44 protein-coding genes and 1 pseudogene (2 of these 45 cut by a window edge) are annotated in these 57,671 nt (G+C 49.7%); 10 read left to right on the top strand and 35 right to left on the bottom strand.

Annotation, left to right across the window (positions count from 1 at the left end):
• The 3 genes in view from PsW64_RS07025 to PsW64_RS07015 are tightly spaced (each overlapping or abutting the next) and all read left to right on the top strand, a layout consistent with a single transcriptional unit that may run on beyond the window.
• Positions 1-1,221, top strand: partial view of an NAD(P)/FAD-dependent oxidoreductase gene (locus PsW64_RS07025; protein WP_063300207.1) — the 3' portion only. Its footprint begins 120 nt before the window's first position; the window shows 1,221 of its 1,341 coding nt (coding positions 121-1,341); the start codon falls outside the window, past its left edge; its stop codon occupies positions 1,219-1,221.
• A complete protein-coding gene (locus PsW64_RS07020) occupies positions 1,218-2,078 on the top strand; it encodes a DUF1365 domain-containing protein (RefSeq protein WP_063300206.1) in 861 nt (286 codons plus the stop codon). Before PsW64_RS07025 ends, PsW64_RS07020 begins: the two co-directional genes overlap by 4 nt.
• Positions 2,075-3,319 (top strand): SAM-dependent methyltransferase, encoded by a 1,245-nt coding sequence (locus PsW64_RS07015; protein WP_063300205.1) that lies wholly within the window; start codon positions 2,075-2,077, stop codon positions 3,317-3,319. Before PsW64_RS07020 ends, PsW64_RS07015 begins: the two co-directional genes overlap by 4 nt.
• Before the next feature lie 38 nt (positions 3,320-3,357).
• Here PsW64_RS07015 and PsW64_RS07010 read toward each other — a convergent pair whose 3' ends face one another.
• From PsW64_RS07010 to PsW64_RS06980, 7 genes are all read right to left on the bottom strand, one after another.
• Positions 3,358-3,795 carry a nuclear transport factor 2 family protein gene (locus PsW64_RS07010; protein WP_063290089.1) on the bottom strand — a complete coding sequence of 146 codons (438 nt, stop codon included), beginning with the start codon at positions 3,793-3,795 and terminating at the stop codon, positions 3,358-3,360.
• Positions 3,792-4,544, bottom strand: a complete 753-nt coding sequence (locus PsW64_RS07005) for an SDR family NAD(P)-dependent oxidoreductase (protein ID WP_063300204.1) — start codon at positions 4,542-4,544, stop codon at positions 3,792-3,794. Before PsW64_RS07005 ends, PsW64_RS07010 begins: the two co-directional genes overlap by 4 nt.
• Before the next feature lie 44 nt (positions 4,545-4,588).
• Entirely contained in the window at positions 4,589-6,121 is a 1,533-nt protein-coding gene (locus PsW64_RS07000; RefSeq protein ID WP_063303181.1) for a cryptochrome/photolyase family protein, read from the bottom strand.
• Positions 6,122-6,346: 225 nt separating this feature from the next.
• The gene (locus tag PsW64_RS06995; protein WP_063290075.1) at positions 6,347-7,171 is read right to left on the bottom strand and encodes an ABC transporter permease; all 825 of its coding nucleotides are present in this window, start codon (positions 7,169-7,171) and stop codon (positions 6,347-6,349) included.
• Position 7,172: 1 nt separating this feature from the next.
• Positions 7,173-7,991 (bottom strand): ABC transporter permease, encoded by an 819-nt coding sequence (locus PsW64_RS06990; protein ID WP_063290166.1) that lies wholly within the window; start codon positions 7,989-7,991, stop codon positions 7,173-7,175.
• A 108-nt stretch (positions 7,992-8,099) separates the two neighbouring features.
• Positions 8,100-9,248, bottom strand: coding sequence for an ABC transporter substrate-binding protein (locus PsW64_RS06985; protein ID WP_063303180.1), 1,149 nt, complete (start codon positions 9,246-9,248; stop codon positions 8,100-8,102).
• Between the two features lie 61 nt (positions 9,249-9,309).
• Entirely contained in the window at positions 9,310-10,410 is a 1,101-nt protein-coding gene (locus tag PsW64_RS06980) for an ABC transporter ATP-binding protein (RefSeq protein WP_063303179.1), read from the bottom strand.
• A 129-nt stretch (positions 10,411-10,539) separates the two neighbouring features.
• On the opposite strand from PsW64_RS06980, the gene PsW64_RS06975 reads away from it, so the two are divergent.
• A complete protein-coding gene (locus tag PsW64_RS06975) occupies positions 10,540-11,529 on the top strand; it encodes a LacI family DNA-binding transcriptional regulator (RefSeq protein WP_063294024.1) in 990 nt (329 codons plus the stop codon).
• Between the two features lie 78 nt (positions 11,530-11,607).
• On the opposite strand, the gene PsW64_RS06970 is transcribed toward PsW64_RS06975, so the two are convergent.
• A complete protein-coding gene (locus tag PsW64_RS06970; protein WP_063303178.1) occupies positions 11,608-12,426 on the bottom strand; it encodes a tetratricopeptide repeat protein in 819 nt (272 codons plus the stop codon).
• Entirely contained in the window at positions 12,423-14,618 is a 2,196-nt protein-coding gene (locus PsW64_RS06965; RefSeq protein ID WP_208980624.1) for a polysaccharide deacetylase family protein, read from the bottom strand. Before PsW64_RS06965 ends, PsW64_RS06970 begins: the two co-directional genes overlap by 4 nt.
• Before the next feature lie 360 nt (positions 14,619-14,978).
• Here PsW64_RS06965 and PsW64_RS06960 point away from each other — a divergent pair, with 360 nt between their 5' ends.
• Genes PsW64_RS06960 through pelG form a run of 4 tightly spaced genes read left to right on the top strand, consistent with a single transcriptional unit; the run spans position 14,979 to position 20,019 of the window.
• Entirely contained in the window at positions 14,979-16,052 is a 1,074-nt protein-coding gene (locus PsW64_RS06960) for a hypothetical protein (RefSeq protein ID WP_063303177.1), read from the top strand.
• Between the two features lies 1 nt (position 16,053).
• Positions 16,054-17,037 carry a hypothetical protein gene (locus PsW64_RS06955; RefSeq protein ID WP_063303176.1) on the top strand — a complete coding sequence of 328 codons (984 nt, stop codon included), beginning with the start codon at positions 16,054-16,056 and terminating at the stop codon, positions 17,035-17,037.
• 13 nt (positions 17,038-17,050) lie between these two features.
• The gene (gene pelF / locus PsW64_RS06950) at positions 17,051-18,562 is read left to right on the top strand and encodes a GT4 family glycosyltransferase PelF (protein ID WP_063303175.1); all 1,512 of its coding nucleotides are present in this window, start codon (positions 17,051-17,053) and stop codon (positions 18,560-18,562) included.
• A 35-nt stretch (positions 18,563-18,597) separates the two neighbouring features.
• Positions 18,598-20,019 (top strand): exopolysaccharide Pel transporter PelG, encoded by a 1,422-nt coding sequence (gene pelG, locus PsW64_RS06945; RefSeq protein ID WP_063303174.1) that lies wholly within the window; start codon positions 18,598-18,600, stop codon positions 20,017-20,019.
• Here pelG and PsW64_RS06940 read toward each other — a convergent pair.
• Complete coding sequence (locus tag PsW64_RS06940) at positions 20,016-20,915, bottom strand: MJ1477/TM1410 family putative glycoside hydrolase (RefSeq protein ID WP_208980623.1); 900 nt, start codon at positions 20,913-20,915, stop codon at positions 20,016-20,018. The genes pelG and PsW64_RS06940 overlap by 4 nt on opposite strands.
• Positions 20,916-22,495: 1,580 nt before the next feature.
• Between PsW64_RS06940 and PsW64_RS06935 the strand changes: the two genes are divergently transcribed.
• Positions 22,496-23,476 carry a crotonase/enoyl-CoA hydratase family protein gene (locus tag PsW64_RS06935; RefSeq protein ID WP_063303172.1) on the top strand — a complete coding sequence of 327 codons (981 nt, stop codon included), beginning with the start codon at positions 22,496-22,498 and terminating at the stop codon, positions 23,474-23,476.
• A 13-nt stretch (positions 23,477-23,489) separates the two neighbouring features.
• On the opposite strand, the gene PsW64_RS06930 is transcribed toward PsW64_RS06935, so the two are convergent.
• The 6 genes from PsW64_RS06930 to PsW64_RS06905 all read right to left on the bottom strand — a co-directional run bounded on the left by PsW64_RS06930 (position 23,490) and on the right by PsW64_RS06905 (position 38,997).
• Positions 23,490-26,093 carry a hybrid sensor histidine kinase/response regulator gene (locus PsW64_RS06930; protein WP_063303171.1) on the bottom strand — a complete coding sequence of 868 codons (2,604 nt, stop codon included), beginning with the start codon at positions 26,091-26,093 and terminating at the stop codon, positions 23,490-23,492.
• A complete protein-coding gene (locus PsW64_RS06925) occupies positions 26,090-28,276 on the bottom strand; it encodes a GGDEF/EAL domain-containing response regulator (RefSeq protein ID WP_063294041.1) in 2,187 nt (728 codons plus the stop codon). Before PsW64_RS06925 ends, PsW64_RS06930 begins: the two co-directional genes overlap by 4 nt.
• Positions 28,277-28,855: 579 nt before the next feature.
• Entirely contained in the window at positions 28,856-30,196 is a 1,341-nt protein-coding gene (locus tag PsW64_RS06920; RefSeq protein WP_208980622.1) for an HlyD family type I secretion periplasmic adaptor subunit, read from the bottom strand.
• A gap of 28 nt (positions 30,197-30,224) precedes the next feature.
• Entirely contained in the window at positions 30,225-32,063 is a 1,839-nt protein-coding gene (locus tag PsW64_RS06915; RefSeq protein WP_063303221.1) for a type I secretion system permease/ATPase, read from the bottom strand.
• 91 nt (positions 32,064-32,154) lie between these two features.
• The gene (locus PsW64_RS06910) at positions 32,155-34,098 is read right to left on the bottom strand and encodes a hypothetical protein (RefSeq protein WP_063303170.1); all 1,944 of its coding nucleotides are present in this window, start codon (positions 34,096-34,098) and stop codon (positions 32,155-32,157) included.
• A gap of 78 nt (positions 34,099-34,176) precedes the next feature.
• Positions 34,177-38,997 (bottom strand): beta strand repeat-containing protein, encoded by a 4,821-nt coding sequence (locus PsW64_RS06905; protein WP_063303169.1) that lies wholly within the window; start codon positions 38,995-38,997, stop codon positions 34,177-34,179.
• A gap of 1,058 nt (positions 38,998-40,055) precedes the next feature.
• Between PsW64_RS06905 and PsW64_RS06900 the strand changes: the two genes are divergently transcribed.
• Positions 40,056-40,655 carry a hypothetical protein gene (locus PsW64_RS06900; protein ID WP_063303168.1) on the top strand — a complete coding sequence of 200 codons (600 nt, stop codon included), beginning with the start codon at positions 40,056-40,058 and terminating at the stop codon, positions 40,653-40,655.
• Between the two features lie 8 nt (positions 40,656-40,663).
• On the opposite strand, the gene PsW64_RS06895 is transcribed toward PsW64_RS06900, so the two are convergent.
• The 19 genes and pseudogenes from PsW64_RS06895 to PsW64_RS06810 all read right to left on the bottom strand — a co-directional run.
• Positions 40,664-41,428, bottom strand: coding sequence for an SDR family NAD(P)-dependent oxidoreductase (locus PsW64_RS06895; protein WP_063303167.1), 765 nt, complete (start codon positions 41,426-41,428; stop codon positions 40,664-40,666).
• 59 nt (positions 41,429-41,487) lie between these two features.
• Entirely contained in the window at positions 41,488-41,859 is a 372-nt protein-coding gene (locus PsW64_RS06890; RefSeq protein ID WP_063303166.1) for a hypothetical protein, read from the bottom strand.
• Positions 41,860-41,913: 54 nt separating this feature from the next.
• On the bottom strand, positions 41,914-43,995 hold the full coding sequence (locus PsW64_RS06885) for a TonB-dependent receptor plug domain-containing protein (protein ID WP_063303165.1): 2,082 nt from the start codon (positions 43,993-43,995) through the stop codon (positions 41,914-41,916).
• 326 nt (positions 43,996-44,321) lie between these two features.
• A complete protein-coding gene (locus PsW64_RS06880; protein ID WP_063303164.1) occupies positions 44,322-44,966 on the bottom strand; it encodes a NapC/NirT family cytochrome c in 645 nt (214 codons plus the stop codon).
• A 28-nt stretch (positions 44,967-44,994) separates the two neighbouring features.
• Positions 44,995-45,438, bottom strand: a complete 444-nt coding sequence (locus tag PsW64_RS06875) for a nitrate reductase cytochrome c-type subunit (RefSeq protein WP_208980620.1) — start codon at positions 45,436-45,438, stop codon at positions 44,995-44,997.
• Positions 45,435-46,364: a quinol dehydrogenase ferredoxin subunit NapH gene (napH, locus tag PsW64_RS06870; protein ID WP_057461272.1), complete on the bottom strand. Its 930-nt coding sequence runs from the start codon at positions 46,362-46,364 to the stop codon at positions 45,435-45,437. The genes PsW64_RS06875 and napH overlap by 4 nt, the downstream gene beginning before the upstream one ends.
• Positions 46,361-47,161: a ferredoxin-type protein NapG gene (gene napG / locus PsW64_RS06865; protein WP_063303163.1), complete on the bottom strand. Its 801-nt coding sequence runs from the start codon at positions 47,159-47,161 to the stop codon at positions 46,361-46,363. Before napG ends, napH begins: the two co-directional genes overlap by 4 nt.
• Before the next feature lie 32 nt (positions 47,162-47,193).
• Entirely contained in the window at positions 47,194-49,683 is a 2,490-nt protein-coding gene (napA, locus tag PsW64_RS06860; RefSeq protein WP_057461270.1) for a nitrate reductase catalytic subunit NapA, read from the bottom strand.
• 13 nt (positions 49,684-49,696) lie between these two features.
• A complete protein-coding gene (locus tag PsW64_RS06855; RefSeq protein WP_063303162.1) occupies positions 49,697-49,957 on the bottom strand; it encodes a chaperone NapD in 261 nt (86 codons plus the stop codon).
• Positions 49,954-50,424, bottom strand: coding sequence for a ferredoxin-type protein NapF (gene napF, locus PsW64_RS28415; protein ID WP_446737461.1), 471 nt, complete (start codon positions 50,422-50,424; stop codon positions 49,954-49,956). Before napF ends, PsW64_RS06855 begins: the two co-directional genes overlap by 4 nt.
• Positions 50,425-50,919: 495 nt before the next feature.
• A pseudogene (locus PsW64_RS28335) lies at positions 50,920-51,621 on the bottom strand (carbohydrate porin); the annotation flags it as partial.
• The gene (locus PsW64_RS28330; RefSeq protein WP_342633476.1) at positions 51,549-51,968 is read right to left on the bottom strand and encodes a carbohydrate porin; all 420 of its coding nucleotides are present in this window, start codon (positions 51,966-51,968) and stop codon (positions 51,549-51,551) included. The gene PsW64_RS28330 and the pseudogene PsW64_RS28335, both read right to left, overlap by 73 nt.
• A 430-nt stretch (positions 51,969-52,398) precedes the next feature.
• The gene (locus PsW64_RS06840; protein ID WP_057461267.1) at positions 52,399-52,647 is read right to left on the bottom strand and encodes a hypothetical protein; all 249 of its coding nucleotides are present in this window, start codon (positions 52,645-52,647) and stop codon (positions 52,399-52,401) included.
• Positions 52,644-52,835, bottom strand: a complete 192-nt coding sequence (locus PsW64_RS06835; RefSeq protein ID WP_063294049.1) for a hypothetical protein — start codon at positions 52,833-52,835, stop codon at positions 52,644-52,646. The genes PsW64_RS06840 and PsW64_RS06835 overlap by 4 nt, the downstream gene beginning before the upstream one ends.
• Before the next feature lie 3 nt (positions 52,836-52,838).
• Positions 52,839-54,782, bottom strand: a complete 1,944-nt coding sequence (locus PsW64_RS06830; RefSeq protein WP_193757759.1) for a nitric oxide reductase activation protein NorD — start codon at positions 54,780-54,782, stop codon at positions 52,839-52,841.
• A 5-nt stretch (positions 54,783-54,787) separates the two neighbouring features.
• Positions 54,788-55,585: a CbbQ/NirQ/NorQ/GpvN family protein gene (locus tag PsW64_RS06825; RefSeq protein ID WP_063303159.1), complete on the bottom strand. Its 798-nt coding sequence runs from the start codon at positions 55,583-55,585 to the stop codon at positions 54,788-54,790.
• On the bottom strand, positions 55,585-56,970 hold the full coding sequence (locus PsW64_RS06820) for a cbb3-type cytochrome c oxidase subunit I (protein ID WP_063303158.1): 1,386 nt from the start codon (positions 56,968-56,970) through the stop codon (positions 55,585-55,587). The genes PsW64_RS06825 and PsW64_RS06820 overlap by 1 nt, the downstream gene beginning before the upstream one ends.
• A gap of 11 nt (positions 56,971-56,981) precedes the next feature.
• Positions 56,982-57,434, bottom strand: coding sequence for a c-type cytochrome (locus tag PsW64_RS06815; RefSeq protein WP_057461263.1), 453 nt, complete (start codon positions 57,432-57,434; stop codon positions 56,982-56,984).
• Positions 57,435-57,623: 189 nt separating this feature from the next.
• Positions 57,624-57,671, bottom strand: the final stretch of a protein-coding gene (locus PsW64_RS06810; RefSeq protein WP_057461262.1) for a Crp/Fnr family transcriptional regulator. It continues 669 nt past the right edge of the window; 48 of the gene's 717 nt are visible here — the last part of the coding sequence; the start codon falls outside the window, past its right edge — the gene reads right to left on this strand; it ends in the stop codon at positions 57,624-57,626.

The following is a 57,671-nucleotide window of genomic DNA, read 5'->3' as shown; positions in this document are numbered from 1 at the left end:
CAGCAGGTAAAAGTCGCTGATAAAGACGTCACTGTAGATACCGGTTTCATCGTCTATAACGAAAGAACCTATCCCAATCTGACTGCACTCTTCAATCATCTGGATATCCAGACAGACCCAACCGAAATGTCCTTCGCAGTTTCGCTCGAACAAGGCACCCGCGAATATTCTGGCTCAGGTTTAAAAGGCCTGTTCGCCCAAAAATCCAACCTCTTCCGCCCCAGCTTCCTGCGCATGGTATCGGAAACGCTTCGCTTTTATAAGGATGCACCTCAGGACGCCGAAGATCCAAAATTCCTGTCAACAACACTGGGCAGTTATCTCACTCAAAACAACTATTCAGCCAACTTCATCAATGAGCATCTGCTTCCCATGGGTGCTGCCATTTGGTCTATGCCTCCACAGCAATTGTTGCAGTTTCCATTCCGCACGTTCATCGGCTTTTGCAACAATCATGGCCTTTTACAAGTACGAGACAGACCACAATGGCGCACAGTTTCTGGCGGGTCTTGCAACTATGTTCAGAAACTGGCCTCAGAGATTTCCGGCAAAGTCATTTTGAATGCCGGCATTTCAGATATCCAGCGCAAACCCGGATCGATCACGGTTTACTCAAGAAGCGGTCACGCATCCTCCTACGATCATGTCGTGTTTGCGTGTCACTCAGATCAAGCACTTGCCCTGCTCAATGCGGAAGGCAATGCCTCTCGCGCAGAACGCCAGATCCTCGGATCAATCCGGTATCAGCGAAACATCGCCATCCTGCATCGCGACATTTCTCTTATGCCGAAGCGCAAAGCAACGTGGTCCGCATGGAACTTCATCGGCAACCAGATGGGAAACAACGCTCTGTGCGTGACGTACTGGATGAATGCCCTTCAAAGACTGAACACCTCTGAGGATGTATTTGTCACCCTCAACCCGAGCCATCAACCAGCTGAAGGCTCCGTGCTACGCACCTTCCAATACTCCCATCCGGTTTTCGATCAAACTGCACTGTCCGCTCAAAGGCAACTTTGGCAAATTCAGGGCGAACGGCGCACTTGGTTCTGCGGCGCTTACCTGGGCTATGGCTTCCATGAGGATGGGTTGCAGTCTGGCTTGGCCGTCGCTGAGGCGCTCGGTAACGTCCAACGCCCATGGACATGCGATAATCCCAACGGACGCATTGGCCTGCCCGAAGACTGGCCCTACGGAAGTTATCAGGAGGCTGCGGAATGATCCTGACAGGACGACAGCAGGAAACCACAAATGCACCGCTCAGGATCTACCTGGGCGATGTGGTGCACTGCCGTCATGATCAGATCAAACACAAGCTCAGCTATAAAGCCGTTTCCTTTTCAATCGACATTGACCGATTGCAAGACGTGAACCAGATATCGCGCTTACTGTCCGTTGACCGGTTCAACCTATTCAGCTTCCATCCATCAGACCACATGGAAGAAGGTCATTCATCCCTGCGCGGTTATGTAGAGGATGTGTTGAAACAAGCGCACATAACCGCCATTCCCGAACAGATACGGCTCCTCGCCTACCCTAGATTTTTAGGAAGAGCCTTCAATCCAATCAGTGTGTTCTACTGCTATTCGAAAAACAAATTGGAAGCCATTCTCTATCAGGTTCGAAACACCTTTGGCGACATGCACCATTATGCCGTTGAAATAACGCCATCTGAGCATAAAGGCATTCAACAGGCCTACCGCCACTCCTGCCCAAAGAACTTCCATGTTTCACCGTTTCTGGAAGTCTCCGGTCATTATCATTTTGTTGCACGTCCACCAACAGACCATGTTTCACTCATCATTCGGCTGACACAGGGCAGCGCACCTGTATTAACGGCCAGTTTTCAGGGAAGACAAAAGGCGGCGACAACAACGCGCCTCCTCAAGATCGGCCTTCGGTACTTCCAGAATTCGGCAAAAATCCTGGGGCTCATTCATTTCGAAGCCCTCAAACTCTGGATCAAAGGCGCTCGCTTTCACAAGCGACCATCACCGCCAGCATCCATCGTAACGAGTATGCACAAGCAAACTCCAGCACTCAAAAAGACCAAAATAAACTCAGGGAGACACCCATGACACTCAGAGATCACTCCTCCCTCAGTCCGTTGACCGGCACAAAAATGACAGAGCTTAACCTCTCTTCAAAACTTTGGAAGACATTGCTGGACCGTATGCTCCGCCGTCTCTCCGAAGGTCATTTATGGGTCATTCTTCCCAATGATCAAATGCTTTCCTATGGCAACCCGTCTGGGAAAGGTCCGGTCGTAACCGTCAAGATTTTAAGCACTCGCCTTTTATGGCGTCTTCTTTCCGGTAACTCTCTCGCATTGGCCGAAGGGTATCTGGAAGAAGACTGGCAATGTAGCGACCTGAGGTCTCTGTTCGATTTGCTGGTGGCCAACAAACACATCATGCAATCTGTCACCAAGCGCGGCATCCTCTCACGCGCTTTCGCCCGCCTGCGCCATTTGGCAAATGCAAACACATTAAACGGTAGCAAGCGCAACATCGCGTTCCACTACGATCTTGGAAATGACTTTTACAGCCACTGGCTCGATGAGACGATGACCTACTCATCTGCCTACAAGCTAAAACAGCACGAAACACTCGAAGACGCCCAGCGTAGAAAGTACGATCGTGTCTTGCAGATGACCGATACACAACCAGACCAACAAATTCTGGAGATTGGCTGCGGTTGGGGTGGCTTTGCTGAACATGCCTGCACTGCCGGACGTGATGTGCACGGCATCACACTCTCGCAGGAGCAGCTCAGATTTGCCCAATCCCGCCTTCAATCCCAAGAAACTGACGGAAGTGCATCCTTCGAACTGCGCGACTATCGCGAAACGCAAGGCCAGTACGACGCCATTGTCTCAATCGAGATGATCGAAGCGGTGGGTGAAGAGAACTGGGCCGGTTATTTTGAAAAGCTCAAGTCTCGCCTGAAACCCGGTGGCACTGCTGTCATTCAGGCAATTCTCATCTCTGACGAAAAGTTCCATAGTTACCGCAAGAACGTTGATTTCATTCAGCGCTACATCTTCCCGGGAGGTTTGCTCCCCTCAGCGAAGGAACTTGCAAGGCAGATTGAGCAACAAAAACTGCAACTCGTGACACGTGAGTTCTTTGGTGCAGACTACGAGCAGACACTCATACGCTGGAGAAAGTCGTTCTTCCAGAGCTGGCCAGAAATTGCCAAGCTGGGCTACGACAACCGCTTCAAGCGGATGTGGCATTACTATCTGGCATATTGTGAGGCTGGCTTTGCTGAGGGAACCATCAATGTTGGCCTGTTTCAGATCAAAAAACCAATTTGACGAAGGTGAAGTTGGGCCAGACAGGCCCAACCAATCTTTTAGATCGCAGCACGCGAAGCAATCCACCTGATCATCGCACCAATAACCGGCAGCTTGCGATAGAAATGGCGTGAAGCATCCCAATAATCATAGTGCGCACAAACTTTGGCATTCTTGTCAAAGTGCACCTCAGTCACCCCCCGCACGCCCCAGTTGCCAAGCAGTTTTTGCTTGCAGGTAAAATCCCAACGCATGAAACACAGATCACCAGACCAGGCCAAATCGAGTATCTTGAACCGTGGCTCCTGAACATCCTCATACATCTTGTGAAAGACCTTTTCGAAGTTAGCACGCCCTTTCACATCATTAAACGGATCAATGAAGTGCACATCATCACTGATGAATTCATGAACGTCTTCGATACGGTCCGGCGTAACCTCTTCAAAGAAAAGCGCATACAGCTTTGCAGCAGCCTCCAGATCAGCTCTCTCAGTCATCGTTTACTCATCCTTCTCGTAACCGGAAAGTAGAGAGCGTATGGCAACAAGCGCAGGATCTTCATGATAGCAGCAAGACGGAACGGGAAGTAAATCTCAAACTTGCGCTTCTCTAGCCCATTATAGATATCCTTGGCAGCCTGCTCTGGTTCCAAAAGAAATGGCATCTCAAAGGTGTTCTTGTCAGTCATAGGGGTCTTTACGAAGCCCGGATTCACAAGCGACAGGTCAATCCCAGCCTTGTCAAAGTCAGGTTTCAAACTTTCACAAAGGTTGATCAGCGCCGCTTTGGTTGGCCCATAACAAGCAGCGTTGGGAAGACCGCAATACCCGCTTAATGAACTGACGATCGCGATGTGCCCTGCACCTTGCTGTTTCAGCAACGGAAAGAGCCCCGCAATCACACGTACAGCACCAAAGTAATTCGTATCCATGGAAGCCACAGAATGCTCTTCACTCAGCACATCTATGCCACCCGGAAAGTACACGCCTGAGCAATACACCGTAAGGTCAGGCAGTTTGCTGGTCTGCTGAAAACGCTCCAAAGCCTCAGAGACTTGCACTGCATCGGTCACATCAAGCGGCATCACGTCAACACTGCTGGCATCCTGAGCAACAGCCTGAAGCTTCTGCTCATTTCGCGCACTGACAGCAACCTGCCATCCAGAACGCGCATACAACTGGGCAAGGCTTGCTCCAATGCCGGAACTCGCTCCAATAATCCAAACCAGCTTCTCATGTTCTGCCATAACGCCCTCTCTATTTGCTCTTACGCAGCGAGGTAACTTTCAGATCACGCTTGCGTCCCATCCAACAGCGCAAGAAAACGGCGGCTATCACTTCTGATCTCGTTCTTCTTGCTGTCACTCATCTTGTCCCAGCTGCGGTAGATCATCGAGACTCTGGGATTGCCTCGGAGTTTCTCTTCATTCTGATCCAGAAAATTCCAATAAAGGTAGTTGAAGGGACAGGCTTTCTCACCCGTCTTCGTTGCGTGAGAATAAGAGCAATGCTCACAGTAGTTCGACATTCTGTTGATGTAAGCACCACTGGCTGCATATGGCTTTGAAGCAAACAACCCACCATCCGCAAACAGGATCATTCCATTCACATTGGGCAACTCCACCCACTCATAAGCATCTGCATAAACTGCGAGATACCATTCACTCACTTGTTTGGGAGCAAGCCCGGCAAGCAACGAGAAATTCCCGATCACCATCAGCCGCTGAATGTGATGCGCGTAAGCATTCGCTTTTGTCTCCACAATACACTGGTGAAGACAATTCATCTGCGTCTCACCGGTCCAGTAAAACTCAGGTAGATCGCGAGAGGCCTCAAAATAATTTAGTCCTGCGTAGTCAGGCATGGAAAGCCAATAGATCCCACGAATGAACTCTCGCCACCCCACAATCTGGCGGATGAAACCCTCAACAGAGTTCAACGCTGCAGTCCCGTCAAAATACGCTCGCTCCGCCGCACGAACACACTCAAGAGGAAGCAGCAATCCGCAATTGAGGTAGAAGCTGATGTGACTATGAAACATCCAGGGTTCGCCCTGAACCATTGCATCCTGATAATCACCAAACCTGCCGAGACGCTCAGCAACAAACTGATCCAGCGCCTTAAGCGCATCCTCACGCGTCACCGCAAGAGAAAACGGCTGCAAGTCACCAAAGTGCTCAGGAAACTGCTCCGCAACAAGCGCCAGAACTTCCTCTGTGATTTCGTCTGGCTCTACAGAAAAAGGAGCTGGAACATCCAACTCCTTTGGTGCGCTCTTGCGGTTGTCATGATCATAATTCCACTGTCCGCCCAGAGGTTTGTCACCCTCCATCAAGATGGCATGATCACGTCGCATCTCTCGATAAAAGTACTCCAGCCGTAAGCTCTTGCGCCCGGACGCCCACTTTTGAAAACCTTCAGCAGAGCAGAGAAAGCGGTCATCGTCACGCAGCTCTACCGGCACACCCAACCGCTCCTGCCAGCTCTCCATCTCATCCAACAGGCGATATTCACCGGGCTTTGTCACAATGACTTCAGAAACAATCTCGTTCTTGATTAATCGAAGAACTTCGCCAAACAAGCGACCAGTATTTTCAGCGCAATCATAATTTACATAAACAACCCGATGCCCCCGAGGCCTCAACTCCTCCGCAAAGTGACGCATTGCCGAAAACAGAAACGCAATCTTCTTCTTGTGATGACGAACATAAGTCGCTTCCTCACGCACCTCGGCCATCACAATGACATCTTCACCCGGCTTGGCATCGCGCAGGCTGGAAAGAGACAAACTCAACTGATCCCCAAGCACCAGGCGCAAACGCATCTGCAGTTCTCCCCTCAAGGCAGCCCCTCAAACTCCCCAAAAGGTAGAGCACAAGCAACAACGAAGCCATACCCAACAATTAAGCCAAACTTCCACCCGAGGCACTTCGTCTTACGACGTCCTATAGAGTTACCCTGCCTGCTTGCATAAGCATTCAAGATTGAGATCAAAACAACAAATGATCAAATCCCAATTGACGCTCTCAATCTAGTCTCTCAAGCGACCTCAGTTCCCCACCTTTGCAAGCACATCCGCTTTCAGAAACCGTTCAATAAACAGCATGAAGCCGACGGATGGTACCAGCAGGATCAGGGAGGAGATGGACGCGATTTGGTAGTTGCCTTCCATGCTGGAGGTAAACAGCAACATCGGCAGCGTCACGACATCTGGCGCACCAACAAAGTAGGTTCCGGTGAACTCGTCCATGGAGATAAGGAACACAAAGATCGCGCTCGCCATAACGCCCGGCAAAGCCAGAGGCAATGTCACATCAGTAAACGTGCGCCAGCGCCCTGCCCCCATATTACGCGCAGCAGCTTCCAGTTCCGCATCCACTGCAGCAAAGGCAGCAGTCGCAATCCATACGGCAAACACCAGCCCCTGACTGGCGTGAACCAGCACAACACCTGCAATGGAACCGGTCAGATCCAATCCATAGAAAATGCGCGCAACATTCATATGCACAGCGACCGCCGGAAAGGCCTGTGGCAGGAGAAACAGCAGCATGATGAGATAGCGGAACGGCATTTTCCCACGCGCCAGAGCATATCCAGCTGGAATGGCAATCGCCAGACTGACCACCACAGTTAGCAGCGCAATCCAGATGCTGGAGAACAGGGCCTCAGTCGCATTGCCCTCAGGGCGGAAAACCCGTTCCCAGAAGGAAAAGCCGTACTCCAAAGGCAGCTTGTAAGGAAAGTACCAAACTTCCGCGACAGCCCACAAAAGCATGTTGGTGATCGGGCCAAAGATCGCAAAAGCCAGCAGGCTCATGGTGAGAACGCGGGTAACTGTGCGCACCCAAGTGGAAGAAAGAGCAGCTTGCACCATCTTATGCTCCCTTATCTTTCAGGCTCTGACGCAGATAGAACCACGCAACCACCCCGGTAAACAGATAGGACATGATTCCCAGCGCATTAGCGACGCCATAGTCGCCGTAGGAATTGATCCGCCACGCCATATCAACAGTCAGCATGGTCGGCGACTGCGCGTTGATCATGAGCGGCACAGAAAGAACAGAGAGCATCACCACATATGACAGGATCAGCCCAACCATCAGCGTTGTCGCAATCTGCGGCACCACAAGCTCAATCAGAATACGCAGGCGGGAAGCCCCAAAAATCCGACCAGCGTCAATCGTGGTGCGGTCAATGGAAGCCATAGCGCCCGCAACAAGCAGAGCCACAAACGGCGTCTGCTTCCAGACAAAAGTGATCACAATCCCGCGCCAGTCCAGATAACTCTGCGCCGCCAGCGGCTCGATAATGCCGGAGCTGGTGAGGATGTTGTTCATCATCCCGTTCTTTGCCAAAAACGTCCGCATCAACTGCGCACTCACAATAAACGGAATGAACAACGGCCACCGATAAAGCCACTTGAGAACTGCGACAGCCGTCGGGTTTTCGCCAAGCGTCAGATAGCCCGCAATAGCAACAGCCAGCACGCCGATAACAACCGTAGACAGGCTGACAATCACAATCGTGAACAGAATATCTTTGGAATAGAACTCAATAGCCTTGGTAAAATTGGCGATATGCCAGCTGCCTTCGCCATTGTCTGTGAAAGCTGAAACCACAGAATAGCCAAAGGGATAAACAAACAAAAAGCCGATCATCAACAATGCGGGTGCAACAAGCAATATTGCCCCCATCCGACCCGGCCCAACTGACATACTTTGTCCACTCATGGACACCACCTCTCACCAAAACCAAACTTGCCGGGAGAGACGCACTCCCCTCCCGGTTTCTTTCAGATATGCTTAGTTAGAAACCTGCCGCTCGTAGCCTTCTTTGATGTCGTCAAAGTAAGGACCAATCGGGAACGGTTTACCTTTCTGAGCAAGTTCAAGAGGTGTGACGTCAGTGAACAACTTGGACCAGACGTCCTCATCTAAAGCTGCTTTCACGTGGTCTGCATCAATGCCTGGATACCAGTTGAAGCGGTTCACAATGCCTTCTGCCTGAACAGCAGGACTGGTTGCCAACTCGATGAACTTTTCAGCCAGATCTTTGTTCGCAGCCTTCGCTGGGGTTGCGTAGTAGTAAGGCTGACCAGGCATACCCGGCGCAATCAGTTTCAGCTTCAGGTTTGGTGGAATACGGCCATCGCCCTGCCAGGAATAGAACATGTCGACCCAAACCGGACCCATCACGATCTCACCACGGTTCAGCATGTCCAGAGTACCAGCATTACCCGGAGTGAAAGTCACGTTCTCGTTGAACGCTTTCAGATCAGCATAAGCCTGCGCCCAGGTATCTTTCTTCGCCGGATCATATGGACCGCTCTGCAGGGTCTTTGTGTCACCTGCGTAGGTGTACATCCAGCCAGTCACAAACGCGACGCCGGACATACCGTTTTTGATGCCGTTATAGCCGAACTGTTTTGGGTACTTCTCTACCCATGCACGCAGCTCGTCATAAGACTCGGGTGGGTTTGGCACCAAAGCCGGGTTGTAAGCAATCGCCGTCTGGCTATGGAACATTGGCATCACATAGCCGCCAACATAAACGCCAAGCGCATTTTCAGCCGTCGCGCGCGTCACCATTTTGCCGGTTTCGATGTTGTCGCGGAAATCAGCCAAAAGGCCTTTTTCTTTCATCTCGCCGGTTTTCTTCTGCGCAGCAACAATAACGTCTATGTCCCACTGCTCTTTACCCGCAGCAGACTGTGCTTCCAGCTTTTCAAGAATTTTCTGAGAACCAGCATCTCCCGGGCCGGTCCCAGTGACGCGAACTTTCACGCCTGGGTATTTTTCTTCAAAAAGCGGGCCCAGATAATCGGTCACATATTCAACCATGTTCTGGGAGCCGCCGGTAATCACGTTCAGCTGGGTTTCAGCCGACGCAGGCAGAGCAACAGCAATCACAGCACCTGAGATTGCACCTGTAAGAACTGACTTAAGTGTCATCACTCAAAATTCCTGGGTTAAGATCGTTGAGAAAAAAGTTCTATTCACGTTTAAAAAGGTGTCAGGCCGCCTCGGAATAAAGGTGAAGCCCACCAGCTGGCACGCAGATCGTCACCACATCGCCAACCGCATATCGACAAGGATCGTCGATCATGTAGAGCTGCCCGGCGCTTTCTATTTCGTAGCGAAATACCCCCCCCGGATAGCTGAGTTGTGTCACCCTACCCGCCAGAGCCAAATGCCCTTCAGGTACGGCTTCATCGGCACGCAAATGTGCTGCACTGGAGCGGAAACGCCCCCGTACAGATCCGGCAGCTGATGCCTGCCAGTTCACACCTCCATCACCAATCTCGTTTGAAACACTTAAGCTGGCAGCCTTGACGGCCTCCTGCCTTGCAATGCTCAAAATTCCATTTGCACGCTCAACATTGAGGGCAATTTCGTTCTCAGCGCCCATAAAGGTCGCAACAAAATTGGACTTTGGCTGCTCATAAACTTCCAGCGGTGTGCCCACCTGCGCAACGTGCCCTCCATTGAGAATAACAATGCGATCGGCCATCACCATCGCTTCTTCCCTGTCGTGGGTCACATGCACTGCCGTCAAACCCATACGCTGCTGCAAAGAACGGATCTCATGCCGCATGGACAAGCGAATGCGTGCATCAAGATTGGAAAGCGGCTCATCCAGCAACAGGATCGGGGAATCGACAGCCAGTGCCCGGCCAAGAGCCACACGTTGACGCTGACCCCCAGAAAGGTTGGGCACCTTGCGGTCCCCAAAGTCAGCAAGTCCCAGCAGCGTCAACAGCTCATCAACCTTCCGGTTGATTTGCTCCTTGGACATCCCACGCAGCTTCAGGCCATACCCCATGTTCTGACGAACCGTCATATGAGGCCAGAGCGCATAACTTTGAAACACCATCGCCATGTTGCGTTGTTCGGGTGGTAACTGTGCAACATCATTCCCGTTAACGCGGATCTGCCCCGACATGGGTTTGATGAAACCGGAGAGACTTTTCAGAAGAGTTGTCTTTCCGCAGCCAGATGAACCCAGCAGCGCAACAAACTCAGAAGAGTTGATTTCAAGATCAATGTCATGAAGAACACGGGTCTTGTCGTAACCAACACAAAGCTTTTCGATTTCGATTCCTACGCCAACCATTCCGGAAACTTGCCCCCCTTTAAGCAACCAAAGCATTATGCTATGAGTTTTGGCAATCGATTGCAATAGAGGTCTTCTAAGCGACTTCTTTGAAGTTAAAATGACAATCATCCAAGATAGTAAGAAGCGATGAAAAGACTGACAGGTAAAGATGTTGCACGTGCCGCAGGCGTTTCTGTCTCTGCTGTTTCCCGTGCGTTCACGGCGGAGAATCGCCTCAACAAAGCGACTCGCGATCACATTTTAAAAGTCGCTTCTGAGATGGGGTATCGCCCCAACGCACTTGCACGCTCCCTCATCAAACAAGAATCAGATCTGGTCGCTGTCGTCTTCGGAAACACCGATGGCATGTACGATAAAGATTTCTTCAACCGCCTGTCGACCGCCTTGCAAAAACGCGGAAAATGGGCCCTGCAAATACGCTCCGAGGAAGAAGAAAACATTGCCGAGACTCTGGGCAAAGCACTAATGTATCCAGTTTCAGCGGCCATCGTGCGAGCCGGCACAGTTGATTTGCAAGTGATCGAAAACAGCAAGAAAATGCACGTGCCATTGATCTACACAGGGCTGGGACCAATGGTCAAAGGTGCAGACTGTGTGTGGTTAAACTACAAGCGCGGCGGTCTGCTTGGCACGCGGCACCTAATCAAACGCGGATGTAAAAAGATCGCTTACATCGGCGGTATTGAAGGCATCACAGCAGACACAGGTCGACGCGAAGGATATCTGGAAGCACTGGGCGAAGCTGGCCTTCAACCCCACGGAGTGTCACAAACCCGGTTCGATTTCGAAAGCGGCCTGCAGGCCGCATTGAGCCTCCTGCAAAGCGATAATCCGCCCGACGCCTTTTACTGTGTCTCGGATGCTGCTGCTCTTGGGGTTTTGAATGCAGCAAAATCCATATTGAACCTGCGTGTTCCGGAAGATGTCGCCGTCGTAGGATCAGACAACATGCCAATGGCTGCCTGGCCTTGCTTTGATCTGACTGCAGCAACCAATCCAATCGACGAGATTGTCCAAAACCTCATGAACACACTGGAAGCCCGCCTTGCAGACCCGGATCAGCAGGAAATGTCCGTCGTGGTAGAACCCGAACTGGTCATCCGCGGCAGTGCGTAGCTGAGAGCAGTCAAGACGCCAACAACTGAGGCTGGTGCATCTTCAAAAGCATCAGCCAGAGCCTATGAAGTCACAATGTCATGGACAGTCTTGATCGCCCTCCTTGGGCCTGATGACACAAGATAAAATCGCAGCTAGCCCCTCAGGCACCTCAACCTCCCGCATGTACTCATCACGGCCATATCGCAAAAACTCGCTCCGGAAATCAAAGTCAGCCCAAGGCTCGTTCGTCTCTCGCAAACTGAGAGCAACATTTTCGGCCTTCAGAAAGTCACCGATTTCAAGCAGGCTATGAAAATAAGCCAGACGTGCAGGCCAGTGCTTTGGTGTCAAAGGAGCACTTTCGTGATGCTTGGCAAGAGCCGCCGCAGCCGCTTCCATCCTCTCCCCCTGAAAGTGCAACATGCCCAACCGGCCAAGTTGTTGAGGTGTCAACACTCCATTACCGTCAAAGAAGGAAAGCTCTGAGAGCTCTTCCTCATAAAGCCCCTCAAACTGCAACGTGGAGAGCAGCTTGTCACGGTCCTCAGGCTCAGCGCTCAACCGTGCGACCGCCTTTAAGGTTTCCACATATCCTCGAAAGTCACCTGCCAATCGGTGGTAGAGCTCAATCTTGCGCAACACCCAAAGGTCATCGGGAGAGCGTTCAATATACGCCTCGTGCATGCGGTGCATTTCCTCAACAAACCCCAATTGCTCTGCAATCTCAGCCAGCTGAAGATACTCCTCCGGACTACTGTCGTCCTCCTCAAACGAGGCCAGTAAATGCTCCCGAGCCTCATGATACTTTTGCTCTTTGATCTGAACAGCAATCTTCTCTGTTTGCCCCGGAACAAGCGCATAACCGATCCCCAGAAACAGCAGATAAAGCGACAAATACTTGAGGAAGCGGATCATGGCCGCCTCCCCGTCGTCGCTATGCGTGCTGTCGAAGCCCAGTTTTTACATGTCAATGAAATGTCCAATGGCTCCATCCCGGATACAGCCAGATCCAAACGCAAAGATCCATCCGGTAATGGCTGAACGTCATCACTCAAGACAAGCTCATCCTCTCTCCTCACCTTCACCCGATGAAGGCTTGAAGACAGTCCACGAAACTGAAACTCCCCAGCTCCAAACCCAAAAGCACGAAAACCAATGCGGCAAGGCTTATGCACCCAGTCGTAAACCTGCCATCGGGCATCCGTGATGCTGGCAACATGCTCATCGCCTGTACTGTGCGATGATTTCAGCACAATCTCCGGAACACGAACCGCCGGATCCAGCGAAACATACAGCGAGTTCTGGTGGTGCTTTGAGCCAATAACGCCGTTGCTCTTCGCCAAATCAATCTGCCACTGCTCTGCATCATCAAAGCGAAACGACTGAAGACGCTCTCGATTCAAAACAAGCCAGCTGTGATCACTCGTCTGGTAGAGCTTCACCCCAAAAAAGCTATTTGCAATAGCAGCATACTGCGAGGCAAAGATCGGCAAATAAGCCCCATCACGCGCTCGATCCAAATGCTTCCGAACCGCTCGCAGCGATGCATCATGTTCCGCAGAATAGGTGTGGTAATACACATTGTAGGGCCTCAGCCGGATCGGGCTCTCAGTATTATCAACGGTCTGATGCAACTGCGAAAATCCGTAGAATGGCCCCGTCCAGTCATTCGTATATGTGTTCTCGTTGCTGGAGACAGCATAGATCTGCCGCTCTGCGCCAACCTGGCGGGATAAGGGGGCCACATAACTCAAAGAAGGCCAGTCACGGTCAAACCGCGTATCGCCGCCATTCATGTTGTAAACACCAAGCTTACGAGTATGCGCAAGCGCTTCCTCAAACGGCTGCGTGTCACCAGACCACAAGAACAACTTCGCTTTTTTACCACTCGGCGCAAAGCTTTCGGCCTGAGAAAGAGAACCTCCGATCTCTCCCACAAGCGAAAACGGTTTGCGCATGTAATAACGCGGCATAGACACATTCTGAGCCAGATAAGTCTTGAAAGAAGCCTTGCCACTCTCACCAAAGAAACGCTTGGAGAGCCAGCTCACAGGTCCCTCAGCTGCTGGCTCTTTTGCAACATTCTTCTCACGAATAAGCGCAAGCTCTTTAGCACGGTCATAATCTCGATAGAAAGCCCAGTGAAACGGATGCGAATGGGTATGGCTGGCCACTTCCACCTGCGGGAGAGCAAACAACTCTTTGACCAGCCCAACGCTGCGATCATCCCCTCCCTCACTCCGATCAACATCCGCTGTCACCAGACCATAAGTGACAGGTAAATCAGGGTACGGCCCAATCAGCTCTCGCAGCATCACTTCGCCGGATAATGCCTTTTGTCCCCGATACTTGGAAGAATAAGAGACGTTGTTCCAACCATCCCCATCAATGTGCGAGAAATAAATTCGCCGCCCCATCAACGTCGACGTATCCGGAATGGGAAAGCGCTCCTGCTTAAGCGCCCACTGAAGAAATCCAATTGGATCAATCAACCACTTCTGGCGGTTGAGCACATCGTCAGTCGCAATGGCAAAGCCGGGTTGAACATAGGATCCTCCAGCCCCGATAAAGGCCAACTGCGTTCGTTCCGTCGCAACACGCACAGGCGGCTGAACAGAGGCAATCGACTGCCCCTCTGGGGATATGCGCGTAACCAGTGAGTACCCCGGCAATACTTTGTAAAAGGGTCGTTCAAAGGCAGTTAGCTCTGAATCCAGACGAAGATCTGACGAGGCGCTTGTGAGCATCACGAACCCAGCCTCAAACCGAAGCCCCAGATGCCGCAGGAACTGATTCAAGACCACCCCATCATCTTCCAGATTGCGAATTCCGGTCTCACCAAACACAAGAAACTGCAATCCCGAATTCGCCTGCTTATCGGCCCATGCAAAGTATTGATGTGGATCAGCCAATGCCCCTTGGAACCAGCTCACAACAGCAGCTGTATTTTCCGTAGGTTTCATCGCAGACAAACCCGCATTCACGTCAACATACCGGATCGAATAACCAAGGTGGTTCAACGGCATCTCAAGAAGGTTATGTATTGCCGTTGCAGATGGCTCAGCCTCACGAAGGCTATCGTACAAGCCGATAATCTCTCGCTTCACCAAGGCGGCCTGCGAATTATTGATGAAACATACAAAGCAAAACAGCGCAAAACCGTAGAAAATAAGGGCGCGAACCTGCCTAGTAATTCCAGCTAAAAACAATTGCCACTCACCTTCAATATAGAAGGAGTACAAAGAACAATCGTTACGCACTTCACGCATCCTGAAGTCACCAATAAGTAATTTAAGACTGTATACTTATTGCAAACAAATCATTTTATATCCAACCCAGAACTTAATACCCTAACTTTCCATAGAGTTGAATATAAATAAAACAGCAAGTAAATATTTCCGGCCACGAATGAAGATTTAAAACACAATCTATACTGATGATTTTGACAATAGGACTATTTATTCGCGATGTATTCGGATCAGTATTTTTCAAGTAACACTGAACATCATAAAAAGAAGAAAGCGAAACGCACACCGGAAAAGCGCTACCACGCTTTGGAGGTCGTCCTGCTGTTCCTCCCCTTCCCCGCAGTGTCTGCGATGTATCCTGAAATCCCACTCTGGAGCATTTCGCCAAGCCCGTTGTGGATCCCGATCATTATTGCCAGCTCTATCCTCGGAACCCGTTCCGGAATCCTCGCCGTTCTGGCAGCGCTGGCGATCACTCTTTGGTACCTCCCGCCACAAACCATGGGCGGACAGGGTTTCTTTGAGTACTTCACAAACACGGGCTTGCAACCAACACTCTGGCTCCTGACAGCGATTGTACTCGGAGAATTCAGGACATCACTGCTGCGCAAAAACCAAAAACTCCAAAGCCAGTTGACCCATGTCCTCGGACAACGTGACACAATCTCTGATTACTGCACCACACTCACGCTTGAAGCCGAGAACCTGCAAAGCCGTATAGCTTCGATGGAAACCACAAGCCCTGTGAGCGTGTGCCGGGCAATCGACAAGCTGAGTACGCTGGATCTTCAAAACAACAGCAATCAGCTGGAAACCCTTCTTGCCAACCTGATCGGCACGACCAGATATAGCCTCTTCAAGTGCTCAAATAAGCGCCTTGGTCTCCTCCATTCCAACACCACGGCATCATCTGAGCTGAAACCTTCGCGTGAGCAGCAAGAACAAGCATGGCTGATCAACCATCCGGATACGACCGAACTAACTTCTCTGGCTGGTGATAAAAGAGTGGTCAGGTCTCGCACGCCCAGTGGGAGCCTTGCGTTTCTATTTGGAGCCCCAGGTTCAAGCAGCCTGCGAACGGACGGTGAGGCACTGCAAGGTGCAATCATCTTCCATCAGCTGGAAGCGCACCTGCTCGAAGAAGACTCCACAGTGCTGTTAGAAGCCATCAGCAGTGCGCTCTCAAACAACCTCCTTAGCCACAACGCAGCCCCAATGCCAGATAACCTCGTCGCCTTCTATTCGGTCAACGCTCCCCAAACGAGCAACAGGTTCGACAACTCGGTGATCTAGGATGGTTCAGGATACGTTGCCCGATGCGCCAACCACCAAGCAACCTTTCAGCCTCTCAATAATCTTGCTGCCGGTTATCATCGTAACCGCAACGATTATCGAAGCTTGGTTCTTCTCGCAGATCATCCAAAACTCCGAGGTAATCGAGCTTGCTGCTGCGTTTCATTGTCTTACAGTCGTGCTCTGCCTTCTGCTTATGAGAAACATCCACAGCACTGGCTTTGCGCTTTTTGATTATGGCATCTTGCTCTTCGCACTGTTTGGCCCATTGGGAGGATTGCTAGCTTCTGTCCTGATGCAATTGGATGGCAAAAGACAAACTGCCCGGCTTGCCAAATGGCACGCAACACTTGCTCTTGAAGATACGCCAACCAAACAAGCCGATATATTCAGCAAGATCATAAGCAACCGCTCATTGGACATGACAAATGGCTCACCAAAGCCATTCCAGAAAATCTTTGCCTCAGGAAACACTCAGGACATCAAAAGAGCTCTGTCCATCATAACGCTCAAATACAAGCCCGAGTTGCTGGAGTTCCTTCAGGCCGCACTCAAAAACGACAAGCCTGAGATCCGCGTTCAGGCAGCCGCTGTTTACACCAAACTCAAGCAACGCTTTCAAAACGATATCTCGGAGATGATCACTCTCCCCTCAGAAGCGTCAATAGAGCAACGACGTGAGGCGATCACACGATTACAGGCCGCAGCCCTCTCTCAACTCATAGACGCATCCCAGCGAGAGCAAGTGACATCCACACTGCGTAAGTTCCTGAAAACGGATGCACGCCCCGAAGCCGAAAAAGCCCTGACCCTCTTGCGGGCAGACCGCCTCATTCAAAAAGAAGCTCTCAAAGAGGCACAGCTATGCCTGAAGCAATTAACTCGCGTCAAAGATCTGGAAGCCTGCGCGATGAACCAGCGCATAAAGAACAGGCTTGAACGAAGAAGGGTTCAGCCTGCGCACGAACAGGCCTTGGTCAACTGAGAGGGTGAGTGGTATGCGTTCTTCGTCAACAACAGACGTCTGCATAACCGTTGAGGGCTGCTACCCTTATGTTGCCGGAGGCGTATCCTCTTGGATCAATTGGCTTATCTCAGGCCTACCAGACCTCACCTTCTCTGTCGTCGCAGTTCTCGCCAGCTCACAAAATGGCATACCCAAATACAAGTTACCACCAAATGTGAAGCACTATCAGGAGCTTGCTCTCTTCGACATCCATGATCCCGAGCCCGTACCAGATTACGGCACCTCCAGCACACAAGGCATCTCAAGAGAGCTCCGCGCCTTCCTGAAAAACGGCAGCAAAGCGCGCTTGTATGATCTTGATCGTCTCGTGAACTCCACCACCCGCCCATGGTCCATAAACCAGCTGACCCACTCTGATCTCACATGGAACGTCATCTGCCAGATGTACGAGGAGATTCTGCCGGAAACCTCATTCCATCACTTCTTCTGGGCTTGGTACACATTGTTCGGCGGCCTGTTCGCAGTCCTTAAAGCTCCCATCCCGCAAGCCAGGACCTACCACACCATTTCAACGGGATACGCAGGCCTGTTCGCAGCAAGAGCAGCCCTGAGCACACAAGCACCGGCAATCATCACCGAGCACGGCATCTACACTAACGAACGCCGCATAGAGATCTTGCTCGCAGACTGGATTGAAGACAGCATCAATAAAGGTTTCTCGCTGGATGATCCCCGTCTAGACCTGCGCGATCTCTGGATCTCGGCCTTCGAAGCATTTGCCAGATGCTGCTACAACAGCTGTACGGACATCACCACGCTTTACAAAGACAACCAGCTGATGCAGCTGTCTCAGGGAGCGTGCCAAAGCAAAATGCAAGTCATTCCCAACGGCATCAATCTCGACAAATTCAAGTCCGCACAAGTGCAGCATAACCACCACCACCCAACAGTGGCGCTCATTGGGCGCGTGGTCGCAATCAAGGACGTCAAAAGCTTCATTCACGCCGTTGGCTTGCTGAAAAATGAGCTCCCTGATGTGAATGCACTCATCCTGGGCCCAACCGACGAAGAACCCACCTACTTCGAAGAATGTCATAAGCTCGCAGTGCAGCTGGGTCTGGAAGAGACGATCACATTCACAGGTCCGGTCAACATCGCTGAGTACCTGCCCTCCATTGACCTCGTCGCACTCACCAGTTTGAGCGAAGCCCAACCCCTCGTTCTTCTCGAAGCCGGAGCCGCCGGAATTCCCTGTGTCGCAACAGATGTTGGCTCATGCAGAGAGGTCTTGGAAGGTCGTGCAGATGATCCCCATCCACTCGGGTCTGGCGGCATCATCACAGAGCTTGTATCTCCATCCGCAACAGCACAAGCCATGGCCAGACTGCTAAGGGATGATGAGCTTCGCCAGCAATACGGAGCGCAGCTGCGACAACGTATAGAACGTGACTACAACGAGCAGCAAGCCCTCAAATCCTACAAGGATTTGTATGAGCGGAACTTCGAGAGACAGCGCCCAAAAGCAAAACACTACTTTGCATAAAACAAAAGATAACATCATGGTATCGGAGACTTTGAATGGCAGGCATCGGCTTTGAGCTGCAACGTCTAACTCACAAAGGTGATTTGTCGTCTCATGTACGGGCTGTCTTCCATGCAAGCATGGTCATCGCAGGCCCTTGGCTCGTGTTCGTTCTGTGTGTCCTGTTCATCTCACTTCTCACAGAACAGAAACTGGGCTTACCGCTACTCACCGGCTTCAGAACAAAACTGATTTACATCCTCGGCCTATCGCTTCTCACAAGCGCACCCGTCTTGATCATCGCCATAAGGATGACATCAGATGCCATTTATTTCAGAAAATTCCATCTCATCCCACAAATCTATCTGGGCGCGCTGTATGCCTGCGCTCTGCAGACAACAATTGTCAGTGCACCAATCCTGATAATGCTCCTGAATGTTCCACTTCATGACGTGATAAGCATCATTGTTTCCTGCGTGATCGCCAGCCTGCTCTGGATTGCCCTCGGCTTCAGCTCAAGCCTGCAAAATTACAGAAGCGTCAGCCTATCCTTTGCAACAGGCTTACTTCTCACAGTTGCACTCATCATCTACAGCACAGCATATAGTCCCAGTGAGTTTCATTTGCTTGGTGCCTTCAGTCTGGGTTTCCTGTTGTGCGTTATCTGGCTTTCAACCGAAATCCTCTTCACATTCCCCGCATCGCACTACGCTTTCACAACAACGCTGACATATGTTGCAGGCGCCATGAAGCGCTATTGGCCCCTCGCATTGGCCGCAATATTCAACATCAGCGCACTATGGGTCGACAAAGTCATCATCTGGCAAAGTACAGAGGGCCAACTTCTGCCCAGCGGCCTGCGGCACGCCCCCGCCTATGACAGCTCAATATTCATAGCCCAATTACTGCTTATCCCACCTTTGGCGCTGTTTTTGATTGAGGCTGAAACCAACTTTTTTCGAAACTTCAGAGCGTACATCCAAACGATCACGGGACATGGCACCCTCGTTGAGATCCGCGAGAAATCAGAAAACCTGAAGACAGAAGCGATCTATACATTGGGGCGCATCACACTGATTCAGCTAGCCCTCTGCGCACTGCTTGTCCTGTTCTCTCCAATGGTGGTCGAATCTCTGAATTTTGAATACCGACAAGCTGCGATAATCCGAATTGCGGCAATCAGTGTACTCTTTCAATTCTTGTTTTTCGCAGCCTCTACAACACTCATTTTCATCAACAAAAACATGGAAAACATGCTGTTGCAGCTCGCGTTTTTATTGCTCAACGCCAGTTGTACCTACGCAACCTTGTATCTTCCTCGGGAATATCTTGGCTTCGGCTACTTCGTCGCCTGTCTGACAGCAAGTTTCCTCGCTGTGGCAACATTGCAAAATGCCTTCAGAAAGCTGGACCAGCACATCTTCTTTCAGGCGCGCCTCTCCCTTAGGCCCAACACCTGGTATGAAGCTCTTCGTTAGAAGGCGACCAACGTATCTAAGGGCCTGCGGGTAAAGAGAGAAATCACGCCCAACTCATCCAGTTCCTTGCGCGCGCGCCTACGCTTGTCTCCATCCTTCAGGTACTCGATTACGAAGACGGACAAGCCATCCCTTTGCGCTTCAGCCAGAAAGCCCCAACTCCAGTCAATCAGTTGCGGGCTGTTACGGGCTCCATCTTGATAGGCGCCAAAAAGCAAATCTTCCTTGCTGATCCCGTCAATCTCATCGCGGTATTCAGGAAACCGAAGCAGCTCTTCCCCGTTCTGGGCAACGATAATGAAGCCGGGCTCCTGTGCTTTCGCCAGTCTGGAAATTTTCCCGACAAACTTCACCATTCTGGCCTGCGCTTGATCACCCTCATCATACCGCTGGAAAACATCAACACCATCCAGATACACACCATCATAACCAGCAGAAATGATGTGCTTGAGATAGGCCATAATGAGGCCTTGCCATTCTGGTTGCCAGAATTTGACGGTGTAATTACCGGGCCAATTGAGATTTTCATCACCCAGCCATTTAGGAGGGGTCTCCTGCCAGGTATCTTTCCAGTACTCCCGATAATCCTCTGCTTCACCTATGCTGAGATAAGCAAGCACACGACGTCTGGAACCATCTGGTTTTTCCTTGGCCTTGGCAATTTCATAACTGGAAAACCGACCCCGTGCAGTCCCGTCTTTGGAGTAATCAATCACCACAAGATCGAGATCTGACTGATGGATTTTCTTGATCTCGATATCCTGCAGCTGAACTCCCCACCGCGACACATCATTCAACGGCGCTTGCATCTCTTCCACCTTGTCACTGGAGCAACTCAAAAGAAACAAAGCAGGAGAAAAAGCAACAACAGCGAGGACAAACCTGAGGTAAAACATCGGCGCTCCATGCAACAGGCCCCACACCATATGCCCAGACAAAACACAACGCTATGCCTATTCTTTCTTATGAAAATTTCTCAGGTCAGCACTTCAGTTTTGAACTCTCAGAATCTGATCTTCTTACCTGAGACATATTGTATTACGACACTCTACAAAGTTACCCTACTATCCCCTCACCAGATTGTCAGAAGCTGAGATAGGTCGGCGGGTGACTCGATCGCAGCAATAGAATCACGGGACGGCTGTAACTGGCATTTGGTGCTATCATTGTATACATACTGCTTTCCACAAGCACCGGCAGGCTCAGGAGTTTAGCAAAACCAGCAAGGCCCTTGCTTCCTCCCTGCTTCACTATCCTACATCAGAATCGATGAGGAGCTCCGCCAGCCTCCTCGTCTCCACTCACAAGCTCAGTCAAGCATTCAGGATAAGATCACTCATTTCACTCAGCACGAAGCATTGGTGCCATAGCTCGACCATGTTCATGCTGCAGCAAATACGTCGCTCCATGTGACCATGCAGCAAGACGCGCGAGTGGATGAAAGAGAGCGTGGTTTTCACATTTCAACGCAGCTTTTACAAAAGCGCTCACCGTTTCTGACCGATGAACGCAAACGGTCGCAAACACATATCTCATCGACATCGTAAAGTTGGGAGGAGAAGCTCAAACCATCACAGCAATGACGCTCAAATCCGCACTTTGCTGCTCTCAAAACGACCATTTTTTACGTTAATCCAGACAAGTGATTTGCTGTCTAACACCTCAAAATCAGCGCAATTCAGCAGTTTTCCACGTTTTGTACAAAAAAATCGACGCTTATGATGGTAAAAATTCATCAGGCGTATAAGTGCCATTTTTTTAGGCAAAATACCATAGGAAGACGAGTTAAACCCGAAAATTGCAACTGCAAAGCGCGATAGCAATACTCAACGAGAGCCTTCCCGGAATTCGCCCAAAAATAACGAATAAGCCTTTGTATTTATTGATTTTTATATGATCCTTGAGATTCTCATAAAGTCCAAATAACGATCTTATAGATTAAGGTTACGTGATAAAATACGCTCTCTCAATCAGATGAAATTGCCTGACTAACTCGCTAAACAAGCAACAAACGAATTTTGGTTAGTTTTCGCAATGTATGAATTACTAATATTTTAAATATTATACTTTGATTTAAGTAACAATTTGAGAGATCCAAAACTGATGATTATTTTTGCTTGTATAGGTGCGATCCATTTCCACTTATAACTGAATTGTTTACTACCAGCCTCAGCTTAGTTTCATATTACCTATTGGGAACCCCCACTCCAACTCTTAAGTAATCATATCTATAAGCTTTGAGAGTCCAACAGTTAATATTCATGGTTAACAATAAAGCTAAAATTTTAGTCACAATGACGCTGGGTAACTACTTCACTCATGCAGTGCAATAACTTTTTTGCTCGACATACATATTGGTATTAATATATTATTTACCATGTTTGATTGCACATAATACAGTCGAAAGCAAAAAATAGACTGATCTGGGGTGTGCCAAAACCACTGTAACGCATAGGCAAATTTTGTAGGGGCTGAGATGTCTGATCTAACGGGGCATAGATCCAACTTTCCTTCCTTAATTGGAACAACAAAGCCATCCTTAAAGTCTGGCACGCATCCAGTTGTGGATGTCGCCGCTGTTTCAATTGCACAGCAATTTGCGTCTGTTCAGTTGAATTGGGTTGATCTGGAATTCGACGAAACAACAAAAGCTCTCTGGCTTTATATGAAAAGCGAAGGACGTCCTTGCTTTACACCTGAGTTGCTGAGCGAACTCGCACAGTCACAGGCCGTGATGAAGCGTCTTTTTGAGACTTATCAACCAGCAGATCCGTGCCCGATCAACTTCAAGGTCGTCGCCTCTCGTATTCCAGGCGTTTACAATCTCGGTGGTGATCTTAACCTGTTCATCCAGCTTATCCGCGAAAAGAACCGTGAGAAGCTTCACAAGTATGCCGTTGATTGCATTGACGTTGTTTACCGCAACGCAATCTCTTCAAACCTGCCAATCGTCACGATCGGCATGATTCAGGGAGATGCATTAGGTGGTGGATTTGAAACCGCACTCTCTTGCGATGTGATCATCGCAGAACGTCAAGCCAAATTCGGCCTGCCGGAGGTTCTGTTCAATCTGTTCCCAGGCATGGGTGCTTACAGCTTCCTGTCACGCATGGTCGATGGTCGTGTTGCAGAAAAAATGCTTATGAGTGGACGCCTCTACTCAGCTGAAGAACTTCATGAAATGGGAATTGTTCATGAAGTTGTTGAAGAAGGTCAAGCACCGTTTGCGGTTCAGCAGTACATCACCAAGAACGCACGCAAGCACACCGCTCACTCTGCTATTTACCGCGCAGGCCGTACCGTTCAGCCCGTTGCTTATGAAGAACTGATTGACGTCGTCGAGATTTGGGTCGACGCCGCTCTGTCTTTGTCCGACCAGGACTTGAAAAAGATGGAGCGCCTGACAAAAGCTCAGGATCGTCTCGGTGCTCCATCTGTACGTAAGCAAGCTTTCTAAAGTTGTACTGGTTCTAAGAAAAATCCAGTGTGCTCAAGCGGTTGATAGGATTACTTCCTTCCTGCTTGAGCTGCTGTAGATACCTGGTCAGGTTTTCATGATCACGCTTTATCTTGCCTGACAGCTTACGCAGCATGTCTTCACCCAGGATCGGCATTTGCGGCGCAGGCAAGTTCTCCATGTCATCACTCAGTTTCGCAACTTCCGTCGCCCCAAGGTTGACTGAAGCAGAACGAAGCGCATGTGCACTTGTCCGAAATAGCTCTGCATCCCGAGCATCAAATGCAGCTTTAATATCGCGATGCAGCTGTGCGGTGTCTTTCAGATAATCTTCAATCACAGCAATAACGAAATCCAGACCACCAAGTGTTCTCAGTTGCGACAGGCTTGCATAGTCGATCCCAGAGGAAACTGCAGAGGAAAACCGAGGATGTTCGGAAATTGACGTTACCTGACTATTAGCAATCTTCTTGCGGGTGATGTTTTCGTAAACACCACTTTCTGCAATCACATCATCAACCAATGTCAGAAGCTTTTGCGGCTCGATCGGTTTGGTGGCACATGCATCAGCCCCAGCTTCCTGCGCATTTCGTGCTGCCGCGCGACTTGCATCTGCTGTCAGCGCAATAATCGGAAGGCGATCCTGTCCAAGCTCCGTAATACGATGCAGCTTGATGGTCTCAATACCGTTCAGCACCGGCATATTGATATCCATGATTGCCAGATCGTAAGAGTTATCTTCCAACTCATCCAAGGCCAGTTCGCCGTTGCTGACGAGTTTGCAGGTATGGCCGCCCTTTTGCAGAATTTTCTCAATAACACGCTGGTTGGTCTTGTTGTCTTCAGCAACAAGAATGTTCAGCCCAATATAGCGACTGAAGTAAGCTTGTAGCTCTTCCTTAAGCTCCATGCCAGATTTCGCATCTTCCGCACCTGCGGCCCTTAGAGCCCAGGCAACCGCTTGCGTGGAAACCGGAACTTTGATCGAAGAAACAATACTTGGCTGGAAAACGTCCTCGCACTCTTTTTCCGATGCAGCTGAGTAAACTGGAATCAGATTGACGTTGTGATGGTGACCAGTCGATTTCAGCGCATAGTGCAGGCTATCCGACGTCGCTGCCAGAACATCTTCCCCAACGAAGAGAACAATCTTGCCGCCATCACTGGACGTTTGTTGACGCAAAGCACTGAAGGCACTGCCAACTGTCTCAAAACACTCATGCTCAATGCCACAATCCTGCAAAGAAGCAGCGCAAACATCCCGCAGATCCTTGCGTTTGGAGACAATAGCAACAGCCCCATCTTCCACTTCAAGCCGAATTGTCTCGTCACTGACAGCACGGCCTACTTTCAGCTCAATGACAAAGGTGCTGCCCTGCCCCGGCTGGCTGGTGACAAACACCTCACCGCCCATCGCGCGGACAACTTCGCGCACAATGGAAAGACCAAGACCTGTCCCGCCAAATCGATCCACGATGCTGTCATCAGCCTGCGTGAAACGGTCAAAAATGCGCGACTGAGCATCTTTAGAAATGCCAATACCGGTATCTTTAACTTCCAGCTGCAGTCGAATTTCGCCACCATCTGCTTCCTTGCAAACTGCGCGAATGGAAACTGAGCCTTCTTCGGTGAACTTGACAGCATTGCCGGCAATATTCAGCAAAACTTCGCGGATATGACGTGCATCACCCACGAGGAGCGGAGGTAAGTTGCTGTCCACGTAGCGCGAAATGATCAAGCCTTTACCACGCGCTTGCCCCTGCACAATCTGTGTCACCTCACGCAGGATCGAGTTCATGTCAAAGACCGTCCGACTGACGATCATTCGACCACTTTCAATCCGGCTAAAGTCAAGAATACCGTTGATCATGGAAAGGAGCGAGCTACCGGAATACTTGATGGTCTTCGCCATATCCCGCTGCTCAGCATCCAACTGCGTGTCCTGGATCAGGTCACCCATGCCAATGATCGCATTCAACGGTGTCCGCAACTCATGACTGACAGCGGTGAGGAACTGGGTCTTCGCTCTATTAGCGGTTTCAGCAGCATGCTGTGCTGCGGTCATCGATCTGATGAGCTTGCTTGCATAGAGAGGCACAACAACAAGACACCCAAGCAAACCCAAGCCAAGAATGAACTCACCTTGCCAGTATGGGGTCGTCAGCACCACAGCGAACCCACTTACAGAGGCAATTGTCGCCAATGCCAGATAATCCAACCCAAATCGGAATCCGTTACCGAAGATCACCCAAAGATAGATAGGAAACAGGATTGAAAGGTATTCCCCTCCCACATACAGCCCGGCAGAGACTGCCCCGACATCTAGAAAAATCGCCAGAACGCGCCGAAGCGAACTGATGTTCTGCGAGTAGAGCAGATGAGCGAGCAGTGCCAGAGACCCAACACCAAACGTGGTCATGATGACATTGGTCTGGAAGTTTTCATGCGATCCAAAAGTGATGTTGGAAGCTAGGTAAGGCGTGATCAGCAAGGTGAACATGAAACGGTTCAGAGACATTTCGCCTTCACCGCCGCCCAACTGAATAATACGCTTATAAAGATCCTTTAATCCGCTCAACGGGAGCAACTGCAGCTTCGTTTTTCTGTTGTCGTTCATAGTTCAAACTCCGCCCCAGCCAACGCTCGTTGCTGCCCGTTCCCTTGCAAGTTCGCTGCTTGCTCTTCCAGGAGACGTAAAAAGTCCTCAGCAGGTACAGGCTTGCCAAACAGATAGCCCTGCGCCATTTCACAGCCAGCATCTGTGAGATATTCAGCCTGTTCCCGGGTCTCGACACCTTCTGCGATGATGGAGAGATCAAGGCTCTTACCCAACCCAACGATAGCCTTGATGATGACCGTGTTGTTCGGGTCCGTCATCATATCGCGCGTAAAGCACCGATCAATTTTCAGGCAATCAACGGAGTATCTGCTCAGATATGCGAGGGATGAATACCCGGTCCCAAAATCATCAATCGAAATCGCAATTCCCATCTCGCGGATCTCGCGCAAGTCGCGGACGGTTGCTTCTGAGCCATGCAGAACGATGTTCTCTGTAATCTCAATCTCAAGCTTATCAGGCGGCAAACTGCAGGAAACCAAAGCATCTTTCAAAAGCTGTGGCACGTTCTGCTTACGGAATTGTGTTGGCGAAATGTTCACGGCAATCCGAGGCGTCGCCACCCCTAAGTCGAGCCACTTCTTTGCCTGCTGACAAGCCGCAAAGATCACCCATTCGCCAATTGGCAGTATAAGCCCAACCTCTTCAGCCGTTCCCAAAAAGACGTTGGGAGCAACCACACCATAGTCTGGTCGGTTCCATCTCAGCAGCGCTTCAGCACCAACAATCTCCTGGGTCCGCAAATCAATCTGAGGCTGATAAAACAGTTCCAGCTGATCATGCTCAATCGCATTCCGCAGCTCAGCTTCCAACGCGACAGTTTCTTTAACGTGGTGATCCATCTTCGTCGAAAACAGATGGAACGTGTTTCCACCATCTGCCTTGGATTGGTACATGGCCATATCTGCGCAACGCAGTAACTCTTCGCTGTTAAGGCCATCCTCCGGGTATTTGGTAATCCCAACGCTGGCACTCGTCTGAAGTTCCCGCCCACTGATATGGAACGGTTCTTCAACTACACTCACCAAATGCTGAGCGAAACGCAGAGCCTCCTCTGAACTCTTCAAATCAGTCTGGAGAATAGCAAACTCGTCACCACCCAATCGCGCAACCAGGTCCGAACCATCTACACAGCGCAATAAACGCTCTGCGAGCACCTCCAGAAGGCGATCGCCGGTACGATGACCCAAAGCATCATTGATTGATTTAAAGCGATCCAGGTCGATAAAATGCAGCGCAAAGCTACGACCGCTGTTTCGGCACTGGAAAATCTCTTCATCAATGCGCTCGCCAAGCATGGTTCTGTTTGGCAAACCCGTCAACGCATCATGGTGCGCAATATGAAGTAAATGCGCTTCTGCACGTTTGCGATCAGAGATATTGGTCGCGGTCGTCACAACATGCGTTGTGTTCCCATCAACGTCCAGCAGAGGGCTTTTTGTAACGATAAAATGGAAGATATCACCAGCATGGTTTCGCTGTTCAATTTCATAGGGCGGCAAGGCTCTGCCCGTAATGAAAACCTTGCGGTCCAAACGACGATTTCTCTCACGGGTAAACTTATCAAACTTGCCGTAAGTATCTTCACCAACAAGATCTGCCGTGGTCGAGTCCAGAAAGCGCGCCCAAGCCGCATTCGAGAACGCGCATAGCCCATCTCGTGTGCTGGTCGTGATCATAGCCGGAACACTATCGATCACTTGCGCCAGCTGCTCACGGGAATCCCGGAGCGCTTCTTTGCTCTGCTGCTCTACGTTGACCAGTTCCTGTTCAAGAAAGCGAGCATGACGTTTAACCGCATTTTGCTCTTCTCGCAGAGCAAGCAGATTTCTGGCCCGACTGACGAACTCATTGTGGTCAACCGGACTTTGCAGGAAATCAGTTGCGCCCGCCTCCAGTGCACGAATTCTAAACGAGCGATCCGTAAAGACAGTGATGACGACAATCGGCACATCGCTGCAATGCTCAAGCGCACGCACCTTTTGCGTTAGATCAGCGCCATCCATTTCCGGCATACTGTAGTCGGTAATAATCAAGTCGGGGACGCTGCTCTCCATATATTCGAGAGCATCAACCGGCGAAGCAAAACAGTGCACTTTGACAGATGCATCTACAGCGAGAGCAAGCTTTTCAAAAATACTTCTATTAATTGCCCTGTCATCGACAATAACGATTGTTGTCATGCAGCTACCACCACGAGCCTAACTGCCGAAGGCAACAAACACCCGCAGCAGTTGAACAAATTCACCCCATGGTTATCTTCGCTTAAGGAGACAGTGTTAAGAAATGCCAAATAGTTATCATTAAATGCCTAGTATCAAACTTGTGGTTCTATTTACCTATCGGCATACATCAGTCGTCCACTGCCAGTGCACAGACGCTTTAGTTTCCTTCATCAACAAAATAAAGCTAACGTATGCGGCAGTTTGCAGGGATTTCTACGGTAAATCAAAGGACTGCCCAATTAGTTACTGAAACATTGAGAACACAATAAAAAATTTTCTTCAAATTGCACTAAACAGTTGTGAATATAGATCCACATACACTCACTTAAAGCTAGTGCACCTGCACAATTAAACAAATAAGAGCGCAGTAACAAAAGTGAGTCTCATAAAAAAAGCAGGTATAGCTCGCCATTCTCCTTTGAATCATTCTTAGTAGGAGTTGCTGAGCATTGGACCTGATAGCAAGAAACATCGCACTACAGAAAGCTCATATGGTTGAATCAGCTTAACGCAACAAGCTATTGAGCTCGACCAATATCAAGGCTCCCTGAAGGCTCTCGACATGCTGTCACGAACAGGCTCCATAAGGTAATCAAAGAAGGTGCGGTCTCTGGTTGTGATGTACACCTCCGCTGGCATGCCCGGCGTTGCTTTAAAGTTGAGGTATGTCGGAATTTTCTCACGATCCAGCTTCACACGCGCCTTATAAACGTCAGCAGATACGCTCATCGGATCCTCACTTCGCAATGCATCAGCTGATACGTATACGACCCTTGCGTCCAACATCGGTGTAATCCGCTGATTCAAAGCCGTCAGGCGAACCATTGCCTTCTGCCCTTCTTTCACGTTGTCAATCTCGGTGGTTTGGATCGACGCTTCAATAATGAGTTCATCCTGCAGAGGTAGGATTTCCATTAGATCCTTACCACTCTCAACCACACCACCTGCAGTGTGATAACGCATCCGAACAACAATCCCGCGAACTGGTGCTACGATCTCAACACGCTGCAGAACATCTTGCGCTGCACGTATTTGCTCACTCACATCATCCAAATCAGCATTAACGACCTGAAGCTCCCCAACGGCGGTTTGCGAGGCTTCATTCTCCGCCCTTACAATTTGCGCCTTTGCTCTGGCGATACGCTCAGTCGCATCTCCAATCTCAGCAAGGATACGACCTTCCTCACCTTTGAGATTGGCCAGTGAGCGTTGAATGCGAAGTACGTCAGATTTCCGGATAAGGCCTTTTCCAAGGATCTTCTGTTTGGAATCCAACTCTTCCTGAAAGAGATCCATCTGCTCCTTCACAGCGACAAGCTGCGATTGGCCACCTTGGATCCTCTCCTTTAGTGCATTAATACCTTGAGTAAAAATATCAATTTCACTCTGAAGTTTTCGGGTTCGAGCTTTGAAGGTCAGCAACTGGTTCAGAATGATACTCTTGATCTTAGCATCCTGCGCAGTGCTTAAGAGTTCCGTCGGCAGCACCAATGACTTCTGGCCTTTGGCCTCTTGCGTCAAACGCGCTTGAATAGCCTGAAGACGCGCTTGCCGGATCAACAAGCGTTCAAGGTTAGCTTTAGCTGCTGTCTCATCAAGTTTCACCAGCACTGCACCGGCAGCCACCACATCCCCTTCTTTCACAAGGATTTCCTTGATGATCCCACCTTCAAAGTGCTGAATAATCTTGTTTTGCCCAGTGGCAACAAAGGATCCTGAGGCGACGACAGCCCCTGCCATTGGAGCACTGGAAGCCCAGTACCCAAAACCGGCAAATGTGAAAGCAATAATGATAAAACTAGCCAGTATGGGCGCGCGAGTTGTGCGAGGCACATCCTCATACCAGCTTCCATCAAGTATAAGAGCTCTAGTAGACATAAAAATCACCAAATAAGAAAAGCTTAAACTATTCAGCTGGTTGTGCTGCTGGCAGATTATGCCCCGGCGCATTTTGATGTTGTGGAATGCCGGGTCGCTTACCAGTTATCAATGGCATCACTTCATCACGGCTGCCAAAGGCAGCAACCGTCCCATCCTTGAGCATCATGATTTTATCGACACAACGCAGCAAAGCAGGCCGTTGCGTGATGGCAATAACAGTCATGCCATCTTGCTTTGCACGTTCTAGAGCCTGAGCAAGCGCCTGCTCCCCGATTGTATCCAAGTTAGAATTAGGCTCATCAAGAACCAACAAACGCGGATTATTATAAAACGCCCGTGCCAATCCAATACGCTGACGCTGCCCGCCAGACAGCGGCGCACCATCCATAGCAACTTGCGTCTCATAGCCTTGCGAAAACTGCGAAACCATCTCATGGATGTCCGACATCTGCGCCGCTTTGAAGACATCTTCATCTTTGGCTTCACGGTTCATGCGAGCGATGTTCTCTTTAATTGTGCCCGGGAAAAGCTGTACATCCTGAGGCAAATACCCAATGTTTTCGCCCAGCTGCCGGCTATCCCAATTCCGGAGATCCATCATATCAAGGCGCACATTGCCCGCCGTTGGAATAAGGGAACCAACCAACATCTTCCCAAGCGTGCTCTTGCCTGATCCCGAAGCACCAACCACCGCCAAAGATTCACCAGGAGAAAGCTGAAATGAAATACCATTTAGGATCACACGTTTGTTGGGCGGTGGAACAAACAACAAACGCTCAACACTCAACCGCCCCGCAGGATTCGGCAGGCGCAACCGATGTACATTCAGGGGCGAAGTATGGAGCAATTTCTGAATACGGCCATACGCACTCTTCGCTCCCACATAGCTCTTCCAACCATCAATAATACCTTCAACCGGAGCCAACGCACGGCCACCAATAATAGAGGCTGCAATAATCATCCCTCCGGTTATTTCATTGGAAAGCGCAAGCCATGCCCCCCATCCCAGCATCGTGATCTGTGTCGACAGGCGGATGAATTTTGAGATCGCAGAAATCAGGACATTTCTGTCTTGTCCCATTATTTGCGCTTTCAAAGACTCTGCTGTCTCCTTACCCCAGATAATCACCCCTTCCGGGATCATCCCCATCGCATTCATGACCTGGGCGTTTCTCGCCATTGCCTCAGCTTGCAGATTGGCACGCGAGGAAAACGCATTGGCCTTTCCAAATGGCACAGCCGTCAGCTTCTGGTTGATCCGTGCAAGCACAAGAAGCAACAGAATGGTCGTTGTCACAATCATCCCCAAATGAGGATGAACCAGATAAACGACGAGCAGGTATATAGGAGCAACCGGTGCATCCATGATGGTTAGAAGAACTGAACCAGTCAGGAAGCTTCTCAATTGCTGGAGGTCGGAAAGAGCCTGAAATTCCTGACTACTGCCGTTGTGAGACGCTCGCGCCGCTGCACTCAAAACAGGCCCACCAAGGCGTGTTTCAACATCAACAGCAACCCGCATGAGCATGAAGCGCCGGAACATATCCAACAGCACATGTGCAAGCACAAGCCCGATAACAATGGCTGTCAGCATCACCAAAGTATCAACACTCCGGCTCGTCAGAACACGGTCGGAAATCTGAAATAAGTAAATTGGAACAGACAGGATCAGAAGACTGGCGCAAAACGAAAAGAAACCAACATAAAGCAGGTTTACCTTGGCACGCGCCAATCCATTCTGCATCAACTTGCGAAAATCAATATCTTCATAGGGTCCTCCATTCTTCCTGGAGGCGAAATTACCCTTTTGGCTAGCAAGCTTTTCTCCATGTGCAGGCGCTTGTTGAACACCATCCACCTGCAATGTTTTGCTCGCTTGCCTCCCACGTTGCCGGCTATTGTTCTTTGTCGCTCGAGCTTTAAACATATATTCTCTCTATAAAAACCTATTAAAATCAAACAAGTATATCGGAGACCATGTCACTCTCACCCGCATAAGGAGCAAACGCGGGCGACGTTCCGGTTTCGCTACCACCGTCATTGCCAGTAAATGCAACAACTTCCGAAACCAGATCTGTATTTCCATTCAATGCTGTTTCGAGATCATCTTCTTCAGAGACAACGATATTGACTTTTATAACAATGTCTTCCTCTGAGTATTCGCCATCCAAATATTGAAAACCCGACTGACTATCATAATCAATGATAGTTGCTTTGTTGCTCGTCTTGTTACTTGAAGTGTCCAGATAACCCTCTTGGTCATCTTCAACAACCTCACCATTAATAACCCGCGTGAGAACACCATCATCCTCTTGTTCTTTATGGATCTTCACATAGTCCGCATCCGAGAGAACATTGATCTGCTCAATCGCATTGATTTGGTAATAGTCACCAGTGATGTAGAGGACTTTCAGGTCAGTGCTCGGCAGGATCGGCAAACCACCTGTGGCAGAAGAGGCGGTATACTCGTAGTCCCCTGCTCGACCATCAATAGCGTCCACCAAACCGTTCACCTCAGAGGTCATCGGCTTCATCAGCGATCCGCCACCAATATTCTTAATCGTACCTTCATTGGTCAGCACATTGTGCCGTCCGGTCCCACTGATAGCTGCACCAGTCGCATCAATATAATCGGCATCCAGGAGGATATTTCTCTGACTGATGTAGTTGACGTCATAGTAGTTTCCAAGGACAACAATCACATCGTAATTCTGAATGTTATCAATCAACTGCGCCGCGTTGACCTGGGTGTTATCACCGGTCTGAACATAATAACCACTGTTGTTCAACTGGTATGAAACGCAGTCGTCGTCGGAAAGAAAGTTTTTCTGATTAACAATGTTCAGGTCATAAAAATTGCCGCTAACAACATCAACACTCATGGAGTAATCGGGGTTGTTGTAGGTAACTGCGGAGGAAATAATGTACTCGCCTTCGGAAGTCACATTGGCATCATTGAAGACAATCGTTTCATCAAGTCCCTGACCGACGACAGTGTCCGCTAGCTGATCTGTAGGACCATAATATAAGTTGCTTTGAATGATCGAGTTTGTGGCGTAGTAGTCCCCCATCACGACAGTCGAACATTTCAACTCACTCAGGTCTACAATCGAGGCAACATTGACCGCTTCATTGTCACCGGTCGTTACATAGCTGCTATCACTCTGTTCATCTTCAGAGGTGTCGTCTTCTGCCTGCTCGTCCTCAGGCAGTTCACCAATACTCTCGCCACTTGTAAAAGAAGGATTTGGTGCATCATTCTCCGCTCTATGAACCAGCATCTCGCCAATGGCATCAGCCGCACTTTGCGCATCACCATCATCAAAAATCTGGTCAAGCGTATCCAGCTCAATGTCACTCGCAACATCAAGCAGTTGATCCAACACCTCATCTGAGTTCCACTCAGGAATATCATCCCCGAACTCACTTTTAGACAAAAGCAAATCATCATCCGTCAGGGCATTTTCCTGAGCGAGGTTTACTTCAATGTCCGGCGCATAAATATCGCGATAAGTGAAGGTGATAGTATACGTGTAGTCCAGTGATTGACCGCTATCTCCACCTTGCAGCAGCTCCGGGCCCGTACCGTCTTCAAACAGTACAACTTCAGAAGGTGGAACAAACTCAGAAGCATTTACGGGCGTCTCAACCGAATATGGGAGACGGGCTTGTGACAGCGCGCTAATTTCTGGCAAAAGCGACGGAAGATTGTAGAACTTTTCATAGGGAAGGTCTGCGGTACCTCCGCGAGAATAAACCACTTCCACCGGAGTAATCACAATAGTGTCTTGGGCAAACCGTGCTTCGTCAAAGCTCTGTTCAGCTGTAGCGATACTATCAAAAATCTTCATGTAGCCGATAAAGTGCCAGCTCAATTCATTTATAGCCTGCGACAGCATAAAATATCCTAACAATTTCATATGGATATATAAAACAACCTGCGCGGATCACTCCGCGCAGGTCTTGTTTAGTTTGGATTATGCAAGGTCGTCTTCGCCAACCACGTTCACGGTTGAGGAGCCACCCACGACGTTGACATCAACAGCATTGGCCTGAACGTTCGCACCCATGACAATTGTCTGGTTAAAGGCATTCGCCACACCCAGAGCATCAGCAGTCGCAGCCGTAGAAGCCGTCACGCTGTAATCGTCACCAGTACCGAAGTCGAAGAGACTTTCTGCATCGTGAATGCCATCCGCAGACATGGCCTGACCACCATCAGCAACGATAGTCTGATCAAGCGTTCCATGGTTATGAACTTCAACATTGGTGATCGTATCTTGATCATACAATGCATTTGCCTGCTCAGCACCGAAGATGGTGTCAGTGCCATTCGCATCCAGATTGCCAAAGAAGCCGCCACCAACATCTGGGCTGCCAGAAGGTGTGATGTCCAATGCACCCAGACCGTCATCTTCTCCTGTGAAGAGAAGCGTATCGTTCTGACCTGTAACATCCAGCTCAGTCGAGTTGACCTGCTTGTTACCACCTGAGTACAGGCTCTGGTTAAAGGCAGATGTCTTCGCCGTAGCATCCGCAGAAGCAACAGCTTCCGCAGTCACGGTGTAGTCATCACCAACAGAACCATTAGCAACGAACGAACTCACTGGATCTGTAATACCATCACCAGAGTCAGCATCACCACCAATTGCCGTAACAGTCTGAGTTAACTCATCGAAGTTTTCGACATCGGCTTCGTCAATGTGATCATTGTCACCAGCAGTGTTGTTTTGTGAGAACAAGGCAAGGCTGTCAGCATTGCCAGCAACGGTGCCAGATCGAATTGAGTTCGAAGCACCACCCTCACTGTCATCACCAACAGATATGACATTCTTGTTGTCTCCAACAATATCGACATCTGCAGAGTTTACCTGCGCATTACCACCGGTAGATATTACCTGGTTGAATGCTGAGGCTTCCGCAACAGCATCAGCAGACGACAAGGCTTTACCAGTGAGAGAAGCATTGTCACCAACGTTCAACGCACCCTTCACATCTGTGCCATCAATACCACCGGAACCAACACCAGCACTCGCAGTACCACCTGTTGCGGTAACATCCTGCTCAACATTAGAGTAGTTAACAACATCCGCATCAGAAATACTGTCACCATCATAAATGGTATTGCTCTGATACCCGCCAAGGAGGGAGTCGGTTGAATCTACACCGCCGTTGTTAGCTGGACCAGTACCAGTTACAGATGCAAATGCTACGTTGGAGTCTTCGCCGGCAGACTGAACATTACTGCTTCCACCAGTTACGCTCAGATCAAGATCATTACTCTGAGCATTACCACCAGAAAACAGCTTCTGGTTCATGGAAGACGCAGAAGCAGACGCATCCGCAGTTGCTTGCGTAACACCAGTGATGGAAGAGTCATCTCCAACACTCGCAGCTCCAACATCTCCATCCCAGTCGGCAACACTGATGCCAGCACCACTTGTGGCTGTTCCGCCTGAAGCAGAGACATCCTGATCAACCATGTCGCGATTTACGACATCAGCATCAGAAATGGTATCCTTGTCACCAAGCGTGTTTTCCTGCCACGCACCAGCTGCTGTGTCGGTATCAGACTGACCCGCAGCTGCTGCCTGACCAAACTGGCCAAGTGTTGCATTGTCTTCGCCAGATGCAGCAACGCCAGAGTTCGCACCTACAATGCTTGCATCGTAAGAATTGCTCTGTCCATTGCTACCTGAACTAAGAACCTGCTCAAACGATGCTGCAGAAGCCGTAGCATCAGCACCAGCGTTGGAAAGGCCACTTATGCTGCTGTCTTCCGCAACACCAGGAGCACCTTGAGCACCAATTTGACCATCCCCACTGGATGCAATGCCATCACCAGCAGTTGCAGTTCCACCAGTAGCAGTCACATCTTGAGTGGAATCATGGAAGTTACGAACATCACTATCCCAGATGGTATCGCCATCGTAAGCAGTGTTACCTTGTAGGCCACCTGAAAAACTATCGGTGTTCGTAGTTCCAACCCAAGTACCGTTTACTTCCGCGACGTCCTGTCCAGCAGAAGCAACATTTACATCTGCGCCTGTGACAGAAACAGATGCAGAGTTGCTTTGAGCATTACCACCTGTCAACTGCGTCTGAGTGAAGGACTGAGCAACACCTGTCGCGTCAGCAGATGCTGAACTGGAGCCTGAGATGCTCTCATTTCCATCAATGTTGGTTGAGCTACCACCAGTCTGAACAATACCAGCTCCAGAGGAAGCAGTTCCACCGTCTACATCAACACTCTGAGTGCTATGGCCCCAGTTAGTGACGTCCGCATGCTCGATTTCATCAACATCACCAAGCTGATTGCTCTGATCACTCCACGAGGTTGTTGTGGTGTCATGATCGACAGGTGCAATCGGCTCAGACCCAGCAGTAGCTCCGCTCTCACCAGCTGCTGCAACAGCTTTGTTACCACCAGTAATATCGACATCGACAGAGTTTGATTGAGCATTGCCACCAGTTTTGAGCGTTTGCCCAAAGTTGATCGCAGCGCCTACACCATTCGCACTTGCAGAAGCACTGCCGGAGATGGAGCTATCATCACCAACGGTATCAGGACCGAGATTACCACCAAGAGCTTCAATACCGTTACCTGCGGTCGCACTGCCAGCATCAACTGTGACGGTTTGCACCGCATCTGCTCCACCAGTGTTGATGACATCAGGGCTGAACAAAGTGTCGCCTTCGTACATCTCATTTTCTTGAGACTGGAAGGATCGGGTGTTTGTGTTGGTGTCACCACTGCCAGCCAAAAGCGAAACAGGGCCTGCAGCAGCACCAGCATTGTCTTCACCAGCAATCGAGGCCGTCATTTCTGCGCCAGTCACAGAGACTTCAGCAGAGTTACCTTGGGCGTTTCCGCCTGTGGTCAATGATTGCGTAAAGGACTGTGCGACACCTTGAGCATTTGCAGAAGCCGCAGCAGATCCACTCATGTCAAAGTTACTATGCACTGCAGCAGAAGTACCAGAATCAAACGAGATACCGTTACCAGCATTCGAGATGCCGCCAGTTACATCTGCACTTTGTGAGCTATCGTGCTCATTCCAAACATTCGCATCATCAATCTCATCTTTATCGCCAAGCGCGTTAGACTGATTACTTTCAGTGCGTGTCCCAGTTCTGTGATCGCCGTAAACTGATGGGTTGTCAGCATTTAGAGACGCAGTGGCACCGTCCTCACCAGCAGAAGCAGTAACCTGATTTGCTCCAGTTACACCTAACTCAGAGGCATTACTTTGTGAGTTACCACCAGTGCTGACTTTCTGTTCAAAGCTTGCAGCAACGCCCAAAGCGTCAGACTTGGCAAGCGTCGAACCAGTGATGGAACCATCATCGACTACGTGTTCCGCACCTAGACGGCCACCGTTCATGTCAATACCGTCACCAGCGGTCGCATCGTCACCGTAGGCTTCAATCTTCTGAGTGGAATGCCCGTCATTGTGAAGGCTTGGCTCTAGAACTGCATCGGCATCGTAAGCTTCGTTAGATTGGTTAAACCGAGCATTTGTACCTGTTTCAGATTCATTAATAGATGAATTCCAATCGGCACTGACCTGAATACCAGCAGTCGCGTCATCTTCACCAGAGGTTGCCTGGCCAACACCAGTACCTGTAATGTCAAGACTTGCAGAGTTACCCTGGGCATTGCTGCCTGCAGAAATGTCTTGTTGGAAACCAACGCCAACAGCACTTGCTGAAGCAGATGCGACAGCACTACCGCTTACGCTTCCGTCACCACCAACAGATGCAGAAGATCCGATATGGTCAATTGAATTGATGCCATCATCACTGGATGCATTACCTGCTTTAGCCTTAACGACCTGAAGAGAGTCGTCAAGATTGGCAACTTCAGGATTTGCAATAGCACCGTCAATATTGCTACCACCAACGCCATCATTCAGTTCATTTGACTGAGTGACACGCCCACGAGTGTTGGTATCTGAGTTACCAGAAGTGTAGTCAGTCCCACCGACAACAGCTTGAGCACCAGATCCACCAGCACCAGAAACATCTACATCTGAACCTGTGATCGATAGATCAACATTGTTGCCCTGCTCGTTGCTCCCAGTTTGCAGTGTCTGGTTGAAGCTACGTGCAAGACCAGATGCATCTGCTTGTGCAGCAGTAGAACCAGTGATGCTTTCATCATCACCAACGCCAACATTTGAGCCAGCAATATCAGTTGGTCCAGCACCAATGATGCCATTACCGGAATCGGCATCACCACCTTTGACTTTCACACGTTGTTCAGCATCACCTTCATTCGTGACAGTAACATTGTCGAGTGTATCAAGGTCATTTGCGTAGTTGGATTGGTTTGCACGAACCAGTGTATCCGTGTCGTTATCTGCTGCTGCCGCCCCTGCTTGATGCGCATTGACACCAGAGCCGTCACCACCAACGGTCGACGCATCAAAGTTTCCGCCAGTTACACTGCCGGAGACATCGTTGCTCTGTAGGTTCGCACCGGTCGCGATACCCTGATCAAAGGCAAGCGCAACACCCTGGCCATTAGCTGAAGCGGAAGAGCTCGCATCAATGGTCAGGTCGTCGCCAATCTGTAGTGCAGCGTTAATATCCTGAATGCCATCGCCAGCCTGTGCGATTGTATCAATCAGATCATCACGGTTCACTAAGACCTCTTGGTCTAACGAACCGTCATTAAGCACTTCAGCGCTACTATCACCATTGTGCTCAACGACATCCTTATCACCGAGCGTGTTATCCTGCTCCGCGCGGATACGCGTATCAGTGCCATCAGTAAATGGATTGTAACCAGACATATCGTCTCCAAATATTCGGAGAACTGCCCTGCAAGAAGCCGATCATTTGCGTCAGCTGGTTGCCACAGGTTCTCCTGAGGATTGAAAAAGTGTTTCATTCCATGATTTGAAGGCTGTCATTTCGATTTAGCTTTTTTGACCAAAGGTCAGAACAAGCAAATGGCTTGTAAACTCGGATAACCCCGAATTTGGATGCAAGATTCCAGATCGCACAAATGTAAAATCTGTACGCTAAACAACACGTCGGCTTCAGAAAACGAAGTAACCGATAAAATATGCGCTGGGTCTGGAATTCTGGCTAAATTACTAACTAAATGCTCTTGCTAAAACGAATAGACTCCATTCCTCCAAACAAAACTTCCAGTAAAGAAGAAAGAATATTCCTCTTGGAAGCGGCGGAAGCTATAACACGGCCTAAAAAACAGACAAACCAAGAGTAATACCTGGTAATAATCAACAATACATTCAATTGAACTAGATAATAATTACTATGGCAATCTAGGATATTAATAGTGAGTTAACGTTAGTATTCGCAAATTAGTGTTTTAAATATTACTAAAAAACAACTAAGCACTCCTAACAGGGAAGTGTTTATTGGTCTCAATAATGACAGTGTCATCTAAATCACATAGCAACCTGATCAAGAAATAGGTTTTCGGTGACCTATGTAATATGCAGTGAATTCTCAAGGTAGCTAAAACACCGTTTGAGTGTAAAAGTTATAGGTTTATAACCAAACTTTGCCGACTAATAAAAGAACGCCATACTCTAATTTAAAGACACAATCCGCCCAGTAACCCACATTCCTGATCGCATAAATTTCTTCACAGGTAATTCAGGAATATATTCAGTCACTGTGGCTTATGCTCCTTTAAATCTCAAGAATCATCGAGACTAAGCCTCATTTACTTCACCAACACTCCCCAAACATTCAATCAAAGAGTCGCCAAGCAAAACCTGTCCGTCACGCTCTATAAATAACGCCTTAGCTTTGCTACCCTTGCGTTAGAAACGTAATTATAGGCTGTAAAACGAGTATTCTCAGACAGGCGCGCTTTATGCACGATCAAACCTCTCATTCACCTGACTTTGACGAACTAGACAGAATTGCCCCCAACAAGGCTGGGCGGCGAAACCTCCTGTTCGCTTTGATTGGAAACATCAATTACAGCTGGTCCAACAATGAGAGCACGTTCATCTACATCCTGCAGCATCTCATGCAGACCGACGAACTCACCGCAACTCTTGTCTTCGGCACTCTCAACACAACGAGGGCAAGGCTGGAACTGATAGAACGCCTGGCAGACGCAAAGCTAAAAAATGTTGCTCTCAAAAAGAAGCTGCGCCGCATTCTTCGCATCTTCAACGAAAGTACCCGGCTAAGAAATGAATTTAGCCACGCAACTTTCAAACAGAACCAGCAAGGCGAGATCACTCACACCCATTCCATGCGCATTCAACGCAAGAATGGACAGATCCAGCTCGGTGAAATCAAGGCAGTCGACGACGCGCGCATCACCCAAATAGGAAATGCAATCGAGAAGCTTGTGAAACTCAATCGTGAGATCTGGGCATTTCTACCCGAGCTGCAGCAAGCAATGACACATACAACAGAAACCGAGGAAGGTCAGAGATCACCCCATCTCCAACCTTCCTAATCTTATCTCTATGAAGAACTGCGCTTCCCGGCTGTAAGGCCAACCAGTCGGAAATATGCCCAATAAGGGACAAACCGTAGCAGTTTCAAAGCCGTAACGAGCGGGAAAGGAAACGCAATCTCAAAGCTCTTACGGTCAAGGCCTTTCTTGATCCGTTTGGCAGCCCCTTCTGCACTCACGATAAAGGGCATAGGCAACTTGCTATTTTCAGTCATCCCGGTCTTCACAAACCCGGGATTGATGACTGAAAGAGAGAGGTTCGCCCGACCAAAACTCGGTTTCAACGCCTCACAAAGATTGATGAGCGCAGCTTTTGTAGGGCCATAACTTGCAGCGTAAGGCAGCCCTCCATATCCACTAAGCGAGGAAATGATGGCAACATGCCCGGAGCCGCGTTCTTTCAGCAGTGGGAATAAGTTATGTATGGTCCGCACAGCACCAAAATAATTCGTATCCATCGCACTGACGCAGACTTCCTCGGTCAATGTAGAAAGTCCACCAATGTGAAAAACACCTGCGCAATAAAGCGTCAAATCAGGCAGGCTGGCATTTTCATCAAAATCACGAGCCGCCTGAGCTATCTGCTCATTATCCGTTACATCAAGCGGTAAACTCGTCACTGATGTGTATGTTTCTTTCAGTGCTTCAAGTCGATCAACCCGGCGGCCACTCGCAACAATCTGCCAGCCATCATCTGCGTAAAGCTTGCAGAGCTCCTCACCAATCCCTGAAGTTGCCCCAATAATCCAGACAGTCTTTTTTCGAGATGTCATTCGCACTCTCCCCAAAGCAACATTAGAATTCCCGTGGGAGGAGCAAAGCATAGGTCTAGCTATTGCTGCAACAACTTCTGCGTGCTCACAGCGCACCAGCTCTCGCTTTTGTTTATACTCGCCTCACAACTGGCAAGGCTGTCAGCCTCAGAAACAAGCAACTGACCTTCTTCAATCCTGTTGAGATAAACGAAACGCTCCGGCTTATCGCCTTCATCATCAGCACCCGGATGTTCAAACTCAGAGATCTGAGCCGAGCTTTGATGGCAACCAGCATAATGGATCTTAAAGCGCGGTTCCGCCAAAATTTCCTTCAACGCAACAATGCCTTGCTGACATTCCTCAACACTATCTTTTTCAACGTAGGAAGCACCCACCTCACCATTCGGCCCCGCTGAACTCAGCAAAAACATGAGAAGCACGGTTTTCATGTGATGATATCCTTTAAATACAGCTCCGCCGCAATAACGGCAGGGCTTTGAAAACTAGAAGATGACACTCGCAGAAAGTTTAAACGCCCGGCCCGGTGCAGTTAGTCCTTCGACAGATGGTTTATAGTCTCGGTCAAAGATGTTCTCGACAGCTGCATGCACTTTTAACCTGCGCTTTTCATCGAAGTCGTAAGAAAAGCCGCCTGCTAGGTTAAGCGTGGCAAAACCATCCTCTTCATCGATGCCACTGCTACCCTTCTGCCGATGCTCGCTGGAGAAGCGACTGTAAAGATCAGCATAGGCTTCAACTCCGTTATCAAAGGCCCAAGACTTCATCACGCCTAAACGGCCAGATACCAACGGCGTGTCTGTATCAAAGGTGTTGGTTGCTCCAGAGCTAAATTGACGCCGCATCAAAGTGATATTGGCATATGGAGTGACTGCCAGCTCAGCAAACTGATAGGAAGCAGCAAGTTCAAGACCCCAAGTCTTAGCCGCATCAATATTGACGTAAATATCTGAGTTTGCGGTACACTTTGAACCATGAACTGCTGCATCACAATCAACCGATGTGATGTAGTCCTTCGCATCGGTATAAAACGCGCTCGCATCAACAATCAAGTTCCCGCCGTCGTAACGCGCACCAATCTCTGCGGTCACTGACGTTTCCGGATCAAGGTCAGCGTTGCCATAAATTTTTCCAGCAGGAGAAAATACTGAGCCCAGTGTACTTTGGAGGAGTGTCGGATATACATATCCCTGAGACACATGCGCTCTTAGCGCAAAATTCTCAAAGCCCGTATAGTTTAGACCCAAAGCACCCACAAATGCCTGATCGCTCTCATCCCGATCACCTGCAGTGCCTTTATTCTCACTCGCAACGAAGTAATAACGGCCACCAGCAGTTAGCGTAAGATCATCATTCAGATCCCACTCATTCTGAAGGAACGCAGACAAAGTCGTAAGTTTGGCCTCATCTCGCTCTGTAATATTGACCGGGAAGACAGGTCCGGGAACGCTGATAGTATTCGTACCAGTACTGAAGCTATCTTTATCCAACTGATCCTGGACAGCCTGAAAGCCGATTGAGGTCAATACGTTATCAAACAGGGTCAGATCAACCTGCCCATTCAAGCCGAATGTAAGCAGTTTGCTCTCAGTCTCATTCTCGCGCTTCATAACTGGCGCTCCAAGACGGGGAGGAGCCAGCTCATAGTCTACAAGAGCCACACGGTCAATCTGCTGGACGTATCCATCCAAATGGACCTTAGCAATGCTCTCATTTACATCGGTAAAGTCATAGAATATGCCAATTTTAGAACGGTCGCGCTTTGGCAAGTCCATATCAAACTGACGCATCACGAGCCCGATATCAGCAGGATCAGTGTAAACCTCACTTTCCTGCTCAAATCGTTCAGCCTTGATACTAAATTTATGTTGGTCACCAGTGTAGCCAACATAGGCCGTTACACTCTGGTTTTCAAAAGCACTACCTTCCAGCGTGCCATCTGCTGTTTCGCGATCACCATGTTTGGATTTGCTAGCAGAAAACCGATAGTCCCACTGATCAATAGTCCCAGCAGCTGAGCTGAACCCCGTAATACCATCAGTAGAGGAATCGAAGGCCGTTCCGACCTCTACCTGTACGGCACGATCGGCACCCTTCTTAGTGATAATATTTACAACGCCGCCGATAGCTTTCGAGCCATGCAGGACCGAGCCCGGGCCCTTCACCACTTCTATACGCTCGATATCAGACGGAGAAATCAGAAATACAGCACCATAAGAAGTATGATCAGAGATCTCTTGCCCATCTACGAGCACAACATTTCGCGAAGATTCTTCACCACGAATGCTGATCCGCTTCATACCTGCAACGTTGCTATCGATAATCTTGATACCAGGAACATCACGCAGAACCTCAGTTACACTATCTGCAACAGCCCGCTCAATCTGCTCACTCTCAACCACAGCAACGGAGCGGGTGACTTCATCCAGGCTTTGCTCACTACGCGAAGCTGTGACGACAATTGGCCCGAGCTCTTGTGGCTCTGTTTGCTCCTGAGAATATGCACCTGACTGCAGTGCGAGATAGCAGATTCCGGTCATCAAGCCGGAGACAAAACCCTTGGACATCCCTACAACCTTTAATATGAGTTAATTACTCATATTATTGGATTGAGATATCTATCAATGTAAAAATCGCTACCCAAGTAAAATACATGAATTTAATACTCATATTTGTGTCATTTTAAACACATCTCAGGTTGCTTCTCCTTGCTTCATTTGATTTGGATCAAGCAATCACACAGACAAGAGCTTCTGGCAGATGACAATCAGCAGCTTCGTCAACGGCTGATTCGACTCACTTACTTTGGTAGGAGCAAAGAAAAACCCACCTTCGAGAACTCTCAAAGGTGGGTTACTACTCTAGCGCCCTATGCAACTAGCCTAAGCGATGCTTAGTCATAAACAGCAGAGACGTTCTCTTTGTAAGCTTCCAGCGCGTTGGCTGGCAGGCTGTGGGCGATGCCCTGGTGGCAATCAATACAGGTCTTGCCTTCCTTGAATGCATCAGAGTGAGCGGCAGAGGCACGACCTTCCTGAAGAACGAAGTCCATAGAGTTGAACTCATGACAGTTACGGCACTCGCGACTATCGGTCTTCTTCATTGCAGTCCAAACATTAGTCGCCAGTTGAAGACGTTTCTCCTCAAACTTCTCCGGACTATCAATGGTGCCCAGAGCCTTGTGATATAGCTCTCTGGAAGCTTGTACTTTGCGAACCACCTTATGCACCCACTCTTTCGGCACATGGCAATCCGGGCATGTTGCCCGCACGCCAGATGCATTCGCATAGTGGGCCGTCTCGGTATACTCCGCATAAACATTTGCTTCCATCTCATGGCAGCCGATGCAGAATTCTTCGGTATTCGTCATCTCCATGGACCAGTTGAAACTACCCCAAAAAACCACACCGACAACAACGCCAATCAGCAACAGAGCGCCTGCAGAAATTGTCGTTGCAGGATGTCTCAAAAACCGCCAGATCCGTTTGAACAAGCCAGGTCCCTGATCTTTACTGGGAATTGCGCCTTGATTGCTCATATTAAATTCCTCCAGTCAGAAGTGCCATCTAGCGTTCGCTTGACGGAGTAAATTCATTCTCCACCAACGGATCAGCATCGACTTGAGGAACATGGCATTGTGTACAGAACCAGCGCGTACCTGCAACTCGGTCCAGCTGACGTCCTTCACGGTCTGCATAATGTGTCATAGACAGGGTTGGCGCTTTTTTCTCCCCAGCATTAGCCCAGTCATGGCACGTCAGACACTGGTTAACTTTCAGGTCGACCTGATAAGCCTCAGTCTTGTGTGGCACCAATGGTGGTTGCTGACGGAACTCACGGTTCACCCGAGTGTTTTGCGGGCGAGCAATCGGCTCGACGAAGACAGGTTCATCAACCTGTACACCTCGCAATGACTTTACCCCCTCTGCATGTGCGCTCAAGGCAGCAAAGCCGGTAAGGTGCAAAACCGCCATAATGGTGATAGCCTTCCAAGGCACTCCCGTTTTCATTTGTGACCTCCCATAGCTTTGGTCGTGACCGGATCGCGGGGGCCCGGTTCGATTGAAGTAGGTTGAATAAGTTGAGTATCGAAACGATGGGTGAAACTGAAAACATCCAGATCGCATACGTCGATACAGCGACCACAAGACGTACAGTCTCGATTTACAATCAGCGGGGTATCATCCCCTTTGCCTCGCAAAGCCGGAGAGATTACGTGGATCTCGGGGCAAACTTCGAAGCAGTCCATACAGTCATCACAAGCATCCCGGTTCTTCGCAGAAACCCGCAGCAAGCTCTTGGTGTTGAGCAGCCCATAGACAGCCCCCATAGGACAAAGGTGCCCACACCAACCATGCCGGGAGACAAAGGTGTCGAATAAAAACACCATCAACACCGCAGCCCAGGCAAACCCCATGCCGAACACCAATCCGCGGTGCAGCAAGGTCACGGGATTGACCAGCTCATAAGCAAGAGAGCCAGATCCGGCAGCAACCAGCAGCGTCATGGCCAGCACCCAATATCGGGTGTGCTTTTTCGGCTGCCATCCTTTTTTCAGATCAAGCTTGCGGTGCAACCAGTTGGCGCTATCGGTCACCACGTTCATGGGACAAACCCATGAGCAATACAGCCGGCCGCCAAACACCGCATAAAAGCCAACCACAATGGCAACACCAATCAAACCAGTCAGTTCAGGCCAATGTCCTGTCACCATCGTCTGCAGCAGCAGGAACGGATCTGTCAGCGGAAGGATATCCAGCGTCATGCTGGAGGTCAGTGTTCCTTTGACAATCCAAAGGCCTGCCCATGGCCCAGCAAGGAAGAGAGCCAGAATGAGCAATTGCGAGCTCCGTCTGAGCAACAGAAATCTGTTGCGTAGCACCCAGCTTCTCTTCTTCTCTTTTGGAACATGAGCGTCTAATGCATGAGTAGTCATGGCCGCCCCTTCCCTGGCTGGAATACGGGCTCAAACCCACCAGCATCCGGCACACGATCAGGCAGATCAATCACACCGGGAACCAACGCATTTCCTGCTTTGGCTTTTTCCTCCCAACCAAGCCGGTAGTGATCAGCACTCTCAGCTCTGGCAATGCGGCGAGGAAGAACCTTGATCGCAGCTTCTGGCAACACACACGACTGCTCGCATTTGCCACAACCCGTGCAGACGTCTGCATAGACTGTTGGCGAAAAGACTGCGTGACTACCGGTCCGCGTGTTTGGTGTCATTTCGAGTGTGATCGCTTCATCAATCAGCGGGCAAACCCGATAACAAACCTCACAACGCAAACCGAGGAAGTTAAGGCAGTTCTCCTGGTCAATCAGAACAGCCACACCCATATCAGCATCGTCGATATCGGTGAGAGAATGATCCAGTGCCCCTGTCGGACAGGCAGCAACACAAGGAATATCCTCACACATTTCACAAGGCACATCGCGGGCTGTAAAGTATGGCGTTCCTGTTGCCGGGCCAGTTTCACCAAGCTCGGCGAGTTTCAGCGTGTCATATGGGCAATCGCGAACACACAGTCCGCATCGCACACACGCACTCAAAAACTCGTCTTCAGAGAGAGCTCCGGGCGGTCTGATGGCGTCGGCAGGAAAAGCCTTAGCCTGCGCCTGATAGACCGTCAGAAACGTCGCAGCAACAGCACAGCCACACGCTGTGCGGGCCGCGTCGCCAAGAAACTGGCGACGCTTTGCACTGCTGAGGCCTGTCTTTTTGAGATCAGACATGGTTCTTATCCATTGCTGCTCAGAGGGTTGCTCTAAGCGCTTTCCACCTTACAAGCGCACTTTTTGTAGTCGGTTTCTTTCGAAATCGGACAAGTGGCATCGAGTGTAAGCTTGTTGGTCAACTGGTTTGCATCGAAGAAAGGCATGTAAACCAAACCTTTTGGAACCTTGTTCCGGCCCCTGGTTTCCAGGCGTGTCAGCACTTCACCACGACGAGTGGAGATAGTGACTTCCTGCCCTCTGCGAAGACCACGCTCCCGTGCATCTTGCGGATGCATAAACAGAACAGCAGACGGGAATGCCCGATGAAGCTCTGGGACGCGCTGCGTCATGGAGCCTGTATGCCAGTGTTCAAGCACACGACCGGTGCAGAGCCAGAGGTCATACTCGTTGTCTGGCACTTCTGCTGGCGGCTCATAAGGTGCGAAAATGATGTTCGCCTTACCATCAGGCTTACCGTAGAATTTAACGCCCTCACCTTTTTTAACGTAAGGATCGTACCCCTCGCGGAAGCGATAGAGTGTTTCCTTGCCATCAACCACTGGCCAGCGGAGACCCCGCGCTTTGTGGTAGACATCAAAGTCAGCCAAGTCGTGCGCATGGCCACGCCCAAATTCGGCGTATTCTTCAAACAACCCTTTTTGAACGTAGAAGCCGAAGTCTTCAGACTCATGGTTATTGAAGCCTTCTTTGACTTCAGAGACCGGGAACTTATCGACGACCCCATTGGCATAAAGCACTTCAAAGAGTGTCTTGCCGCGCAACTCAGGCATTTTGGCAAGCAGTTCTTCAGGCCAGACTTCTTCTGTCTTGAAGTACTTAGAGAACTCCATAACCTGCCAGACATCTGACATGGCTTCACCCGGAGCTTTCACCTGCTGACGCCAGAACTGGGTACGGCGCTCTGCGTTACCATAGGCCCCTTCTTTTTCCACCCACATAGCTGTTGGCAGAATAAGGTCAGCAGCCATTGCCGTGACGGTTGGATATGGATCAGAGACAACAATGAAGTTCTCAGGATTACGATACCCCGGCCAGCCTTCCTCGTTCATATTAGGAGCTGCTTGCAGGTTATTCGTGCACTGAACCCAATAGGCATTCAGCTTGCCATCTTTAAGCATGCGGTGATGCAGAACTGCATGGTAACCAGGCTTGGCAGGAATTGTTCCTTCAGGAATTTTCCAGGCAGTCTCACAGATTTCACGGTGCTTAGGATTTTTGACCACCATGTCTGCAGGCAGACGGTGCGCAAACGTTCCAACCTCACGCGCAGTACCACACGCAGATGGTTGGCCTGTCAGAGAAAATGGACCATTGCCAGGCTCAGAGATCTTACCAGTCAGCAGATGCACGTTATAGCAAAGGCTGTTCACCCAGCTGCCGCGTGAGTGCTGATTAAAGCCCATTGTCCAAAGAGACATGACCTTCCGGTTAGGATCAGCATAGATCTTCGCCAGTTTCAGGAGCTTTTCGGCAGGAACACCAGACATTTCTTCTGCATACTCAAGGGTATACTTGGAAACGAGCTGCTTATACTCCTCAAAGTCAATCTTGGAGATCTTACCGGAGCCAGCATTTTCAGCTGCCTGCTCGCGCGGATCATTCGGACGCAAACCGTAACCGATATCTGTCGCAGTTTTGGTGATGTTGACGTGCTTATTGACGAAGTCCCAGTTCACCGCATCATTTTCAATGATGTAGTTAGCGATGAAGTTGAGGATCACCAGATCAGTCTGTGGCGTGAACATCATGCCGTTGTCAGCAAGTTCAAAGCAACGGTGCTCGAAAGTAGAAAGCACATGAACTTCACAGCCCGGCTTGGTCAGACGGGTATCTGTAATACGTGACCAAAGGATTGGGTGCATCTCTGCCATGTTCGAGCCCCAAAGCACGAATGCATCGGCAAGCTCCATGTCATCATAACAACCCATCGGCTCATCAATACCGAAGGTCCGAATAAAACCTGCCACAGCTGACGCCATGCAATGGCGAGCATTCGGATCAATGTTGTTAGAGCGCAGACCAGCCTTCATAAATTTGGAAGCAGCATACCCTTCCCAGATAGTCCACTGACCAGAACCAAACATACCGACTGCGGTTGGGCCTTTTTCCTTCAATGCATCCTTGAATTTTTCGGACATGACAGTGAAAGCTTCATCCCAGGAGACAGGCTCAAACTCACCATGCTTGTCATAGACGCCAGCGGTCTTACGTAGAAGCGGTGTTGTCAGACGATCCTTGCCGTACATGATCTTGGAAAGGAAATAGCCTTTGATACAGTTCAAACCGCGGTTCACTGGTGCATCAGGATCACCTTGTGTGGCGACAACACGGTCGTCCTTAACACCTACAAGGAGAGAGCAACCTGTTCCGCAAAAGCGGCAAACAGCCTTGTCCCAGCGTATATCGGAGGCTTTTCCCTGAGCCTCGGCGGACTTTGGTAAAGCGATACCAGCTGCAGAAGCAGTTGCTGCAACCGCTGCTGACTTTATAATATCTCTGCGAGATGCCGTGATTGACATGTTTTGCCTCCCGTTAGGCCGCCTTCAAGTCAGGGTCGGTGTTTGGTTCGAATTGATGATAGGTAAGACCAGCGGACACGACGCCTGGCGTCCGGTGAATTTCCAGCACCTGCTGATCAGCGAAGGTCTCTTCCGTATCCTCTGCAGTCACAACAAGCTGGTTTGTATCCTCTTTGGTGATATGAACTTCCACGCCCGGCAGGGCGGACAATGCTTCAGAAACCTCTTGGGTTTTCCCCGCTAAGCAATTAACGAGAACGCCGCAAATGTTCATAGAACCTCCTCTTGGAGTTTAATTTCGCGCATTTCGATGGATCCATTGGGACAGGCAACAAGGCAGGCACCACACCCGGTACAAGCCTCACTGTCCAAATCAGGAATTTGCTGGCCACCTAGGCCAAGATGAAATCGGATTGCCCTCATCTCACAAAAGTCAGCGCAGGCCCGGCACGCGATCTTTTGATAGGAAAGGCAGTTGGAGCCGATCGTGGCTTTCATCGCCCAGGGAGCGTCTTCAGTCTTAACGAGCGCTCCCTTTTTGCAAACGTCGACGCACGCTTCACAGAAGGTGCAGGATCCCACTCCAAAATCGACAACAGCCAATCTGCTCCGCTCAGAAATTCGAAGGATCTTTTCAGGACACGCCGAAACACAATCACCGCAACCGGTGCATACATCGGAAAATTCAACTTCACCAATACTGTAAGGCGGACACGGCTTATCCTCCGCATACTTGGACATACCAAGAAAATGCCGCCTTCCCATCTGCGCTTTCATGATAGAATCAACTTCTCAACTGAACTGAGAAAAATATATCAACGAGATTACTTTTGTATTTTGATTGCAATCAAATTGAATGCTTCAGAAATACTAGTACGAATAACTCAAGATTTAAATTTAACTTGAGTTTACATCTCACGTTTCCGTGATAGTTTAGCTTTCGTCCACATTTCAAATTACTTCAAACTAAACTAATTTAGTGATTTCTGAAGTAACGTCAGTACGTTCATCAAAGCCCCCCAAAATCCGGACCTGAAACCGACTATTTTAAAGCTGAAATTTTGTACTGCTTTTGTGGAGGCTGATGCACTTTGTAAAACTATTACGCACACTCAAAAACATAAAGATTACAGTGGATTTCCACGTACTTTTTCTTGGTCGTGTGCTGATGTTTTTTGCAAGTGATTTGCACTCTCGAAAACGAGCTATTTTTCTGAAAAAACAACGTCTTTAGGCTTAAAAATCAACGGACATTTCGAAGCCAACAACCCATGCATCAGAGATATTTGTCTGGCCATTTGGGTTCACCACATACTGCCCATCGACCGTCGTATAGAACCATTCCGTAAACTGAAAACGATGGTTCACCTCAAACACAAGTTCATAGGTCTGGCCTGGCAGGTCATCACTGAAGAAACCAAGATAAAATGCACCCGCTGTGATGTCGTTATCCCGGCTATCAAGCAGTCCTTTGTAGTAGGCACCACCACTCACTCCATAAGGCAAACTGTTGATGCTTTGTTGAGGCGCAAGCGTAAAAAGCCCCCAGAGATTAAGGCCTTGATCCGGTTGCTCTTCATAGACCATCTGGTTCGCTATGAAATAGAGCCCCCAGTTGCCCTCTTCCGTCGCGTTTGCATCGGTGAAAGGCGTGTAATCACTGGTGTCATAATAGCCGCCAAGCATATACTGCCCCGGTAAGTAAGCGCTGGTCTTCCCCTGCCCAACTAGAATCCCACCTTCTGCAATTACCAACACGCCGTCTTCGGGATTGAACTTGAAGTTAAATCCTTGATCTTCGTTGTCCTGCGCATTCAAGTCCGCGTTGTATGCACCCACAGAAAGGTAGAGAAAGTCCTCCGGTTTCACTGTTCCCCGAACACCCCACTGGCTGAAAGGGGGAGTAGTAAATGAAGGCAAGTTTTCAAGGAGTTGGGCCGGGTTTCCATTAACAGCGCTGTTGACATAAAGCGGGAAAGCCTCACTGAACGCAAAGTCCGCCCCGCAGAAAGTCGACCTATCGCAATCTCCACCCGATCATTCGCCAGCGTCTGCAAAATGTTCATCTGCGAGATACCGAAAACATCGCCGATAAAGATCTGCGCCACATCAAAAACGTTATTGATGTCTTCACCAGACAAATCTCGCCCAAGCCCCTGATACAAACCAAGACTGAAACTGGTTCCACTCAAGCCCATCAGTTTTTCAAAGTCAAAGTTGATATTGGCCCCGAGCGCTCCGGCATAAGCAGCACTTTGCCGTTCTCCTCCAACCGGATTTGCCATGATATCGTGGGTGTAATTCAACTCAGGATCGATACCCATATCGTTGAGCTTCGTCCGATACCCGCCCCAGTCTCCGGTCGCCGTCTCCCAATCGCCCCAGTTCAACGGCCAACGAGATCCTTGCGCCTGCGCCACACCGTTGAAAAGCACATAAAAACAAAGGCATGCGAGCAGCAGACAACGCCACTTCATCACACTTGCTAATGATGTTAGGGCAACAGACGCTCGCAACTGTTGTTTCTCCTGTCTGGAAACACCAAATCAGATGGAACGCAGCACAACTCCAACGGAACAACGCTATGCTGGCACATTAATTTTTGCTTCTGAATTGATAAAACTATCAGTCAGAACAACCAGGTGGCCACAGCGCACAAAAAAAGCGCGATCTTTGTAGATCGCGCTCGACTTCCGATGCTTGCAAAACAGATAGTTAGTCCAGCAAACCATCCGATTTATCCATGAGGTAACGGATATGTTTTGCAAAGGGATACGCAAACGGATAGCCCAAAACAACACCGCCAGCCATCGCAAGATAAGGTGACATCACCGGCCATCCAACCCATGAGAAAATCAGCGACAAAAAGAAGAGGTTGATACCGACCGCTCCAATACCCAGTGGGTAAAGATAGAGTGCCAGCCTTCTTACACTGATGCGATTGCTGAGGTCTTCTTCACTCATCTGCCTTTTACAACCCGGTGCACGACATAAAGTGAGACAACCAGCATAACAGTAGCAAGACCAAACCACAGCTCAGCAGTCGCACTTTGCGGCTGAGGCACAGGACGTTGGTATCCGGAAACTGCAGCCATTGCGGACAAAGGCAGCAGACCTGCCATAAAGCCCATAACCATATAGAAAAGCTTCATAATCTAATACTCCCTTGTCAGGCTTCTATAAATATCCGGTAGCGCACGTGTCAGACGTTCCGGATTTGGAAAGAGCGTATAACCACCTTTGCCAAAGATACGGGCAAACCAATCCTGCCCATCCTCATCAACAATCACACCATGAACAGCCATGCCCAGTTTACGGGCTTCACGAACAGCCATATGACTGTCTTCAATTCCGTGAATGCCTTCATAGTGATCAAGATCGTTCGGCTTTCCATCTGTTAGTACAATCAAAAGCTTCCGCTGTGTTTGCTGCAAGGCAAGCTGCGCAGTGGTATGCCGGATCGCCGCTCCCAAACGGGTGTAGTAACACGGCTTGAGCCCACCAATCTTGGCAATCACCTCATCCGTCATCGGCTCATTGAAGTCTTTGGCTTTGTTCATGAAAACCCGATCGCGTTTCAATGAAGAAAAGCCCCAGACCCCCAGATGATCGCCACTTGCATCAACTCCGCCAGACAAAGCAGCAAGCGCGGCCCCCGCAATCTCGATAACACTGGAATCGCCAACCGCACTTTCAGTAGAACGGGATGTATCAAGTAACATTGCGACGGATAGGTCGCGTTCAACCGCACGTGAATCCTGAAAGATCCGATCGGATGCGTAGCCTGAAGCCTTCAGATCAACCTGAGCCGTCACCAAAGCATCCAGATCCAGCTCACTGCCTTCAGCCTGGCGCATCTGCATGATCCGCTTTGGACGCAATGCTTCAAACTGGCGCTTCACCTGACGAATGCGGCGCTTATGGTAAGGATCCGTCAGCAGCACGCTCTCATAATCAGGCTCGGCATCCTTCTCCAGAACGCGGCAATGATCTTCTAAAAACTTACGTTGGCGGTGATCCCACTCAGGATATGTGAATTTGTCGGAAAGGCGTTCGTGGTCTGCATCTTCTGGAGACAAATCTAGATGCAGCCGCAATCGTGTCGCTGCTTTCCGCTGATTTTTCGAAAGGCTGATATAATCCTGATCATCAGCAGCTTTCTGCGCATTTTCCTCTTCGTCGTCATCGGTACTACGATTGAGGTTCATGCTTTCTACCCAGGAGAGGATCGCCTCAAACCGGTGTAGAATAAAACTGTCTTTACGATCCGCCTGCTCTCGCTTTTCGCGTTTAGCTTTGCGTTTCGTTGTTGCACTTGATCCTTGCGGTGTTGGCGGAGCCTGCTCATCCGAGCGCTCTTCACCACGCTCACCGTTGACCAACTCGCTGGAAACCCAGATCGGCACAGGTGCAAAGGTGCAATATCCGCGCGGAGCTATCAGCTTCCAACGCTCATCAACACATTCCATCGCCTTGCGAATTGTTGCACTTGTGCTGGTGACAGCCCGCGGGCCGCCAAGCAATTCAAGAACAATAGCTTCAACTGCAGCTTCCCACTCAGGAAGGCTTGGACGCTTACGGGTTTGCAGAAGAAATTCGCAGGACTGACGGAAGAAATCATGGAGACCAACGCACTTGCCCCAAATACGTTCAATCGCCTGTTTGGCCAAAGCCAATGCCTGAACATCCGCCTGCAACGGATCCTCTGGTTTTGCCTGCACATCGCAGTTCGCTGCAAATGCAGCAAGCCAGATGTAATGGGCCCGGTTCATTTCAGCCTCTGGAAAAACGCCAAGAACCGGAGGAAGTCTCAAACGTTCGCCGTCAAACTCTGGCAGAAAGATTGTTTCTGCAGCGTTGCCGAGCTTACGTTTTACGGGCATGCGGTAGGTTGAAGCCGTCGCCGGAGCTTGACTGATCTCGACTTTAGCTTCACCACCTAACCCGCGAAACACCACTTGCACGGAAGTGCGAAGCTTAGCCAGCTCGACCTCCATATCCTCATGGTGCACTGGAGCACCCAGGCTTGAAGCATAATCATGCCACAGATTACCTACGGCTTCTTCAGGCTCTAAAAACTCCAGTATTTGCTCTTTCATCAGGCTCACCCGTAAACAACTGCGATCAAATCACGAAGCGCAACCTGAACATCAGGCTCATCACTCAGTGGCTCAACAACAGAGTATTGCAGTGCTTTTTCAACTGGCATACCACCAGCAATCAGGGATGCAGCATAAATCAGCAAGCGAGTGGAAACACCCTCTTCCAGATCCAGGCTGGAAAGACCACGGATATGGCCAGCAAGACGAACCAGGGATTTGGAACGCTCAACATCCAGTCCGCTTTCTTTAGCAACGACCTGTATCTCGGTTTCCGCATCAGGAAAATCGAAGGTCGTGGAGAGGAAGCGCTGCCGTGTGGAAGGCTTCATCTGCTTCAGAACGTTCTGATAGCCGGGGTTGTAACTGGCAACGAGCATGAAGTTCGCAGGAGCTTGCAGCTCTTCGCCAGTTCTCTCAATGATGAGACGACGACGGTTATCAGTCAGCGGGTGCAAAACAACCGCAACGTCTTTCCGTGCTTCGATCACTTCATCAAGATAGCAAATCGCACCTTCGCGAACAGCGCGGGTCAGCGGGCCATCAACCCACTCAGTCACGCCACCTTTAAGCAGGTAACGACCAATAAGGTCTGCTGCGGAAAGATCATCGTGGCAAGCCACGGTGTAGATCGGGCGACCCAGCTTTGCGGCCATGTGTTCCACAAAGCGGGTTTTGCCGCAGCCCGTCGGCCCCTTCAAAAGAAGGGGCAGACCTTTGTTAAAAGCCGTTTCAAATAATGCACATTCATCGGCGATAGGCTGATAATAGGGCACATCAAAAACGTGGTTCTGTACAGTCATTAACGACCACCTTCCAGAACTGCCTGGGCTTCAGGAGTACTACCGGTCGCTGGTTTGGAACCAGAGTTCGCTGTGAACAATTCCTTGCGCGGTACGAGCAGGGAGTAGATGAACAGCAGAGCACCAATCACAACAGCCGCACCAGCACCGAAGCGCATGATGTAGAACACTGTCAGCTGGTCCTGTACGGACATGAAGTCTTCACCAACAACACGCTGCATGTGTGTCTGGATGGTTCCGGCAAATGTCAGCACGAAGGTCATGAAGGACATACCACCAGTCATGAGCCAGAAGCTGCCCATGTTGAGAACCTGATTGTATGGATTACGACCCTTAAGCAATGGCATTGCGTAAGTGAAGATCGCAAGGTTCAGAGCAACGTATGCGCCGAAGAAGGCAAGGTGACCGTGCGCTGCAGTGATCTGTGTACCATGTGAGTAGAAGTTCACACCGTGCAGAGTATGCAGGAAGCCCCATACGCCAGCGCCGAAGAACGCGACAGTTGCAGAACCGAGAGACCACAGCAGAGCTGCTTTGTTTGGGTGGTTCTTACGACCTTTCCAGACCATGACGAAGGAGAAGGTCATCATCAGGAAGAATGGTATGACTTCTAAAGTAGAGAAGACGGAACCAATCCACTGCCAGTAGCCGGGCAAGCCGATCCAATAATAGTGGTGTCCTGTACCAAGAATACCGGAGAACAGAGCAGTCGCTACGATGATGTAGAGCCACTTCTCGATCACTTCGCGGTCAACACCGGTGAGTTTCAGCATCAGGAAGCCAAGGATGGAAGCCATCACAAGTTCCCAGGTACCTTCTACCCAAAGGTGAACAACGTACCACCAGTACATTTTATCAAGGCTCAGGTTGTCTGGGTTGTAGAATGCAAACAGCCACAGCAGGGAAAGAGCCCAAAGGCCAATCACCAGAATGTTTGTGATCGCAGTCTTACGACCTTTCAACACAGTCATTGAGATGTTGAAGAGGAAGATCAACGCAGCAACAAGAATGCCGACCTTAACCCAGAGCGGCTGCTCAAGGAATTCACGGCCTTCATGGATACCCATGATGTAACTGACAACAGCACCCAGTGTACCAACCACAAGAATGATCAGCTGAATGTAAGCGAGCTTAACGGAGTGGATCTCACGCTCGCTCTCTTCCGGGATGATGAAGTAAGCCGCACCAAAGAAGCCGAGCAGAAGCCAGACGATCAGTGCGTTGGTGTGCAACATGCGAACGATGTTGAACGGCAGCAACTCCGAAAGGAAGTTAGGTGCAACATAAATCCAGCCAGCGAGCAAACCGCCCAGAACCTGGATTGCGAATAGGCCAAGCGCAGCTACGAAGTAGGCATACGCGACTTTTTGAGAACTGTATTTCATAATACCACCCCTTAACCAGCGTCGTTCGGTGGCCAGTCTTGCGTGTTGGTCTTGTCAGCCCAACGCAAGAATTCAGAGAGGCCGCGGACTTCTTCTTTGGTCAGATCGAAGAAAGGCATCTGGCGACGACCTTCGATGCGGCTCGGCTGAGCTTCCATCCAGGAGCCAAGGGTCTCAGCTGCATCATCCGGATCATCCAGCACGCCCCAACGTGTCATCACATTGCCGACTTCAGGAGCAAAGTAAGCGCCTTCCCCGTGCAACGTATGGCAGTTGATGCAAGCATGCTTTTCCCAAACGTGCTTTCCGAGGACAACCTCGTCAGTGAGATCAGCTTTTGAAGTCGATTCATTGACGACGTAAAGGTGGCTGTCGATTGAGAGCACGGCAAATATGCCTATGAAGAATAAGGATCCCCCATAAAAAATATTTCGTGCCCGCGATTTTGTAAGGAATTCTGACATCTACGGAATCCTATCGTGGTTACGGTCCCGAAGATGATAAAATTGACGCCACTGGGGAAGTTTGTGCTAGAACAACCTATTCGGTAATTACCGGATATAGGAGAAAAACACGTTTAAAAACAATAGGATATAAAGTCGAGAATACTGGTATTTATGCCTAGTAACACTCAGGCAATCGCTCAACGGTACTCAAGAGTCAGCCATTGGGTCCAAATCAGCCAGAGTCTTCAGCTTATT

This window comes from Pseudovibrio sp. W64 (assembly GCF_001623145.1).
Lineage (GTDB): Bacteria > Pseudomonadota > Alphaproteobacteria > Rhizobiales > Stappiaceae > Pseudovibrio.
This window is presented reverse-complemented; position numbering and strand designations above follow the sequence as displayed.

What these genes read in the sequence shown, in the direction of transcription:
- PsW64_RS07020 (WP_063300206.1), top strand. Translation starts at nt 1,218, where the DNA reads ATGATCCTGACAGGACGACAGCAGGAAACCACAAATGCACCGCTCAGG.
- PsW64_RS07015 (WP_063300205.1), top strand. Translation starts at nt 2,075, where the DNA reads ATGACACTCAGAGATCACTCCTCCCTCAGTCCGTTGACCGGCACAAAA.
- PsW64_RS07010 (WP_063290089.1), bottom strand. Translation starts at nt 3,795, where the DNA reads ATGACTGAGAGAGCTGATCTGGAGGCTGCTGCAAAGCTGTATGCGCTT.
- PsW64_RS07005 (WP_063300204.1), bottom strand. Translation starts at nt 4,544, where the DNA reads ATGGCAGAACATGAGAAGCTGGTTTGGATTATTGGAGCGAGTTCCGGC.
- PsW64_RS07000 (WP_063303181.1), bottom strand. Translation starts at nt 6,121, where the DNA reads ATGCGTTTGCGCCTGGTGCTTGGGGATCAGTTGAGTTTGTCTCTTTCC.
- PsW64_RS06995 (WP_063290075.1), bottom strand. Translation starts at nt 7,171, where the DNA reads ATGGTGCAAGCTGCTCTTTCTTCCACTTGGGTGCGCACAGTTACCCGC.
- PsW64_RS06990 (WP_063290166.1), bottom strand. Translation starts at nt 7,991, where the DNA reads ATGGGGGCAATATTGCTTGTTGCACCCGCATTGTTGATGATCGGCTTT.
- PsW64_RS06985 (WP_063303180.1), bottom strand. Translation starts at nt 9,248, where the DNA reads ATGACACTTAAGTCAGTTCTTACAGGTGCAATCTCAGGTGCTGTGATT.
- PsW64_RS06980 (WP_063303179.1), bottom strand. Translation starts at nt 10,410, where the DNA reads ATGGTTGGCGTAGGAATCGAAATCGAAAAGCTTTGTGTTGGTTACGAC.
- PsW64_RS06975 (WP_063294024.1), top strand. Translation starts at nt 10,540, where the DNA reads ATGAAAAGACTGACAGGTAAAGATGTTGCACGTGCCGCAGGCGTTTCT.
- PsW64_RS06970 (WP_063303178.1), bottom strand. Translation starts at nt 12,426, where the DNA reads ATGATCCGCTTCCTCAAGTATTTGTCGCTTTATCTGCTGTTTCTGGGG.
- PsW64_RS06960 (WP_063303177.1), top strand. Translation starts at nt 14,979, where the DNA reads ATGTATTCGGATCAGTATTTTTCAAGTAACACTGAACATCATAAAAAG.
- PsW64_RS06955 (WP_063303176.1), top strand. Translation starts at nt 16,054, where the DNA reads ATGGTTCAGGATACGTTGCCCGATGCGCCAACCACCAAGCAACCTTTC.
- pelF (WP_063303175.1), top strand. Translation starts at nt 17,051, where the DNA reads ATGCGTTCTTCGTCAACAACAGACGTCTGCATAACCGTTGAGGGCTGC.
- pelG (WP_063303174.1), top strand. Translation starts at nt 18,598, where the DNA reads ATGGCAGGCATCGGCTTTGAGCTGCAACGTCTAACTCACAAAGGTGAT.
- PsW64_RS06940 (WP_208980623.1), bottom strand. Translation starts at nt 20,915, where the DNA reads ATGTTTTACCTCAGGTTTGTCCTCGCTGTTGTTGCTTTTTCTCCTGCT.
- PsW64_RS06935 (WP_063303172.1), top strand. Translation starts at nt 22,496, where the DNA reads ATGTCTGATCTAACGGGGCATAGATCCAACTTTCCTTCCTTAATTGGA.
- PsW64_RS06930 (WP_063303171.1), bottom strand. Translation starts at nt 26,093, where the DNA reads ATGAACGACAACAGAAAAACGAAGCTGCAGTTGCTCCCGTTGAGCGGA.
- PsW64_RS06925 (WP_063294041.1), bottom strand. Translation starts at nt 28,276, where the DNA reads ATGACAACAATCGTTATTGTCGATGACAGGGCAATTAATAGAAGTATT.
- PsW64_RS06920 (WP_208980622.1), bottom strand. Translation starts at nt 30,196, where the DNA reads ATGTCTACTAGAGCTCTTATACTTGATGGAAGCTGGTATGAGGATGTG.
- PsW64_RS06910 (WP_063303170.1), bottom strand. Translation starts at nt 34,098, where the DNA reads ATGCTGTCGCAGGCTATAAATGAATTGAGCTGGCACTTTATCGGCTAC.
- PsW64_RS06905 (WP_063303169.1), bottom strand. Translation starts at nt 38,997, where the DNA reads ATGTCTGGTTACAATCCATTTACTGATGGCACTGATACGCGTATCCGC.
- PsW64_RS06900 (WP_063303168.1), top strand. Translation starts at nt 40,056, where the DNA reads ATGCACGATCAAACCTCTCATTCACCTGACTTTGACGAACTAGACAGA.
- PsW64_RS06895 (WP_063303167.1), bottom strand. Translation starts at nt 41,428, where the DNA reads ATGACATCTCGAAAAAAGACTGTCTGGATTATTGGGGCAACTTCAGGG.
- PsW64_RS06890 (WP_063303166.1), bottom strand. Translation starts at nt 41,859, where the DNA reads ATGAAAACCGTGCTTCTCATGTTTTTGCTGAGTTCAGCGGGGCCGAAT.
- PsW64_RS06885 (WP_063303165.1), bottom strand. Translation starts at nt 43,995, where the DNA reads ATGTCCAAGGGTTTTGTCTCCGGCTTGATGACCGGAATCTGCTATCTC.
- PsW64_RS06880 (WP_063303164.1), bottom strand. Translation starts at nt 44,966, where the DNA reads ATGAGCAATCAAGGCGCAATTCCCAGTAAAGATCAGGGACCTGGCTTG.
- PsW64_RS06875 (WP_208980620.1), bottom strand. Translation starts at nt 45,438, where the DNA reads ATGAAAACGGGAGTGCCTTGGAAGGCTATCACCATTATGGCGGTTTTG.
- napH (WP_057461272.1), bottom strand. Translation starts at nt 46,364, where the DNA reads ATGACTACTCATGCATTAGACGCTCATGTTCCAAAAGAGAAGAAGAGA.
- napG (WP_063303163.1), bottom strand. Translation starts at nt 47,161, where the DNA reads ATGTCTGATCTCAAAAAGACAGGCCTCAGCAGTGCAAAGCGTCGCCAG.
- napA (WP_057461270.1), bottom strand. Translation starts at nt 49,683, where the DNA reads ATGTCAATCACGGCATCTCGCAGAGATATTATAAAGTCAGCAGCGGTT.
- PsW64_RS06855 (WP_063303162.1), bottom strand. Translation starts at nt 49,957, where the DNA reads ATGAACATTTGCGGCGTTCTCGTTAATTGCTTAGCGGGGAAAACCCAA.
- napF (WP_446737461.1), bottom strand. Translation starts at nt 50,424, where the DNA reads ATGTCCAAGTATGCGGAGGATAAGCCGTGTCCGCCTTACAGTATTGGT.
- PsW64_RS28330 (WP_342633476.1), bottom strand. Translation starts at nt 51,968, where the DNA reads ATGGCAAATCCGGTTGGAGGAGAACGGCAAAGTGCTGCTTATGCCGGA.
- PsW64_RS06840 (WP_057461267.1), bottom strand. Translation starts at nt 52,647, where the DNA reads ATGAGTGAAGAAGACCTCAGCAATCGCATCAGTGTAAGAAGGCTGGCA.
- PsW64_RS06835 (WP_063294049.1), bottom strand. Translation starts at nt 52,835, where the DNA reads ATGAAGCTTTTCTATATGGTTATGGGCTTTATGGCAGGTCTGCTGCCT.
- PsW64_RS06830 (WP_193757759.1), bottom strand. Translation starts at nt 54,782, where the DNA reads ATGAAAGAGCAAATACTGGAGTTTTTAGAGCCTGAAGAAGCCGTAGGT.
- PsW64_RS06825 (WP_063303159.1), bottom strand. Translation starts at nt 55,585, where the DNA reads ATGACTGTACAGAACCACGTTTTTGATGTGCCCTATTATCAGCCTATC.
- PsW64_RS06820 (WP_063303158.1), bottom strand. Translation starts at nt 56,970, where the DNA reads ATGAAATACAGTTCTCAAAAAGTCGCGTATGCCTACTTCGTAGCTGCG.
- PsW64_RS06815 (WP_057461263.1), bottom strand. Translation starts at nt 57,434, where the DNA reads ATGTCAGAATTCCTTACAAAATCGCGGGCACGAAATATTTTTTATGGG.